We start from the raw sequence: 57,258 nt of genomic DNA, 5'->3' as shown, positions 1-57,258 counted from the left end.
AGAGGTCGTCGGGGATCGACGACAGGCCGCCGAGGAAGATCGTCGTCGTGAACGGCACCGTCACCAGAATGCCGATCAGCACCTGCATCGGGAATGCCGTCTCGGCGCGCGCCAGCCACTGGATGTTCTCACGGATCAGGCCGAGCCCGATCAGCGCAGAATTCAGCATGCCGCTTTCGCCATTGAGGGCCCAGCGCCAAACCACCGCCGTCATGGTCAGCGACACGGCCCAGGGCAGCATGATGATGACGCGGGCAATGCCACGGCCGTAGAAATCGGTGTTGAGGATCATCGCCACCGGAACCGACAAAAGCAGTGCGCCACCGACCACCAGAACGGTCCACAGGCCGGTGCGCCAAAGTGCTGCCAGAAAATCCGGATCGGCGAGGAAGGCGGCGTAATTGGCGAAATTGTTGAAGTCGCGCAACTGGCCGAAGCGGCTGACATCATGCGTCGAAATCTGGATCAGGTCCCACACCGGCCAGAAGATGACCACCGCGGCCAGCAGCAGGCTGGGCAAGGTCAAGAGATAGGGCAAGAAGCGATTTTGCATCGGCTGGATGGTACCGTGTTGCTGTAGACTTGGGTGGCCCCGAATTCTTCCCGGCGTCAGCGCTGCCCCTCATTTGCCTGCCCCTTCCCTGGCAGCGGCGGAAGGGGCTTTCCTCTCCCCCGTCGATCGGGGGAGAGGTATCGAGCGAAGCTCGACGGAGTGGGGGTCGACCTTTGGGCGCAAGGCGAGGCGATGCTTGCGCCTGGTTCCCTTACTGCGTCCCTTCGCGGCGGCTGTCCGGTGGTTCCCCCACTCCGTCTCGGCTTCGCCGAGCCACCTCTCCCCCCTCCGGAGGGAGAGGAAAGCAGCCTAGCTGGGCAGCGCTAGCGAAAAAGTGGCGCGCCCCTATCTCTAAGGGGCGCGCCGGGCGCAGGGAGATACGCCCTATTTCTTCAGCACCGCATTGGCCTTATCAGCCGCTTCCTTCAGGCCCGCCTCGGGGTCGCCTCCGAGATAGATCTTCTGCATGGCATCCGAGGTGATCTGGGCGACTTCTTCCCAACCCGGGATCACCGGCGCGAAGCGGGCATCCGGCAGCAGCGCCGTGAACGCGGCCAGATCGGCATTGTTGAGGTAATAGTCCATCTTGGCCTCTTCCTTGTTCACCGGGAGGAAGCCTTCGCCCTGGGTGAACTTGGCGCGCTGTTCGGTGGTGAACAGGAAATCGAGCAGCTTCCAGGCCTCATCCTTGTTCTTGGAGTTCTTGAACATGATGATGGAATCGGTGACGCCGTACGTGCCGCGAGCGCCGGAAGGACCGGCCGGAATGGCGGCAACGCCATATTTCAGGTTCGGCGCCTCGTCCTTGATCTGGTTGGACAGGAAGGGGGCGGTGATCATCATGCCGACCTTGCCCTGCTTGAACAGGTTCTGCACGTCCTCGCGGTTGTTGGAGGTGACGCCCGGCTCCGTCAGCCCCTCGTCGATCATCGACTTGTAGAGCTTGGCGGCTTCGAGCGCGCCGGGCGTGCCGAGCCCCGACGTCCCGTCCTTGTTGAGGATCTCGGTGCCCTGCGACCACATCGCGTAGTAGTAGTAGACGTCGGTCTCGATCTCCTTGCCCTGCAGGCCGAAGCCGAATGTGCCGGTGCCCAGCGCCTTGATCTTGCGCGCGTCTTCCTGCAGCTCGGTCCAGGTTTCCGGCGGTTTGGCGATGCCGGCCTTCTCGAACAATTCCTTGTTGTAGTACATGGCGCGCGCCGAAGCGGCGATCGGCAGGCCGTAGGTCTTGCCGTCCATGATCGAGGGCGACAGGAAAGTGTCGATGAAACGGTCCTTGAAGTCAGGCTTGATGTAGCCGTCCAGCGGCTCGGCGACATCCTGCTGGACGAAATCGATCAGCCAGCGCGTGCCGATGATCGACAGATCGGCATTAGTGCCGGCGGTGATGTCGGTGGTCAGCTTCTGCAAGAGCACATCCCACGGCACCACTTCGAACTTGACGGTGATGCCGGGGTTGGCTGCCTCGAATTCCTTCTTCACCGCTTCGAAATACGGCCCGGTCTTGGCGCTGTATTCGGCTACGGTGACGCGCACTTCGCCGGCATCTGCCTGCGCCGTCAGCGCCAGCATGCTCATTCCGGCCATCAAGCCTATAGTCAATCTTGCAAGCGTCATATGATCTCTCCCATTTGATGCGCGCCTGTGCTCTTGCGGCTTTCAGGCAGCACAAGCTTTATGTGACTTTCCTACATTATCCATCATTTGGCGCTGTGCAAGCAGATTATCCTGTTGCTTAATTACATTTCTTAAAATAGCGTTTTCCGACTATCGTAGACCCCAGGGAGACGCGTAGCGTGGTTTCGAACGTCGAATTTGCAGGCAAGACGGTCGTGGTGACGGGCGCAGGCGGCGGCCTCGGCTCGGCCATCGTGGCGCTGCTGGCCGAGCGCGGCGCGCGCGTCGTCGGCTGCGACCAGTCGCAGGACCAACTCCGCAGCCCGCATCTCGCCTCGCGCCACGTCTTCGACCTCCTCGACCGGACTTCCACCGAGGCCGCGATCGCAGCGATCCTCGACAAGGACGGCGTCCCCGACATCCTGATCAGCAATGCCGGCTGGACGCGCGCCGAGACGCTTGCCGCGCTGACCCCCGACAAGATCGAGCATGAACTCGACCTCAATCTGACCGGGGTGATGCTGTTCGCCGATCCGCTGATCAAGGCGATGGCCGTGCGTGGCTCGGGCAGCGTCGTCTTCATCTCCTCGGTCAACGCCATCGCCCATTTCGGCAACCCTGCCTATGCCGCGGCGAAGGCAGGCATCAACGCCTATGCGAAATCGGTTGCGGTGGAGCTCGGCCGCAGCGGCCTGCGCGCCAATGTCGTCTGCCCCGGCTCCATCCGCACCGCCGCCTGGGACCATCGGCTGGCCAAGAACCCGGACGTCCTCGGCAAGCTGCAGCGGCTCTATCCGCTGGGCCGCATCGTCGACGCCTCGGAAGTGGCAGAAGCCGTGGCTTTCCTTGCCTCGGGACGCGCATCGGGGATAACAGGCGCGGTGGTGCCGGTCGACGCCGGACTGACCGCCGGTTTCCTGCCCTTCATCGACGACATATTGGGAGCCTGACCATGACCGACGTCGAGTTCCGCGACCTGTCGAAATCCTTCGGACGTCACAAGATCCTCGAAAACATCAGCCTCGACATCAAAAGCGGCGAGTTCGTCGTGCTGGTCGGTCCCTCCGGCTGCGGCAAGTCGACCTTGCTGCGCATGCTGGCCGGTTTGGAGCCGATCACCTCGGGCGACCTCCTGATCGGCGGCGTGCGCGCCAACGATTTGCCGCCGCAGCAGCGCAACATCGCGATGGTCTTCCAGTCCTATGCGCTGTTTCCGCACCTGAAGGCGGCCGATAATATTGGCTTCGGACCAAAAATCCGCGGTGAGAGCCGCGCGGCGATAGACGACAAGGTGAAGAAGGCTTCCGGCGTCCTCAACCTGTTCTCCTATCTCGACCGTTACCCCCGGGAGTTGTCGGGCGGCCAGCGCCAACGCGTCGCCATGGGCCGTGCTATCGTGCGCGAACCCTCTGTGTTCCTGTTCGACGAGCCGCTGTCCAACCTGGACGCGCAATTGCGCGTGCAGATGCGCACCGAGATCAAGGCGCTGCACCAGCGGCTGAAATCGACCATCGTCTATGTCACCCATGACCAGATCGAGGCCATGACCATGGCCGACCGCATCGTGGTGATGGACCGCGGCAAGATCCAGCAGGTCGGCGCGCCGCTGGAGCTTTATGACCGTCCAGCCAACAAATTCGTCGCCTCCTTCATCGGCTCGCCGTCGATGAGCTTTGTCTCCGGGGCGCTGAAGACCACGCCCGGGAAAAGCTGGTTCGAATCGGCCGGCGGAGGACGGCTTGCTCTCGCCGACAAGACCGTGCCGGCGGGCAGCACGGTCGAAGCCGGCATACGGCCGGAACACTTCGTCATCGGCGAGGCCGCCGACGCCATGGCGATCAAGGTCGATGTCGTCGAGCCGACGGGCTCGGAAACCCATGTCTATGGCGCCATTGGCACCGATACGGTGCGCGCCGTGTTCCGCGACCGGGTGCAGGTCAAGCCAGGCGAATTGCTGCCGGTCTCCGTCGCGCCGGCAAACATCCATCTGTTCGACAAGGCCACGGGCCTGCCGCTATGAAGGCAGCGCCATGAAAACGAAAACCCAGATATGAAAACGATAATTCAGGGATGAAAACACCGGCCGACATCATCACGCGCCTGCAGCTGATGTCGCAGGATGGTACCAAATCGGACCGCCGGCTGGCCGGCCTCGTGCTGACCGATCTCGATTTCGCCTCCAAGGCTGCAATCTCCGAGATTGCCGCGCGCGTCGGCGTCAGCGAGCCGACGGTGACCCGCTTCTGCCGCAATCTCGGCTGCGAAGGCTTGCGCGATTTCAAATTCTATCTGGCGCAGGCGATCGCCATTGGCGGCCAGTATCTGTCGCCCGAACCCCTCAGCCGCGATGCGCGCGAACAGCGCATCGCCTCAGCCATTACCGAAGCCGCAATTGCCGCCATCCAGCGCGCCTCAGAAAATCTCGACATGAAGACGCTGGTGGGCGTCGCCGCGCGCATCGTCAATTCAGGCAATGTGCTGTGCATCGGTTCCGGTGGCATTTCCTCGATGATGGCGACGGAGATGCAGAACCGGCTGTTCCGGCTGGGCGTGCCGGTGCTGGCGCAGATCGACGGGCAATTGCAGCGCATGTATGCCGCGGTCGCCACATCGGAGACGACGCTGATTGCCTTTTCGGTGTCCGGCTATGCGCGCTCGGTCATCGATGCCGTGCAGGTTGCCCAGCAATATGGCGCCACCACCATCGCCATCACCCCGCCGGACTCCGCCCTTGCCAAGGCCGCCGACACGGTCATCCAGTTCCAGTCGCTGGAAGACGGAAACATCTACAAGCCGACCTCGTCGCGCTACGCGCTGCTGTCGATCGTCGACATGATCGTCACATCGGTCGCCGAGACGCGCGGGCCAAAGGTCCTGGAAAACCTGCGCCGCATCAAGCAGAGCGTGAACACGCTGAAGGTCGACGATCCGAAGCTGCCGCTGGGGGATTGAGGGTCACGCTGAAGCTGCCGATCTCCCCCCTCGTGGGGGAGATGTCCGGCAGGACAGAGGGGGGCGCTGTCCCGCTGACAGATCAAGGGTCTGCATCCCGCAACGCTGATCAGCCATCGAGCGCTTCTATGCGCTTTACCAACACCGCTGGATCGCCTGAGATACGAAGCGTTTTCAGCCGTGACGTACCGCCCGCAACAACCGACACCGCCGATGCCGGGACGCTCAGCGCCTTGGCGACAAGTTTTTGCAATGCTTGATTGGCCGCGCCATTCTCGGGCACGGCGCGCACGCGCGCCTTCAAATAGCTTCGCCCGTCCGCCGATATTTCGACGCCTTCAAGCCTGTCCACGGGAGATTTCGGCGTCAGCCGGACGAACAGGTCGATGCCGTCAGCGCGCAAGCGGAACGGCGCGCTCAAGCGATCTTCGGCCTCACAGGACCAGCGGCGCTATCGTGGTGAGAATGAGCTGCCTGATGAAGAACAGGAGCAGAAGCAGGATGATCGGCGAGATGTCGACACCGCCAAGGTCGGGCATAAACCGACGGATCGGCCGCAGCGCCGGCTCGGTCAGCCGGTAGAGCATGTTGCCGATGCTGCTAACGAACTGATTGCGCGAGTTGACGACATTGAAGGCATAAAGCCAGGAAAAGATCGCCGAGGCGATGATGATCCACCAGTAGAGGTCGAGCGCCATGACAATGGTTTGAATGAGGGCGAGCATGCCGGTCTCCGATTGTTGCCGACATGTAGCCATTGCGCACGAAACCGGCAAGGGCAGCCTTTGCACAGCGCCCGACGCGGCGCGTGGCGGCGAGAGATTTCGGCGGAACACCGCCTTGACAGGAAACCGCAGCCTTCGATAAATGCGCCATCCGCTGGACGGGGCTGTAGCTCAGCTGGGAGAGCGCGTCGTTCGCAATGACGAGGTCAGGAGTTCGATCCTCCTCAGCTCCACCAGCGGAATTCAGAAGGCATATATCCAAGTGAAATCAATAGGGTAGCCGAAAGGGCCTCTTTCGTTTGGCCCACGTGTTTGGCCCACGTTTCAGCTAAGCCGCCCGCGCCGCACTCCTCAACGTACCGCTGCAGGACCGTCCAAGGGTTTAACGATGCCGCTTGGAAGTCCGCCATTCCTCGGCACGAAAAGACCGCTGAAGCGTTGTTTTCTGGCGAGAGCTGATGCGACAACTATCGCAACAACCGCTCCTCCCAGCAGATCTATAAAATAGTGCCCTCCAAAAATTGGAGTCGCAGCTATCACGACCAAGCCATAGACCAGCATGGGCAGGAACAAGACGGTACGCCAGAAGCTTATCGCGAGAATGACGGCCGCAGCCGTGTGAAAGGACGGGAAGCTGACGAGTCCCGGAAGATTGCGGGGATCCAGGACTACCGGTGTGCCACTGCGCAGCGCCTCCAGCGGCTCAACAAACCACATACCCGGCGGCGATGGGAAACCGGAGAAATCGTGCACCGCCCCGAGGTTGGTGACGATAGATCCCTGAGCTGGAAAAAACATACCCAGAACCGTGCAGAGTACAGCGGACAAGAAGAACGTTTCCAGAAAGAACGATGTACGGCGCATATCTCGTAGGGAGAATATTATCGCGTATGCAACGACCGAAAAGAGCGTAAGTGATGTGTAACTGCTATCAAGTATAGTAATTATGCTTTGATGTGATTGCACGAAAGTAAAAAATGAAGCTACATTCAACGAAATTGCTCCGTCCACCTTCGACAGGAAACCGTCGAGGTACCCGATTTTGGAGGTCAATCGCATTGAAAGGTGGTTGAAAACTTTTACGGAGATCCACGCAACCTGCAGGAACATCAGACCCTTGATGAACTCGGATGCCTTTCCGCATGTTTGCTTGATCAGGTTATTTGTAAATCGAACTTTTGAATTTACGACTAGAAAGCAAATCAGAGGCACCAGTATGACAAGACCTCTTATCAGAGCTATTACATCAACACTAATATTAGTTATCGCTAATACAGCGACGTCGAAGATAACTATACAGGTGAGGACCGAGTAGCACGTCTTGTTTGGAAAGAGGGATATTCCATGCTCTTTCATCGCTCTGCCTTTCGACTCACACCATGATGCAAGTTGGGCGATTTAGCGTGGAATCTGTTAATAGATGGTGCCGATCTTAGAGTAAAATACTACGTATACTTGCGTCGCGCTCTGGTGCACGAGCGCTTCTTCACGCCGCGGCTGCGCTTCAAGTCCTACGATGAACGCCCCATGGGTCGAAGCCTGCCCGTCGCCACATCCGACTTCCGGAGACGTCCCGTCAAAGCCCCGCTTTGTTTGCGAGATAGGGGGCCAAGGCAAGCGAATAGCTGGCCGTTAGATGATGATTGTCACGCCAGACAATGATGTTGCCGACAACTGCTGGACATAGTTGCGGCCCGCAGATGGCGTCGATCATGTCGATGGCGCGCACATTTTTCTGTCCCTCCGCGGCCAACACCAACACGTCGCTCCGCTCAATGTCGCCCAGCTTGGTGACGCATTTCGTTGGCGTCGAACTCAGGCAATCGCCCGGATCGAATTTCATGTAGGGCGTGTTGCGAATGGCAACGATTTGCGAACCAGCTTCCGTCAACGTGCTCCAGAGACTTCGCAGCCCTTCGACCATCGTGTCTTGCGGCACCGATCCGTAGTTGGACTGGCTAGTGACTATCAGATCCGGTTTCAGCTTGAGGATCTCGGCGAGCACCTTTTCGCGCCACTGCGCACATAACACGTTGGGTTTGCCATCCGCCGTGATGGCCACGCGGCTGAATGGGCAGGCCGATTTTGTAAAGGTAACCAGTTTGATTTTGCGGTCCTTGGCGATCTTGTCCAGAGCTGGCACCCACTGGGCTGCATGAGAATCTCCCACCAGGACAATGGTTTTCTTACCCGCCGGATCGCCGAGAGAGCATCGTTTGGGCTCAGAGCTTTCCTCCTGGTGGCACTTCGTTGCATACACGACCGGCACGTCCCTTCTCAGCCGGGCCAATGGCGGCAGTAGATTCAGGCCGTCCGGAACCGCGGCGCCGGAGACGAGAGCGGCAGGCCCGGGGTAGGAAGGCGTGCCGATCAGCGCGGTGTCGATGCGTTCTGCTTTCAGAAAAAGCAGCAGGCTGCCTGATGCAGCCACGCATGCCAGCACCGCGACGGTACCGTACCCCAGCGGCTTCCACCATGCGCCGCTCCGGGATTGCCGATAGGGTTGTTCGACATAGCGATAAGACAGGTCCGACAGGATCAGGGTCACCGCAATCAGGCCGACACCACTGGCAAATGTCAGCGAATGGCCCTGCCCCAGGAAGAATGTGATCAGCGGCCAATGCCAGAGATAGATCGAGTACGACCGATCGCCGACGAAACGAAGCGGCCACAAATCGAGCCCGCGAAATCGACCGGCTTGGACGTCGCCAGCCAGGATGACGAGCACGGTGGCCAAGGTTGGCAATAACGCACTGACGCCTGGGAATAGCGTCGCCGCTGAAAACAGAAAAGCGGAGGCTAGGGTGCCGGCGATACCGGCAAACGCCAACAGCCGGCTTGCACCCGCGCCCAATCGAAACCGGTGCTCGCTAAGCACCAGCAGGCCGCCCAGCGCCAATTCCCACAGCCGTGTGTGGCTGACGAAATAGGCCTGGGCGGGGTCAGTTTTCGTCATGACAATCGAGGCGACCAGCGATGCCACGAAAACGAGCGACAAGGTCGTCGTCAGGCTTCGTCTCAAGGAGAGCTGCCATCGCCGCGCCAGCCAGATCACGCCGATCATGAGTACCGGCCAGACGATGTAGAACTGCTCTTCGATGGAAAGCGACCAGTAGTGCTGCACCGGCGTCGGCAGATTGTCTGCGTCGAGATAGCTGACCGCTTCGTGGGCGAGACGCCAGTTCTCGACATAGAGAGCGCTGGCCAGGATCTGCTTGGCGGTTTCCTCCCAGCGTGCCTTGGAAATAAACAACACTGTGCCGACAACCGCCACCAGCAGCACCAGTATGGCTGCCGGCAAAAGCCTGCGGATGCGCCGCGAATAGAACTCGATCAGCGAGATACGGCCGTCGCGCAGCGCCATCTCAGCCAGCAGACCGGTGATCAGATAGCCCGAAATGACGAAAAAGACGTCGACGCCGATATATCCGCCGGGAAGCACATTGGGCCACAAGTGGAAAACAACGACCAGAGCGACGGCCAGTCCGCGCAGCCCCTGTATTTCGGGCCGAAACCGACGTTCCTGATCGATTGTCAACGAAGATCCCCTAGTTGTTTCAGCCGGCCTGAACCAACAGGGCATTTCTGGCCGCGTTCTTCATAAGGGCAGAATTCGGCAAGGCAAAGAGCCGATCGCCGCAGCTCATTCTCTTTCCGCCTCCAGCCCGCTCACCAGCGTGTCGACGAAATCCAGCAACTCGCTTTCGAGGTCGGTGGGCGCCAGACCGATGAAACGGTCTTCCAGCGAGATGGCGACGATGCCGTGCACTGCGGAGAACAGCGTGCGCGCGCGCGCCAGAAGCTCCGGCGTCTCCAGGCCCGGAAGCAACTGGGCAAGCGGCTCGACCAGATGCTGGATCAGCACCGCATGTTCGGCCAGGTGCCAGTCGGGCACGGGCACACCAGGCGCCATGCGATGTTCGAACAGCGCCTTCCACGCCATGCGATTGTCGCGCGCGAAGCCGAGATAGGCTTTGGCCAGCGCCTTCAGCCTTGCCCTAGGCTGGGCGGCGCCGGTCGCCTCCTGTTCCAAGGATGCTCCCAGCCGCGCCAGCGTGATCGAATTGACATGCAGGATGAGTTCGTCGAGGTCGGCGAAGGCGGTGTAGAGCGCACCCAGCGCGCAGCCGGCATCGGCCGTGATGTCGCGTGCGCGCAGGCCGGCAAGCCCCGAGGATTGAATACGCGCCTGGGCGGCCTCGATCAGCCTGCCTTTGAGATCCTCGCGTTTGGCGTCCCGTTTTGCGGTCATTAACCTTCCCTATGCGAAATTTATGAACATCGTTCATTTTTCTCTTGAACGCCGTTCACGATGTGTTACGTTGCATTCGTGAACAACGTTCATAGAGGAGAAACGGGAATGTTGAAACAGTTTTTTGCCCTCGTCCGCGGCCGAAGCTACGAAGCCGCCGAGGCGGTCGTCGACCGCAACGCCCTGGTGATCCTGCGCCAGCAGATTCGCGATTGTGCCGACGCCATCGCCGCTGCCCGCCGGGCAGTCGCAATTGCCATCGCCCAGAACGAACAGGAAGTCTTGCAGTTCAAGAAGCTGGTCGTTCGCATCGACGATTTGGAGAAGCGCGCGATCGCCGCGATCGAGCAGGGCCAGAATGAACTGGCCCGCGAGGCGGCCGAAACCATCGCCATGCTGGAAGCCGAACGCGACGCCTCCAGCGAGGCGCAGAAGAGCTTCAGCACCGAGATCGAACGGCTGAAGCGGACTATTCGCGTCTCTGAAATGCGGCTGCGCGAACTGCAGCGCGGCCAGCGCATTGTTGCCGCCGTCGACTCGACCCAGCGGCTGCGCGAAAGCGCTCCAGGCTCAAGCCTTTCGGCGCTCCAGGACGCCGAGGAGACGCTGCTTCGCCTGCGCACAAGGCAAAAGCACATCGACGCCACCGCGGCCGCCATGGCCGAGATGGAGCAGTCGGGCGATCCGGCCGCGGTCAGCGAAAAGCTCGCGGCTGCCGGCTGTGGCGCGCCGTTGCGCAGCAGCGCCGAAGCCGTGCTTGAGCGTCTCGCCGCCAAGATGGCCAAGCCAGCCTGATTGTATCCGGCCTGAAACAGACCCACGCCCAGCCAACCTAACCCTGAAACGAAAGGATTATACCGATGACCCCGAACACCTATTCCCCCAAGGATTCAAGCGCCTGGAAGACCTTCACCATGGCCAGTTTCGCTGTTGCCGCTGTGATGATGGCAGGCGGCATCTACTTCATGGAAGCAAGTTTCGCCGCTAAGGGGTTTTATGCCATGGCCGCCATCATGCTCGTGCACACCTCGATCACCATCACCAAGACACTGCGCGACTCGGAAGAGGCAAGCCGCTTCATCAACCGGCTGGAAGACGCCAAGACCGAGAAGCTGCTGATGGATGTCAGCCGCAGTAACGAAGTGTAACCGGGTTCCCGCTACACATAGGCTCAAACCGCGCAAGACCGCTGATCGATCCCGTCTGGATTTTCAACGGTCTTGCCCAATGGAAACCGCCGCTATGGAAATCGCTCCGATCAATCGTCCCACAGCTCATCTGATGACGTCCCGGCGCTTTGCGCCGTTGTTCTGGACGCAGTTCCTGTCCGCCTTCAATGACAATTTCCTGAAGAACACGCTGTCCCTTCTTATTCTGTTTACGCTGGCGGCGGACAAAGGTGGCTCTCTGGTCACCCTGGCAGGCGCCGTCTTCATGGCGCCCTTCCTGCTTCTGTCGGCGCTCGGCGGCGAGATCGCCGACCGCTTCGACAAGGCCCTCATCGCCAAGCGTCTGAAATTCGCCGAAATCGCCGCCGCTGGTGTGTCCGTTGCCGGCATCGCGTTGTCGTCCATCCCCGTGCTGATGACGGCATTGTTGATGTTCGGCATCATCTCGGCCCTGTTCGGGCCGATCAAATACGGCATCCTGCCCGACCACCTCGAGCGCAAGGAATTGCCGAAGGCCAACGCCTGGATCGAATCGGCCACGTTTGCCGCCATCCTCGGCGGCACCATCGCCGGCGGCGTCGTTTCCGCCGATGGCATCGGTGTCACGGTGTTCGGACCGATCATGATGGCGCTCGCCGTCGGCTGCTGGCTCGTCAGCCGCTATATCCCGTCCACCGGTTCGGCAGCGCCCGACCTCGTCATCGACAAGAACATCTTCCGCTCGACCTGGCGTCAGGTCGCCGAATTGCGCACCGACATGCGCATCTGGCGCGCCGGCCTGATGACGTCCTGGTTCTGGCTGATCGGCGCAGTCGTGCTGTCGCTCCTGCCTGTGCTGATCAAGGATTCGCTCGGCGGCAACGAGATGGCGGTCACCGTCTATCTCGCCGTGTTCGCTGTCTCGATCGCGATCGGCTCGGCCATCGCCGCCTGGATGTCGCAAGGGCGCATCGTGCTCTTGCCGGCGCCGGTCGGCACGGCCTTGCTGGCGCTGTTCGGCCTGCATCTCGCCTGGACCATCTCGAGCATGACGCCTTCGCCTCCGGCCGCAACCCTTGGCGCATTCTTCGCTGGCCCGAACACCATTCGGGTCGCGATCGACCTCGCCGGCATGGCCATTGCAGCCGCCTTCCTGGTGGTGCCGACCTTCGCCGCCGTGCAGGCCTGGTCGCCCGAAGCGCGCCGCGCCCGCGTCGTCGCCGCGGTCAGCATCGTCAACGCCGGCTTCATGACCGTCGGCGGCATCGTCGTTGCCCTGATCCAGACCAAGGTCTCCATCGGCGGCATCCTCTTCGGCCTCGCTGCGGCCAATGCGATTGCCGCCTGGCTGATGCTGAAATTCCTGCCGACCAATCCCTTCCGCGATTTCGTCTCCATCCTGTTCCGCGCCTTCCTGCGCCTCGAAGTGGAAGGCATGGACAACCTCAAGGCGGCCGGCAAGGCGCCGATCCTGGCGCTCAACCATGTCAGCTTCCTCGACGGTCCGCTGGCGCTGACGCTGACCGACGAGGAGCCCGTCTTCGCCATCGACTACTTCATCGCCCAGGCCTGGTGGATGAAGCCTTTCATGAAACTCGCCCGTGCTCTGCCGCTCAATCCGGCCAAGCCAATGTCCACCCGCACCCTGATCAAGGTGGTGCAGGGTGGCGACCCGCTGGTCATCTTCCCGGAGGGCCGCATCACTGTCACCGGCGGCCTGATGAAGGTCTATGACGGCGCCGCCATGGTCGCCGACAAGACCGGCTCGATGGTTGTGCCGGTGCGCATCGACGGGCTGGAGAAGACCTACTTCTCGCGACTGAGCTCGCAGCATGTGCGCCGCCGTCTGTTCCCGAAGGTCAAAGTGACCATTCTGGAACCGGTCAAGCTCGAAGTGCCGCAGGAGCTGAAGGGGCGCAAGCGCCGCGCCGCGGCCGGCTCTGCCCTCTACCAGGTGATGTCGGATCTCGTCTTCCGCACCCAGGACATCGACAAGACCGTGCTGGGAAAAATCATCCAGACAGCCAACGAACGCGGCATGAAGCAGCTCGCCGTCGAGGATCCGGTCACCGGCTCGCTCAGCTACGGCAAGCTTTTGACGGCCGTTGCCGTGCTCGGCGAGAAGTTCCAGAACATGTATGCCGACCAGCAGACGCTGGGCATCATGCTGCCCAACGCCAACGGCGCGTGCGCAGCCCTGCTCGGCGTCATGTCGGCGGGCAAGGTCCCGGCGATGATGAACTTCACCGCCGGCGCCACCAACATACTGTCGGCCTGCAAGGCGGCTGAAGTCCGGACCGTGCTCACCTCCCGCGCATTCGTCGAACAGGCAAAGCTCGGCGCCGTGGTCGAGGAACTCGGTCGTTCGGTCGAGATCGTCTGGCTCGACGATCTCAGGAAGACCATCGGTCTCAAGGACAAGCTGCTCGGCCTGCTGCGCAAATCGACGCCGCGCGCGAAGCGCTTGCCCGACGATCCGGCGGTGATCCTGTTCACCTCGGGTTCGGAAGGCACGCCCAAGGGCGTCGTGCTGACCCACCGCAACATCCTGGCCAATGCCGCCCAGGCGGCGTCCCGCATCGATTTCCATTCGGGCGACAAGGTGTTCAACGTGCTGCCGATCTTCCATTCCTTCGGCATGACGGCGGGCACCGTGCTGCCGCTGATCTCCGGCGTGCCGGTCTATTTCTACCCCTCGCCGCTGCACTATCGCATCGTGCCCGAACTGATCTACGCCTCGAACGCGACGATCATCTTCGGCACCGATACCTTCCTGTCGGGCTATGCGCGCACCGCGCACCCCTACGACTTCCGCTCCATACGCTATTGCTTTGCCGGCGCAGAACCGGTCAAGGCAGCGACGCGCATGACCTATATGGAGAAGTTCGGCGTGCGCATCCTCGAGGGCTACGGCGTCACCGAGACGGCGCCGGTGATCTCGATCAACACGCCGATGTACAACCGCTCCGGAACCGTCGGCAAGATCATGCCCGGCATGGAATACCGCCTCGACCCGGTGCCCGGCGTCGATGATGGTGGACGACTGTTCGTGCGCGGACCCAATGTCATGGCCGGCTATCTCCGGGCCGAGAAGCCCGGCGTGCTCGAACGGCTCGAAGACGGCTGGCATGATACGGGCGACGTCGTCGCTATCGACGAGGGCGGCTTCATCACCATCCGCGGCCGCGCCAAGCGCTTCGCCAAGATCGGCGGCGAGATGATCTCGCTGGCGGCTGTCGAGGCTCTGGCCGGCGAATTGTGGAAAGGCTCGCTGTCGGCCGTCGCCACCGTGCCGGACGCACGCAAGGGCGAAAAGCTGATCCTCATCACCGAGGCTCCCGGCGCCACCCGCGCGGACTTCCTCGCCTTCGCCAAGGCCAATGGCGCCATGGACCTGATGGTCCCGGCCGAGGTACGGGTCGTCTCAAAAGTGCCGGTGCTCGGCTCCGGCAAGCTCGACTTTGCCGCCGTCACCAAAACGGTACGCGACCAAGAAGCCATGAAGACCAAGGCCGCCTGATCGAGGCGCCTTGATCGACGGGACATAAGGCCGGCGCAAAACGGCGGCCTTATGTCCCGAAAGCGGTCAGCCCTTTAGCTCCCGCTGCGAGATCAGCATCGCCATGCGCTGGACGGCGCGCAGCTCCATCTCCAGCCCCGGCGACGAGGCCAACGCCGGCATGTTGAGCGCCACCACGGTCAACGGTTCGAGCGTCGCCAGCAGAACATGTGTCGCTTCGTATTTCTCGAACAGCCAGGCCAGCTGCTCGCGTATGTCCTGGTCGACAGGCGCATCCGGCTGCACATCGGCGACGGAACGCACCGGCTCCTGCTCCAGCGCCCGGGCCAGCACCTTGAGGTCGAAATCGCCGAGGTCGGCGTCCCTCAGGATCAGCGCGCCGTCGACAAGGATATGGTGCTGCAGCCCCCGCAGGAAGCGCGCCGAATCGGTGAGATCGCCCTCGGCCATATGCTTCAGCAGCGACTCACGGCGCTTTTCGGCGGTGAGGCTGACGCTGTCATTGTAGATGACGGCCAGCAGCGTCGCCGAAAGCACGATCACCACGCCCTGCACGCTGCCGCGCCAGCCGAGATCGTCGATGCCGCCCAGCGCCAGCCCGGCAAACACCGAGCTCAGTGCGATGACGGCAAAGGCGCCGATCGTGTCGCGATGGCCAAGGCTGGCGCGGCCGAGACCGATCGTCAGCCAGCACAGGAACAGGATGGCGATGCCACCGAGCCGCACCGGCACTTCGAACAGGCCGGGCCGATAGTCGGTGACCATGAACGGGAGGATCAACAACAGCGACAGCGCCATGCGCTCCACTGTGCGGTTCTCGGCCGCCGACAGGCTGTCGCGATCACGTGTCATCACCAGCCAGCCGATGGCGAGAAAACCACCGAACTGGAAGAGCAGAAGCACCGCCATCCGCCAGGGCTCAGAGAAGCGATCGGGAATCAGTGCCAGCAGGAAGAACAGCCCTGCGCCGCCGGCGGCAAAGAATTTGAGCGCAAACGGCGCATGCCGGCGCAGCAGGCCCTCGGTCAGCAGCAGCGCCGCCAGCGGCAGCAAGCCGGCCGCGGCGATGGTGACGAAGCGGAAGAGGGCTAGGCCGGTGGTCCAGTCGAGAATGCGGCAGGCGACCAGCACCGCCAAGACCCTCAGCCCGAACAGGAAGCGCCGCGACAAGGGATCGCCGGTGTCGCGTGCGCCCACCACCGAGATGACGATCAGCAGCCCCGCCAGCGCAGCCAGCGAAGTCATGGTGTCGGCGATGAGCGTATCGTCGAGCTTCATCGGCCGGCCACAAGGCGCAAAGCGCAGACGGAGGACGTCGCTGGCATCAGCGTGTCCATGGTCTCAGCACATTCCATTGGCGGCTGGAGTCGGCCCAGTGAACAACCGGCAGCACCAGACGCTGCAACGTGGCGGCCGCACCCGCCACGGCAAGGGCGGAAAGCGAGCCGCGCGGCACCGTGTCGGCGAGATAGGTGCGCGCGGACTGGAAGCTCATCTGGCCGATCTGCAGCACATCGTCGCCGCGCCCGTAGTCGAGCTCTTTCTGGCAGAATGCGTTGAAGGTCTCGTCGCGGTGCTTGGCCGCTTCGTCGAATGTCTTTTTCAGATCGTCCGAGCCGCCGGTATAGGCATTGGTGATGACGAAGCGCTCTTCGTCGAAACCAGCTTCGGGACCGACGCCGAAGACATGGCGGTGACGCGCCATGATCTGCCGCGCCAGAAGCACATGGGTGAGCGAGCGCCGAGCGCCGGCATGCGGCCCGGGAAACACATTGCTGAAGGCTTCGGCGACCATCCCGACGACGGCCGGCACCTGGGTGACGTTGGAAATCCAGATCGGCCGCAGCTGGTTGCGCAAAAACATCAGGAAGCAGGTGAGGCCGTAGAGAACCCAACTCAGGCCCCGGCTGCGCTCGTCCGGGTCGACCATGACCAGGCCGAGATGCAGCACCTCATAGGGCTTGCCGGCGAGCGAAATCTCCATCAGCGCCAGCGCGTTGAAGGCGATCGGCCGCCCGTCGCCACGCCTATAGACGATGGTGATGACGGAATGTTCCAGCCGGCTGCGGTCGCCAGAAAACACCCCATAGGTCAGGCTGCCCGCCTTCAGCGTCGTCGACGCCACCAGCCGCAAATCCTGGGCAAGCCGCTCCAGCTCCGCCGCCCCCATCCACCGCCCCGGCCGCTCCACGACACGCGTCTCATAGCCATCGGACACGCGCATGCGCACATCCATGAACCGACCCGGCAGCAGCTGCAGAACCGCCTTGAGCACGATGTTTCCCCTTGGCAGAGTGTTGGGGGCAGGATGGGGGTATGAGCCTAAGGTGGCGTAAATCTGGCGAGGATGGGGGTGGGTTGGTGTCGATAGGGTAAAGGAATGGCTGCGCTTGGTGGGCGTTCCGAGGGCGGCGTAGCTTCTGGCGGGTAAACATCGGCCGTTGGCGTAACGACTTCAACAGGGTCCAGACTTTCTGCGGCAACAAGATGGTAACCGCCGACGCCAAGGCGTAATGCGAATTTTCAAAGATTGCAGTATTGAACGTCTATGGGATTCGGGATTTTCATTCATCGCTCAGATTCGATCTACGACGACAGCCCGGCTGAGCAATATCAGTTCCCGAGCCAGTACCTACGTCGCGTCGAAGCATGTGTCGGCGATTGGATCATATACTACGAGCCTCGGAAGGTAGCGGACACACGTGGTTATTTCGCGATGGCCAAGGTCCAGCAGGTCATCCCCGATCCTACGGTCCAGGGCATGTATCTCGCTCTGATCGAACCAGCGAGTTACCTCGATTTCGTCAACCCGGTTTCGTTCAGCGGGGCGGAAGGACTCGTGGAGCGAGGTTTGCTCAACTATGAAGGGCAGATTTCTGGCCGCACCCAATCGGCGGTTCGTCCACTCAGTCCAAGCGACTTCGACCGAATTGTCGATTTGGGATTGGACCAGAGCGAGCCGCTGCTGCCGCGCGTCGATGAAATCGGCACGTCCTTTGAGTTCGAAGAGGAGCGGGTTCCGTTCCAGTTCGAGCAGAGCCGTGACCGCGTCGCCTATATCGGATCAAGGCTGCTGCGTGACCGCGTTTTCCGTCGCATTGTCTTACGCGCTTATGACGAACGCTGTGCGATCACGGGGCTTAAGCTAATAAACGGCCGTGGCCGTGCAGAGGTTGCTGCCGCCCATATTCGGCCTGTCGAAGCGAGTGGCCCGGACATTGTCAGTAACGGGATTGCACTCTCCGGCACTGCGCATTGGATGTTCGATCGTGGGCTGATCGGTCTGAGTGATGACCTGGAAATCCTGATCTCGCGACAGGTCAATGACCATGATAGCGTGCGGGCGTTCGTTAACAAAACCGGTCGTGCGCTTCCGCCTCGCCGACCGGTCGAACGCCCCCATCCTCATTTTCTGCAATGGCATCGCGATCACTGCTTTAAGCAATGACGTGGCGCAATTCTGGATACCTCCGGGCTCCCACCAACCCCGCCGCCCGGGATCTACTGCTCCAGCCTTGCGAAGCGGCTCCCTTGACCAGACCTAAATCCCCGCCCGGACGACGCATCTTAATCCCTCAAACTGAACACGATCGGCGCAACCACGGCGCCGACCTTGTCGGGCGGCGGCGTCGGCACCGTGGCGCCTTGCAGGACGCTGAGCGCGGCGCGGTCGAGATCCGCGTCGCCCGAAGAGCGCGCCAGCCGGGCGGAGATCACTCGGCCTGAAGCGTTGACGACGAAGCTGACATTGACGGTGCCCTCGGCCCGCCTCGGCCTTGCCGCGCTCGGGTAGTGCGTGCGCCGCTGGATCCATGACCGCAGCGAGGCGTTCCATCTGTCGGCGTCGCCGGATCGCGATCTCGACTGCGACGCCTTCGGCGTAGATGCTTTGGCAGCCGGCTTTGCATCGACGCTGGCCGTCATCACCGCCTTCGCCCGCGCCGCCTTTTCCTTCTTGTCGTTCTTCGGGCGCTGTCCAGGTTTTTCGACCGGCTTCTTCGCCATCCCGGCGGTCCTTTCCTCCACCGGATTGTCTTCTTTCGGCTTCGCCTGCGGCAGCGGAATGACCACGTCGGGCGCAATGGCCGGGACGATGTCGGGCACCACCTCGTCCAGCGGCGGCGACTGGTCGGGCTGCTCGGCCGCCGCCGTCTCAACTGGCGTGGTCTCGTCCGGCTGGACCTCTTCGGCCTCCTCGGTGACCGGCTCGGGCTTATTGACGTCCGGCTCCACCACGGGTTTTGCGTCGACGACCGTCTCCTCGACCTGGTTCGGCGGCTCGGGCGACACGACGTCGGCCATCGTGTCCTCAGGCACTGCCGGCGAGACCATCATCGGCGACAGCTCGATCGCCACCGCCGGCGGTGGGCCGCCATCCATCTCGTTGGCCAGGCTGAAGTTCTGCACGGCATAGGCGATCGCGACATGCGCGCCGACAACGAGAATGGCCGCAGCCGTCCACAAACCGATCTCGCGCGCGCCAGTGCGCGGCGGATCGGCCATGGTAACGGCGGCAGCCAGATGCGTCATGAGGCGGAGCCTTGCGGCGGCGGCGCGGGTGCCTCCGGCTCCGTCTCCAGTCCGACCAGCGCGATCTTCAGGTAGCCGGCGCCGCGCAGGAGATTCATCACCTCCATCAACTCGCCATAGCCGACCGCCTTGTCGGCGCGCAGGAAGATGCGGGTCTGCTTGTCGCCCTTTGTCTTGCCGTCGAGCACAGCCGCGAAGGCTTGGCGGGGAACGCTGTCATTGCCGATCGCCAGCGTCAGATCGTCCTTCAACGTCAGGAACAGCGGCGCTTCCGGCCGCGGCGCCGGCGTCGCGGTCGAGCCCGGCAGGTCGACATTGACGTCGACCGTCGCCAAAGGCGCGGCAACCATGAAGATGATCAGCAGCACCAGGATGACGTCGATGAACGGCGTCACGTTGATCTCGTGGTTTTCCTCGAGATCGCCGTCGATGTTCTCGCGAATTCTAGCCGCCATGGCTCATCACTCCGCCGCCAGTGCTGCCGCCTGCGGCACCGTGCGGAAATCGAGGTCGCGGCTGACCAGCCGTTCGACGCCGGCCGAGGCATCGGCGAGGATCTGCCGGTAGCCGGATATGGAGCGCGCAAAGACGTTGTAGATGACGACAGCAGGTATGGCCGCGACCAGCCCCATCGCGGTCGCCAGCAGCGCCTCGGCGATGCCGGGGGCGACGACGGCGAGATTGGTGGTCTGCGCCTGCGAGATGCCGATGAAGGCGTTCATGATGCCCCAGACGGTGCCGAACAGGCCGACGAAGGGCGCCGTCGAGCCGATCGTCGCCAGCACGCCGGTGCCGCGCGACATGCGCCGCGCCGCCGCCGCCTCGATGCGCGACAGGCGCGACGTCACGCGTTCCTTCAGCCCATCGCCGGTCACGTGGTCGAGCGCGCCCGCCGAAAGCGCGGCCTCTTCCTCGGCCGCCTGCACCAGGAGCGCGCCGGGGCCATCACTGTTGCCAAGCGCGCGCCCGGCCTGTCGCAGCGTCGCGGCATTGCCGATGGCGTGCGCCGCGCGCCGCGCGCCGAGCTTGCCGAACAGGATTTCCAGCGACTTGGCCAACCACACCGTCCAGGTGACGAGGGAGGCGAAGGCTAGCCCGATCATCACCGCCTTGACGATGATGTCGGCGGCCATGAACATGCCCCACGGCGACAGATCGTGCGGCAGGGCCAACGAAATGGCGGAAGGCTCGGCCTGCGCGGGCGCACCGGGCTCGGTGGTCGGCAGTGGTGCGGCCGGCGCGACTTGCCCGGCGGCTGGTGGCACGACAGGCGCAGTCGGTGCCGCCTGTTCCTCCGCCGCTGGCGGCGAGGCCGGCGCCGGCTGGGCGGTTGCGGCCGGTTCCGTTGTCACCCGAGGTTGGGTGGCCGGCTGCTCTTGCGCAGCAACGCTGCCGGCCGACAGCATGATCGCGGCCAGCGCCGCCAACAAACCATTTCTGGACACGCTTCGTCCTCGCTTCATCATTGCATGCAACCGATGGGGCTGGCCGGTGACGGGATCGCAAATACCCCCATCTCGACCCGAAAAGCCCAGCCACGGATTCTGGCTTTGTCTCAAACGCGGCACAGCCTCTGGAAAACAATTCGGGCGGTATCCCCCTCGCTTGACTATAAAACATGAGTTTGCGAGTCAACAAACAAGACGGCTTTTTGGCTAACGGTCGTTGGCGCGATGAGGGATAGACGGCGGCGGTGCTGCTGGGCCACGATGCCGGGCAGCAACTGAGGCATGCGGCGATGATCAAGGCGACACCGTTCGATTTCCCCTACGACGGCCGGCTGGTGCCTGCAAACACCGCGCTGCTGGTCATCGACCTGCAGGAGGATTTCCTGTCGCCGACAGGCTATTTCGCCAGGAAGGGTTATGACCCCGCGCCGCTGCGCGCCATCCTGCCGACCGTCAACCGGCTGATCGCGGCCGCGCGGTCGGCCGGCCTTACCATCATCCACGCCAGACAAGGCTACCGGGGCGACATGGTCGACATGACGCCTTATGAGCAATGGCGCCGCAGGCGGGCGGGCCTCGAAGGCACCGACATGCTGCTGCGCTGCGGCCCCGGCTTCCAGATCGTCGCCGATATCGACGTGGCGCCGCACGACATCATCGTCGACAAGACCTGCAACAGCGCCTTTACCTACACCGATCTGGAGCTGGTGCTGCGGGCGCGAGGCATCACCCATCTGATGTTTTCCGGCTGCACGACCGATGTCTGCGTCCACACCACGCTGCGCGAGGCCTGCGACCGCAATTTCCAGTGCCTGACGATCAGCGATGCGTGTGCGAGCGGCGACCAATATGCGCATGAAGCAGCGCTGCATATGGTAACGGTGGAGGACGGCGTTTTCGGCGCGCTGACCGATTCAAGCGCCGTCCTTGACGCGCTGGCGCGGCTGAGTGGGAAGGCAGGCTAGAAACCTGCCTTGTTGCAGGTCACCGCGCAGCGTGAATGTCTTCACCCGTCCGCGCCGCAAACGCACCGGGCTGCGGCGTCTCGGCATCGCGGCGTGCCAGCGAATTGCGCAAGAGCGCGATCGTCTCGCGGCCGATGCTGGCAATCTTCCTCGGCCTGTCGACGCCGACGATCATGAATTCGCCGATGCCCAGCGCCGCATAAGGCAACAGCGACAGGGCGATCTGCGCCGGCGGTCCGGAAAGCTCGATCGCCTTGTGGCCGGCCACAGACGCATCGCCTTCGGCACGAATTCGAACCGGAAGCGCAAAACGCAGCCTGCCGGCGCGGCCATGTTCGGCGGCAGCGCTGCGCGCCCGCTCCATCAATTGGCGGATCTCGTCCAGCGAACCCGGCGACAGTTCGAAGACGTCGGCATGGCGGCCGGCGACCTTCAGCGCCGTTCCGGACTGGCCACCCATGCGGATGGTCACACCGACGCCATGCGGCCCCTTGCGAGGCACGTAGCCGCCCTTGATGCTGTAGAAGGCGCCTTCATGGTCGAATGGCCGGTCGTTCGACCACAGCCGCTTCAATAGCACCAGATATTCGTCGATGCGCTGCCAGACCACGGTGTGGCCGACAGGGCGCGTCTCGGCATCGTCGTCATCCAGCGGCTCGCTCAGCATCCTCAGGGACAGCCGGCCGCCGCTCCTGGCGTCGAGCGCCGCCAGCTGCCGCGCCGCAACGGCGGGAGCGATCACGCCGGCCCAATGCGTCAGCACCACTTCCAGCGCCGCGGTGCGGTCCAGCGCCTGGGCGGCAATGTCCATATTGGTCAGCAGACCAGCCGGGTCGTCGACGACGATCTTCTGGAAACCGGAATCCTCGATCAGCGACAGCTTTGTCGCCGTCTCGACGAAATCATAGAAGAAAGGTACGGCCGAGCCGGCGTCGTCGGCATGCGTTTTACCGGGAACATGCGTGAACTCGATCGGCATTGCCATCTCCTCCATCACGTTGGATGCATGTCGCCTGAAAGCGGGCCCGGTTTTGGGACAACGACATGCGCAAAAACAAAGCGTCCGCGCCAAAGCGCATCCGCGTTCGGTTCTTCAACTCCGGTTACCTGAAGGCGTTAGGTCGCCACCCTTTCGGCCTGATGCTCAGGGAATAAGGCCGAGCACGACTGCCCCGGTGAACACAAACGCAAGGGCAAAGACGAGATAGGCGAAAGCGCCTGCATAGGCCGGGCGGAAACTCGGGGTATTGGCCAGCCTCTGGCTGGTGCGATCCGTCTCGGCGTTCTGGATATAGGACATATCGACCTCCGTCTTGCGGATTAATCTATAAAATCAGTAGACTTTGTCGAGTGCTATTTTTCGGCGATTTGCAGAACAATTTTCTCAAATGATGCAAAAAGTTGGTTCAGCTTTGCTATGCGGCGGACATTGGCGACAACCCGCAGGTCGGCTTGGCCGGCGTTCGCATCGGGGATAGCATCGTCATTCCAACGTCGAAGCCGGGCATTGATCGGGAATGGGAGAAGAAACTATGGGTGGAAGACTGGCCGGCAAGGTCGCCATCATATCGGGTGGCGCGACGGGTATGGGCGGGGCGGCGTCGGAGCTGTTTGCGGCCGAAGGCGCCAAGGTGGCGATCATCGACCGCAATGGCGAGGCGGCTGCCGCGACAGCAGCCGCGATACGCTCACGAGGGCACGTGGCCGAGCATTTCGTCGCCGATGTGTCCGATGAAGCGCAGGTCGAGGCGGCAGTGAAGGCCGCGACCGAAAAACTCGGACCTATCACCGTTCTGTTCAACCATGCTGGCACCATCGTGATAAAGCCGTTCCTGGAGACGACGGCGCAGGAATGGGACTGGCTGCATGCCGTCAATGTCCGCTCCATGTTCCTGATGACCCGCGCCGTGCTGCCCGGCATGATCGCCGCCGGCGGCGGTTCGATCGTCTGCACCTCATCGATCTCGGCGGTTGCGGCGACGCCGATGGAGGTGCTCTACGACACCACCAAGGGCGCCTGCCATATGTTCGCGCGGGCGATCGCCGTCGAGTTCCGCGACCGCAACATCCGCTGCAACGCCGTCTGCCCCGGCTTCATCCGCACGCCGCACGGCCTGCGCGAGGTGGCCGATCTCGGCAAACTCGGCGTCGATGTGTCGGACGCCGCGCTGGCCGCCCAGCAGGGCAGGATCGGCGAACCGGAGGAAGTGGCGAAGGCTGCGTTGTATCTCGCCAGCGATGAGTCCAGCTTCGTTAATGGCGCTCACCTGTTCGTGGACAATGGCTTTACGGCGATGTGAGGACGGCTTGGTACCCTTCCTCTCCCCCGTCGATCGGGGGAGAGGTGTCGAGCGCAGCTCGACGGAGTGGGGGTCGACCACTGGCGCGGTGCAGGAAGATTAATGCGCATCCGTTGGCGACGGTTGCCAGGTGGTTCCCCCACTCCGTCGCTGCTTCGCAGCGCCACCTCTCCCCCCTCCGGAGGGAGAGGAAAGGCGCTAAGTCCTGCTCGCCTATCGCTCCTCTCTTCGAAACGGCTTCAGCAACGCTGACGGCGCAACGGCATTGCGCGACATCACCGCCATCGCCACGATGGTGAAGATGAACGGCAGCATCAGGAACGCTTCGTAAGGGATGTGCCCGAGGCCGCTTGCCTGCATGCGCAACTGCAGGGCGTCGACAAAGGCGAACAAAAGGGCCGCACCGGCCGAACGCCATGGGTCCCAGCGGCCGAACACGACCAGCGCGATCGCCACCCAGCCACGGCCCGACACGACGCCGAAGGTGAAAGCGTTGAATTGCGCCATCGACAGGAAGGCGCCGGCCAGCCCCATCAAGGCACCGCCGAGGATGACCGCCTGGAAGCGCGTGGCAATGACGCTGACGCCGGCGGAGTCGGCGGCGCGCGGATTTTCGCCAACCATGCGCACGGACAGTCCCCAGGGCGTACGATAGAGCACGAAAGCGGCAAGCGGGATGGCGATGATTGCCATGTAGACCAACGCAAACTGGTTGAACACGGCAGGCCCGAGCACCGGTATGTCCGAGAGCAGCGGGATCGGCAAGGTGGCGAATCCCTTGATGCTCGGCGGCACCGATTGCTGGCCGAAGATCAGCCGGTAGAGGAAATAGGCAAGGCCTGAAGAGAACAAGGTGACGCCGATGCCGCAGACATGCTGGCTCAAGCCCAGCGCCACGGTGAACAGCGCATGCAGCGCCCCCATCAGCATGCCGGCCAGCACCGCCGCCAATATGCCGAGCCACAGGCTGCCGCTGAGGCTGGCGGCGGTGAAGCCGGTCATCGCGCAGAGCAGCATGATGCCTTCGATGCCGAGATTGAGCACGCCGGCCCGCTCGGAGAACATTTCGCCCAGCGTGGCAAAGGCGAGCGGCGTGGCGATGCGGATGATGGCGGCGAGGAAGCCGACCTGAAAGATTTGCTCAAACACCGCGCTCATTGGGCAGCTCCGACACGGCGGATGCGATAGGCTGTGAACAGCAGCGCCACCAGCATGGCCAGCAGCGCCGTGCCCTGGATGACATCACTGAGGAAGGCCGGAACGCCTGTCGCGCGCGACATCGCCTCGGCGCCGGTCATTACGGCGGCTAGGAAGATCGCCGCCGGGACGACGCCGAGCGGGTTGAGCCTGGCCAGCATGGCAACGACGATGCCGGAATAGCCATAGCCCGGCGAGATGTCGCTCATCACCTGGAAATGCACGCCGCCGACCTCGCCGACACCGGCAAGCCCCGCCAGCGCGCCGGAAAGCAGGGCGGTCGAGAGCAGCACGCGTTCGACATGGATGCCGCCATAGCGGGCGGCTTCCGGGCTTTCTCCGGTGACCCGGATGCGGAAGCCGAGCGTGGTGCGCACGATCAGGAACCAGATCAGGGGCGCTGCGATCAGTGCCGCGATAACGCCGAGATGCAGCCGCGTGCCTTCCAGCAGCACCGGGAAATTCGCCGAATCCTCGATCGGCGGCGAGATCGGATAACCGCTGAAGCTATCCTTCCACGGCCCCTCGATCAGCGCCATCAGCGCGTAATAGATGACCGAGTTGAGCAGCAGCGAACTGACGACGTCATCGACCTTGAATTTGACCCGCAGCGTCGCAGGCACCAGCGCCACCGCAGCACCGGCCGCCGCGCCCGCCAGCGCCATCAACAGGATTGCGAGTGCGCCCGGCATCGGTATGGCGCCGACGAAGCAGCTGGCGACGGCGCCGGCCAGCAATTGCCCTTCGGCGCCGATATTCCAGAATTTGGCCCGGAAGGCGACGGCGACCGCTAGCCCGGTGAAGATCATCGGGGCCGCGCGGACCAGCGTTTCGGTGATGGCGTAGCTGTCGCCGAACGAGGCCGACAGCATCACGCCGTAGGCTTCGAGCACACCGGCTCCGGCCAATGCGATCAGGCCGCTGCACAGGACCAGCGTGGCCGCGATCGCCAAAATCGGCAGCGTCAGATTGAGCCAGGCGGGGGTCGAGGTCCGGACTTCCAGGCGGAACATCAGCTATGGCCCTCGGCCCCGGTCATCAGCAGCCCCAGCCGTGCAATGGTCGCATCGGCGCTGTCCAAAGTGCCGGCGATGCGGCCCTCATACATCACCGCGATGCGGTCGCAGAGCACCAGCAGTTCTTCCAGATCTTCGCCGATGACGATGATGCCGCAGCCCCTGGCGCGCATGTCGAGGAACTTTTCGTGGATGAAACGGGCCGCACCGATGTCGAGGCCGCGTGTCGGCTGCGAGACGATCAGCACCTTCGGGTCGAAGGCCAGCTCGCGAGCCAGGAGCGCCTTCTGCAGATTGCCGCCCGACAACGCGCCGGCGCGCGTCATTGGCCCGGGGCATCTGATATCATAGGCCTTGATCTGCACCTCGGCGAAAGCGCGGATCGCGTCGGGCTTGAGCAGGCCCTTGCTGCTGAACGCCGCGGTGCCGATACGCGGCAGCACCATGGAATCGGCGAGCGGCAAATTGGTCACCAGCCCCGTCGTCATGCGGTCTTCCGGGATGCGGCCGAGCCCAAGTGCCTGCACCTCGCGCGGCGAGAACCTTGTCACTGTTTTGCCGGCTATCGTCATCGAGCCTGCGTCAGGCACCCGTGTACCGGAAATCACCTCGGCCAGCGCACGCTGGCCGTTGCCGGAGACGCCGGCAATGCCGAGGATTTCGCCGGCGCGAACGGCAAGCGAGATATCGCGCAGCGGCGTACCCGAGTGCCGCGAGGTGGAGATGCCGGCGAGCGTCAGCACATCAGCGCCCGGCGTCGACGGACCTCTCGCCGGCGGCACGATCTCATGGCCGCACATCAGCTCAGCCATTGCAGCCGACGTCGTGTTGGCGGGGTCATCGACCCGGCCGGCGACCCGGCCATGCCGCAGCACGGTGCAGCGATGCGTCAGCGCCCGCACCTCGTTCAGCTTGTGCGAGATGAAGATGATGCCGAGGCCTTGCGCCGCCATAGAACGCAGCGCCGAAAACAGCCCATCGACCTCGCTTGGCGCCAGCACCGCGGTCGGCTCGTCGAGGATCAACAGCCTCGCGCCGCGAAACAGCGCCTTGACGATTTCAAGCCGCTGCTGCTCGCCGACCGACAGCGCCGAGACCGGCAAATCAGGGTCGAGCGTCAATCCATGCTGGCTGCTGATGTCGGACAACCGGGCAAGTCCACCCGCGCGATCGATGCGGCCGGATTTGCCGGAAATGCCGATCAGCAGGTTTTCCAGCACCGTCAGCCGCGGCGCCAGATGAAAATGCTGGTGTACCATGCCGATGCCGGCGGCCAGCGCATCGGCTGAACTGGTGATCCGTACCGGCTTGCCCTGGATCAGAATCTCGCCGGCATCCGGCGCATAGGCGCCGAACAGCACGTTCATCAATGTCGTCTTGCCGGCGCCATTTTCGCCGAGCAGCCCGAGGATTTCGCCGGGCGCCACACTGAGATCGACCGCCTCGTTCGCCTTGACGGCGCCGAAGCTCTTGGTGATGCCGCGCATTTCAATGAGAGGGGCGGACAAGGGTGCTCCTGAACTGCGAGGGCGTGCCCGTCACACCCCTCTGGCCTGCCGGCCATCTCCCCCGCAAGGGGGGAGATTGGATGTCACGTCGGCTTTCGCCAATCTCCACCCGCGATCAATATCGCCAGCGGCGAAGCTGCCAATCTCCCCCCTTGCGGGGGAGATGTCCGGCAGGACAGAGGGGGGTGCGACAAGCGCCAACCCCTCGAAGCAGCCTAATCCGAAACCGGCGTGTTCTCGTCGACATCCACGCGGAAATTGCCTTCCAGGATCTCCGCCTTCTTCTTCTCGACCAGATCCTTCACTTCGACCGGCAACGTCTTGTCGAATTTGTGGTAGGGCGCCAGGAACGAGCCGCCCTTGGCCATGCGCGAGAAATCGCCATAGTCCTGCGCGGTGAAGACGCCCGCCTTGACCAGCTTGATCGCCTGCTCGACCGTCGGATACATGTCCCAGACCGGGCCGGTGATGACCGTGTCGGGGCCGAGGCTGGACTGGTCGGACATGTTGGAGATGGCGAGGATCTTCTTGTCCACCGCCGCCTCGATGACGCCGAAGCGCTCGGCATAGATGACGTCGACGCCGGCATCGATCTGGGCGACGGCCGCTTCCTTCGCCTTTGGCGGATCGAAGAACGAGCCGATGAAGGCGACCTTCTTCTTGACGTTGGGATTGACCTCCTTGGCGCCGGCAAAGAAGGCGTTGACCAGCCGGTTTACTTCGGGAATGCCCATCGCCGCGACGGCGCCAATCGTGCCCGATTTCGACATCTTGCCGGCGATCATGCCGGAGAGATAGGCGGGCTCGTGGATCCAGTTGTCGAAGACGCCGAAATTGGGGTCGGCAGGCCCGGCGCCGGAGCCGAACAGCCAGGCGGTCTTCGGGAACTGCTTGGCTGTCTTCCGCGATTCACGCTCGGCTGCGAAGGCGTCGCCCAGCACCAGCTGGTAGCCGCCTTGCGCATATTCGCGCATGACGCGGCTGAAATCGGCGGTCTGCACCTTTTCCGACCATTTGTATTCGATGCCGAGTTCCTTCTCGGCCTTCTGCAAGGCGACGTGGATCTGGTTGTCCCACGGCTCCTCGATCGGCGTGGCAAAGATCGCCGCCACCTTCAGTTTCTTGTCCTTGGCCAACGCTGCGCCCGGCAACATGGCGGCAACCAGGCCGAGTGCGCCGAGTTCCAGCACGTCGCGCCGCGACAGGCCGGTCGATTGCGATTTGTTTTTTCGGTTTTCCATCTAGTGCCCCTCTGTTTGACAGCCATGTCGAGCCGACTGTTCTGAACAGTGCATGTCGCTCAAAAGTGGTTCCGGTTTTGAGACAACGACATGCACCAAAACAAAAACTTAAAGCGCGTCGCCTGAATCCGTTTCAGCGCGACGGGCTTTAGACACCGAACTATGGAACGGGTGCGGACTTTTGTCCACATGGTCAAATTTGGCGCGATTATCGCAGGGCCTTCTCGCCACCGGCCACGGTGATGACGCCGACGATGATCAGCCCGGTCAGCAAGAGGCGCACGCCGGCGCTGACGCCGAATGTGTTGAGCATCGTCAACAGCAGCACCAGAAACAGGGCCGCGCCCCAGACGCCGGGCACATTGGCCTTGCCGCCGGCAACCGAGGTGCCGCCGATGACGACGACGGCGATCGAGGCCAGCAGATACTCGTTGCCGATGTCGACATTGGCGCCGCGGAAATAGCCGGCAAGCAGCGCGCCATCGAGACCGCCCAGCGTGCCCGACAGCGTGTAGGTGAGGAAGCGGATGCGGCCGACATTGACGCCGGCCAGCCATGCGGCACGGATGTTCTGGCCGATCGCCAGCACCGAGCGGCCATAGATCATGCGCTGCAGGGCGATAGCCGCGCCTATGGTGAACAGCACGGTGAGGATCGCCAGCACCGGGATGCCCAGCACCTGCCAGTTGGCAAAATCGGCAAAGCCCGGCGGCGGCTTGATCTGCAGGCCGCGTCCATAGCTGATGTCGATCGACTGGATGATGAAGCTGGCCGACAGCGTGGCGATGATTGGCGGAATCCTGAGCGCCCAGATCAGCAGATAGTTGACGGCTCCGATCGCCGCACCGCAGGCGAGCGCCGCCAGCAGCCCAACAACGATCATGGAATCGCTGCCATCCATAACCTTCATGGCGACGGCGCTGGCGAGTCCGATATTGGCCGGCAGCGACAGGTCGACATTGCCGGGGCCAAGCGTGATGACGAACATCTGGCCGACGCCGACGATGACGGTGAAGACGGCCAGCGACAGTGCGGCCGTGACCATGCCGCCGGCGCCATAGCCGCCGGTGAAGGCGATGGTTGCCAGCCAGACCAGCAACGCGCCGAGGAAGGACCAGATCCAGGGTTTGGCAGCGAGCGTCTTCACCAGCGTCATCACTACCTCTCCCTGCGGCTGATCAGGACGCGAGCCGCCAGCACGATGATCAGGATGGCGCCGTTGGCGGCGACCTGCCAGTCCGGCGGAATGTGCATGAAGGTGAGCAGCGGCGAGGCCGCGAGCGCCAGCGTCAGTGCGCCGAGCACGGCCCCTATCGGCGACACCCGGCCGCCGACGAATTCGCCGCCGCCGAGAATGACGCCGGCAATCGCCAGCAGCGTATAGCCGTTGCCGATATTGGCATCGGCCGAAGTGGTGATGCCGATCAGCGCCATGCCGGACAGCACACCGAAGAGGCCGGTCAGTGCAAACAGCACGATCTTGGTCCGGAGCAGCGACCAGCCAGCGCGCCGAAGTGCGGCCGGATTGCCACCGGAGCCGCGCAGGATGACGCCATAGGAAGTCCGCATCAGGCCGAAATGCACCGCCGCCGCGATCACCAGCGCGGCGATGATCGGGAACGGAATGAAGGGCGGGTTGAAGGACATCAGCGCCAGCAGCCAGTCCGGCGCCTTGCCGCCGGGTTTCGGCAGGACCAGGATGGCCAGTCCCTGCCAGACGAAGCTCATGCCCAGCGTCACCACGATCGACGGCAGGTTGCGCAGATGGATCAGCGCCCCGAGCAGCGCATAGACGCCGATGGACCCCAGGAGGATAGCCACGCCGATCAGTGGCGCATCCTTCAGCCATGTCGCGGTGACGCAGCCGACGAAACCGACAAAGGTACCGATCGACAGGTCGAGCTCATTGCCGGCAATGACGAACATCTGCGCGATCGTCGCCAGCGCGATCGGGATCGCCAGGTTCAGCATCAGGCTGAAGCCGAAATAGCTGATGGCGCGCGGATTGAGCCAGGCGATGGCGATCAGCACCAGCGCCAGCGACAAAGCCGGCAACAGGCTGCGCAGCAGGCGTGCGCGGGCGGCGCTGCTGCGCGGCGAGGAAGTAGTGCCGGGAGCGATTGCCGTCATCTCAGGCCGCGTCGCCGAATGAGGACTGGATGATCTTTTCCTCCGTCAGCTCGTCGCGTGTGAGATTGGCGACGATGCGGCCGTTCTTGAAGACATGGATGTGGTCGCAATTGTCGAGCTCTTCGGTCTCGGTGGTGTACCAGAGGAAGGTCCGGCCCTTGGCCGCTTCCTCGCGCACGAGGTCGTAGACCTCGAGCTTGGTGCCGATGTCGACGCCGCGCATCGGGTCGTCCATCAGCACGATCTGCGCATCCGAGCCCAGCGCCCGGGCAAACAGCGCCTTCTGCTGGTTGCCGCCGGACAGCGAAAAGATGTTGTTGGTCATATCTGGTGTGCGGATGCCGATCTTCTGCTTCCAGAATTCGGCGAGCTCAGCCTCGCGCAGCGGCGAGATCAGCAGCCCTTTGCGCAACCGCGCCAGTGAGCGGATGCCGATATTTTCCGCAATCGACCATTGCGGGAAGATACCATCCGACTGGCGGTCGCCGGCCACCAGCGCCACCGGCGCAGTGACCTCGACGCCCGTCTTTGCACGTGATGCAGCGGCAAAAATCGCCAGCAACAGGTCGGTCTGGCCATGGCCGGCGAGCCCGGCAAGGCCGATGATTTCACCGGCACGCGCAACGAGCTCTTTGCCATCCTCTTGCCGCGCCGGCCGTGCCCGCACCCTGACCGGGCCGGCCGCTGGTCTGGCGGCGGCGATCTCCGCTGCAATTTTCTCCCGCGCTTCCGCGCCACCCATCGTCGCGACCAGCCGGTCGCGGTCGAACGCCTTTGCCGCATCGGCGGCGACCACCTTGCCGTCGCGCATCACCACAATGCGATCGGCATTTTGCAGCACCTCACCCAGCACATGCGAGATCAGGATGCAGCTGCCGCCGGCGGCGACGAAGCGGCGCACGAAGGCCAGCAACTGGCCCGCCGTGTGCGCATCGAGCGAGGAAGTCGGCTCGTCGAGGATGACAAGGTCGAGCGGATCGCGCGTCACCGTGAAGGCGCGCGCCACCTCGACCATCTGCCGCCGGCCGATGGACAGGTCGCCGGCAATGTCATCCGCAGAAATGCCATGATCCGGAAAGATTTCGTCCAGCTTGGCGGCGATCAGATCCGCTGCCTTGCGCCGCCAGCCGAAGCCGGTCAGTGCCGGATGATTGATGCGCGTGTTCTCGGCGATGCTGAGGTTTGGGCACAGCGACAGCTCCTGGAACACGCAGCGTATGCCGAGCGTGAGCGCGCGCGCCACCGAGTAGTCGGTTTCGGCATTGCCGCGCACCGCGATCTGGCCGCCATCGGGCCGCAGTGTGCCGGCCACCATATGCATCAGCGTCGACTTGCCAGCGCCATTATGGCCGACCAGCCCGACGCATTCACCGGCGCCGGCATGAAAGTCGACGCCGTTAAGCGCCCGAACGGCGCCGAAATGTTTTTCGGCGCCGTTCAGTCTGATGATGTCGGTATTCGCCTTGAGCATGCTCAACGATATCCGGTTGGCGATGCGGACGGCAACCGGCCTGCGATCACTTGATGTTGGCTTTGATCGCCGCGATGGCGTCTTCCTGGCTGTATTCGTGGGTGGCGACGCCGCCCTCCTTGATCTTCGGCAGCTCGGTCTCGAAGTCGTCCTGGGTGAAGGCCAGATACGGCACCAGCAGATCGTGCGGGATGTCGGTACGGCCGTCGAGTACCTGTTGCGCCACCCAGAAGGCCAGCGACGAGACGCCGGGCGCGATCGAGGCCGACCAGGTCTGGTAGCCGTCCTTGTCCTTCTGCTCCTTCCACCACTTCAGCTCGTCCTGGCGGTTGCCCATGATGATGGTCGGGCGGGGCTTGCCGGCGGCGGCGAAGGCTTGTGCGGCGCCATAGCCGTCACCGCCCTGGTCGACGATGCCCACGATGTCGGGCAGCGACGGCAGGATGGTCGCGACCGCCTTCTGCGCCGTCGTCTGGTCCCAGTCACCGGTAACTGAACCGACGATCTTGAACTCGGGATGCGCGGCAACGCCTTCGAGGATGCCGGCATGGATGGCATCGTCGATCGAGGTGCCGGCCAGGCCGCGAATTTCCAGCAGATTGCCGCCCTTGGGCTGGAACTTGGCCATCTGCTCGACTTCCTGCTTGCCCATGTCCTTGAAGTCGACGACGACGCGGTAGGCGCAGGGTTCGGTCACGGTGCCGTCGAAGGAGACGACGACGATCCCGGCATCGCAAGCCTGCTTGATGGCGCCGTTGAGCGCATCCGGCGACGCCGCGTTGATGACGATGGCGTCATAGCCCTGCAGGATCAGGTTCTGCACCTGCGCTGCCTGGGTCGGCACTTCCTTGTCGGCGGTGGTGAAGATATCGGCCGCGCCGACGATCTTGTCCTCGACCGCCTTCTTGGTGACGATGCCGTAGCTGTCGAGCATCGCCTGGCGCCACGAATTGCCGGCGTAATTGTTGGAGAAGGCGATCTTCTTGCCGCTGGTGTCGGCCAGCGCCGTGCCCGAGGCGAGCATTGCCGCTAGGGCGCCTAAGACGAGTAGTTTCTTCATGCTGTAGTTCCTCCCATGGTTGTCGGCCCCGCCGACTGCTTCTGATGGTTTTGGCATTCGCGCCCTGTTTTTTATCTATTGTCAGACAAATTCAGATGGCTCCACTTGTCAACTGCGGTCGGTACCGGTTTCACGATCAACTTGCGGTGCGGCGATTGAAAAGCGCTTGCATGCTGGTCTAGGGAAGGGTCCAGGAGACCACGCATGGCAGCGACGCCGACCCTAGCCGAAGGCGCGCCCGGAATTCCGGCGCGCTGGACGTCGAGCGCCAAGAGCGGCGTTGGCGCAGCGCTTTCGCCGGCGAGCCGTGTCTGGTTCACGCTCAGTCACGGCATCGTCAACGAAGTCTACTATCCCGGCCTCGACAGCGCCTGCACGCGCGACATGGGGCTGCTGGTCACCGGCCCCAACGGCTGGTTCTCCGAGGAGAAGCGCGATGCCACGCACACCATCGAGCCGTTCGAGCATGGCGTGCCCGCCTACCGGCTGATCAATGCGACGGCGGGCTACCGGATCGAGAAGCGCATTCTGACCGATCCGGCGCGCCCGGCGCTTTTGCAGGAGACCAGCTTCACGCCGCTTGAAGGCGTGGCCGCCGACTACCGCGTCTACGTCCTGTTGGCGCCGCATCTCGTCAATGCCGGCATGGGCAACACCGCCTGGGTCGGCGAGCACAAGGGCCAGCCGATGCTGTTCGCCTCCGGGCGCGGTGTTTGCCTGGCGCTTGCCTCGTCGCTGCCTTGGGGCGACTGCTCGGCCGGCTATGTCGGTTTCTCCGATGGCTGGCAGCAGCTCAGCCGCGGCGGCCGGCTCGATCCGGCCTGCCAGCGCGCCGAAGACGGCAATGTCGCGCTGACCGGCGAGATCGGCTTTTCCTCAGGCAACGGCACGGCCTTGCTGGCGCTCGGCTTTGGGGCGACGCCAGACGAAGCCGCCGAAAACGCCACCGCCAGCTTGAAGCGCGGTTTTGAGCCGGCGGCAAAGACCTATGTCGCGAAATGGCGGAAATGGCAGGACAGCCTGCTTCAGCTCGACCGCCATGATGCATCCGGCCTCGACACATACCGCGTCAGCACTGCGGTGCTGGCGACGCACCTGTCTCTGGCCAGGCCAGGTGCTGCCGTCGCCAGCCTGTCGATCCCGTGGGGGGCGAGCAAGGGCGACGATGACCTCGGCGGCTATCATTTGGTCTGGCCGCGCGACCTCGTCGAAACAGCGGGCGGCTTTCTGGCTGCCGGCGATCCGAGCCAGGCGCTGGAGATCCTCGCCTATCTCCGCTCCATCCAGCAGCCGGACGGTCATTGGCCGCAGAATGTGTGGCTCGACGGCTCGCTTTATTGGCCGGGCATCCAGATGGACGAATGCGCCTTCCCGCTGCTGCTTGCCGATGCGCTGCACCGTGCCGGACACCTGCCACGCGCCAAACTCGCCGCCTTCATGCCGATGATCGAGAAGGCGGCGTCCTATGTCGTGCGCAACGGCCCTGTTACCGGGCAGGATCGCTGGGAAGAGGATGCCGGCTACAGCCCGTTCACGCTTGCCGTCGAGATCTCGGCGCTGCTTGGCGCCGCCGACCTGTTCGACGTCTCCGGCAAACCAGAGCCGGCTAACTATTTGCGCGAGGTTGCCGACTGCTGGAACGACCAGATCGAGCGCTGGACCTATGTCAGCGGCACACCGGAATGCCGGGAGGCCGGTGTCGACGGCTACTATATCCGCATCGCGCCGGCCGACGATGCCGGCGGCGCCGCATCGCCGAAGGACGGTTTCGTGCCGATCAAGAACCGACCGCCGGGCGACACCGACAAGCCGGCCGAGGCGATTGTCAGCCCGGACGCGCTGGCGCTGGTGCGTTTCGGCCTGAGGGCCGCCGACGACCCGCGCATCATCGATACGGTCAAGATCATTGACGCGCAATTGCGCTGCGACCTGCCACAGGGTCCTTTGTGGTACCGCTACACCAGCGACGGTTATGGCGAGCAAGCCGATGGCGCACCCTTCGACGGCACCGGCCAGGGCCGGCCCTGGCCCCTGCTCGCCGGCGAACGCGCCCATTACGAACTGGCCGCCGGCCATAAGGACAAGGCGGCAAGCTTGCTGAACACGTTCGAGGCTTCGGCAGGCGCGGGCGGCCTGCTGCCGGAACAGGTTTGGGACAGCGCCGACATCCCGGAGCGCGAATTGCAATTGGGTCGTCCGTCGGGCAGCGCCATGCCGCTGGTCTGGGCGCATTCGGAACACATCAAGCTCTTGCGTTCGCTGCGCGACGGCGTCGTCTTCGACATGCCGCCGCAAGGCGTCAAACGCTACATCAACGACAAAACCGGCTCGCCGTTGAGGATATGGCGCTTCAACAACAAGCTGCGCACCATGGATGCAGGCAAGACGCTGCGCGTCGAATTGCTGCAGCAGGCGCTGATCCGCTGGAGCAGCGATCATTGGCAGACCAACCACGAAATCCACACAGCCGAAAACGCACTGGGTGTTCATCTGGCGGACTTGCTCGTGGCCGATATTCCGCCAGGTAACACGATCGTCTTCACTTTTTTCTGGCCCGACGGCGACCGTTGGGAGAATGTCGACTTCACCGTCGGCATTGAAGAGCCAGGAGCATGATCCCGAAAAGTGGGAACCGATTTTCTCAGACGAACGGAAACCGTTTGTCTAAAGATCGTGCTCAAATGAAAGATCCGGTAATTTTCTCTCCTCCAGCGACTAGGACAACACCATGCAGATCGGAATGATGGGACTGGGCAGGATGGGCGCCAACATGGTGCGCCGCCTGATGCGCGACGGCCATGAATGCGTCGTCTACGACATCAACCCGGCAAGCGTTGCCGGCCTGGTCGCCGACGGCGCCATAGGTGCTGCCTCGATGGAGGAGTTCATCGGCAAGCTGTCCAAGCCACGCAGCGCCTGGCTGATGCTGCCGGCGGCGATCACCGGCAAGATCGCCGACCAGGTGGCGGCGCTGATGCAACCCGGCGACATCATCATCGACGGCGGCAATTCCTACTATCACGACGCCGTCGACCAGGCCGCCGAACTCGCGGCCAAGGGCCTGCACTATGTCGACGTCGGCACCAGCGGCGGCGTCTGGGGCCTGGAGCGCGGCTACTGCCTGATGATCGGCGGCCCCGACGTGGCGGTGAAACATCTCGATCCGATCTTCGCCACACTGGCGCCCGGCGCCGACGCCGGCGCCACGCCGGACACGGCCGCCGGGACAGCACCGTTCGGTTATCTGCATTGCGGGCCCAGCGGCGCCGGGCACTTCGTCAAGATGATCCACAACGGCATCGAATATGGCGTGATGGCCGCCTATGCCGAAGGCATGAACATCCTGAAGTCGGCCAATGCCGGCAAAAGGCAGCGCACCGCAGATGCCGAGACCAGCCCGCTGGAAAACCCGCAATACTACCAGTTCGACATCGACTTGGCCGCCGTGGCCGAGGTCTGGCGCCATGGCAGCGTCATCGGCTCCTGGCTGCTCGACCTGACCGCCGGCGCACTGAAGAGCGATCCGGCATTGGCTCAGTTCGGCGGCCGCGTCTCTGATTCCGGCGAAGGACGCTGGACGCTGAAGGCGGCGATCGACACCGGTGTGCCGGCGCCGGTGCTGTCCTCGGCGCTGTTCGACCGCTTCTCCTCGCAAGGCGAATCCGAATTCTCCGACAAGCTGTTGTCGGCCATGCGCTACGCCTTTGGCGGCCATGTCGAGAAGCCGAAGGCCGGCAAGTGAAGGCGACAGGGGACGCACGCATGAGCCAGGAACGGTCCGACACGCTGGTGCTCTTCGGTGCCACCGGCGACCTCGCCCACAAGAAGATATTTCCGGCGCTCTACCAGATGGTCGCCAAGGGGACGCTGACCGAGCCGGTGATCGGCGTCGCCTTCGACGCCTGGGACATCAAGCAACTGCAGGCGCGCGCCCGCGACGGGATCGTCAACGCCGTCGGCACGGTCGACGAAGAGGTGTTCGCCAAATTCGCCTCCTTGCTGCGCTATGTAAGCGGCGACTATCGGGATTCGGCGACCTTCGACAAACTGAAAGGCGCGCTCGGCCCGGCGCAGCGGCCGCTGCACTATATGGCCGTGCCGCCGACCATGTTCGAGACCGTGGTCCAAGGCCTCGAACAATCCGGCACCGCGCATGGCGCGCGCCTGATGGTGGAAAAGCCGTTCGGCCACGACCTGCAATCGGCGCGCTGGCTAAACCGGGTGCTGCATCTGGTGTTCGACGAGCAATCGATCTTCCGCATCGACCACTATCTCGGCAAGGAGGCGATCCAGAACCTGCTCTATTTCCGCTTCGCCAATTCCTTCCTCGAGCCGATCTGGAACCGCAACTTCGTCGAAAGCGTGCAGATCACCATGGCCGAGGATTTCGGCATCGAGGGTCGCGGCAAGTTCTATGACGATGTCGGCGCTATCCGCGACGTGATCGAAAACCATCTGCTCAACATCCTTTTGCTGCTCGCCATGGAGCCGCCCGTCGGCCGCTCGGCCGACGATCTGATCGATGAGAAGGTGCAGGTTCTGCGCGCGATCCGCACGCTGACCAAGGACGACGTCGTGCGCGGCCAGTTCACCGGCTATCTCGCCGAGCCCGGTGTGAAGCCGAATTCGCCGGTCGAGACCTTTGCCGCTGTGCGCTTCATGGTCGACACCTGGCGCTGGCAGGACGTGCCATTCTTCATCCGCGCCGGCAAGAACATGCCGGTGCATGTGACCGAAGTGATCGTGCGGATGAAGCGGCCGCCGCTCGATGTCTTCGATCCGATCAAGCCGGGCGACGCCAACTATGTGCGCTTCCGTATCGATCCGCAGGTGGCGATCTCGATCGGTGCGCAGCGCAAGGCCCCCGGCGACGACATGGTCGGCGAGCAGGTCGAACTCACCGCGCTCGACGACTCGAAGGGCGACATGCCGCCCTATGAGCGGCTGATCGGCGATGCGATGAACGGCAATGGCCAGCTGTTCACCCGCCAGGACGCCAGCGAACTGGCCTGGCGCATCGTCGGCCCGGTGCTTGGCGACACCACGCCGCCGTACATCTACGAGCCGAAGACCTGGGGGCCCGCCGACGCCATGGCCAGCTTCGGCCCGCCGAATGGCTGGATCAATCCGACCTAGTCTAGAGCATGATGCCTAGACAAACGGTTCCCGCTTGTCCGAGAAAACCGCTTCACACTTTTCGGCATCATGCTCTGGTGAGCGGAGGAAACGACATGGCCAAGGCAGCCAACCCCGTGAAGGCCGAGGCCGAACCGGTCGTGCTGACGATCGATGTCGGCGGCTCGCATGTAAAAATCCTCACCAGCGCCGGCGGCGAGCCGCGCCGCGCCGATTCCGGACGGGACCTGACGCCGCAGCAGATGGTGGCTACGGTGAAAACGCTTGCCGAGGGTCTGGCCTATGATGTGATCTCGATGGGCTATCCCGGCCCTGTCGGCAACAACATGCCGTCGCTCGACCCTGCCAATCTCGGCAAGGGCTGGGACGGTTATGACTTCAGCAAGGCCTTCGGCAAGCCGGTCAAGGTCGTCAACGATGCGCTGCTGCAGGCGATCGGCAGCTACGATCGCGGGCGCATGCTGTTCCTCGGCCTCGGCACTGGCCTGGGTGCTGCCATGATCCTCGACAATGTCGGCCAGCCGATGGAATTGGCGCATCTGCCCTACCGCAAGGGCCGCAGTTTCGAGGACTATGTCGGCGAGCGCGGCCTGGAGAAATACGGCAAGAAGAAATGGCGCATATACGTCTTCGACGTCGTCGACCGGCTGTGTGCGGCGCTGCAGCCGGACTACATCGTCATCGGCGGCGGCAACGTGGACAAGCTTGATGAATTGCCCGCCAAATCCAGGCGCGGCGACAATACGCGCGCTTTCGAGGGCGGCTTTCGACTATGGCGCGACGGGGCGCTGATCGTCCGATAGTATTAAGATTCAGTATAGTCGTTCAAAATGACGTGTGACGTGATACGAAGTCATTGCGTTACGCAGATTTGGCGATTAGATCGGTTGCACCGGATGGAATCATCTGGCGCAACCGTACAAACGCGGCAAAACAAATGACTAGAGCGAATTTCCGGCTCCGCTGGGACAGCTCTGGGAGTTTTCGCCACCCCCCTAGCGACGGAGAGATAAATTGGCCGACGACAGCAACGACTCTGACAAGGACATCGACCTGCTCGAGCTAACCGCCCATATCGTGTCCGCTTACGTCGAGAAGAACCGCTTGCCCGTTGCCGGCCTGAGCGATCTCATCGCCAGCGTTGCGGCGTCGATCGGCGGGCTCAGCCAGCCGCCGGCTCCGGTGGCGCCGCCGCAGGTCCCAGCCGTCAATCCCAAGCGCTCGGTGACGGCGGACTACATCATCTGCCTCGAAGACGGCAAGAAGTTCAAATCGCTGAAGCGCCATCTCGGCGTCCACTTCAACCTGACGCCGGAAGCCTACCGTACCAAATGGGGCTTGCCGGCCGACTATCCGATGGTCGCCCCCAACTATGCGGCGTCGCGCTCCGAGCTCGCCAAGTCGATCGGCCTCGGCCGCAAGGCCGCGCCCGCGCCCGCTCCGGCCAAGGCCAAGGGTCGCAAGGCCAAGGTCCCGGCCTGATCATCAGTTGGTCGGCGCTGAGCCAACAGTTTGGACTTCTGGAACAGAAGCCTGCCGGCGAATGAGCTAGAACATGATGCCGAAAAGTGTGAAGCGGTTTTTCGGACGACATCATGCTCTCTCTTTGATTTAAGAGACGGATTCAGATTTCAGGTCGAACAGACCTGAAATCATCCGGCTCTTGGCAGGCTTCGTGTTTTTATGGCTTGTACCTCTGAAATGTCAGGACTTTGGGGGAGCGGCCATGAACTACGCCAGAATGGTGATCGAGAAAGAGGCGCCGGAGGAATACGGTTACGACCGCATCCGGTTCAACCTCTCCGAAAGCTCGATCGCCGACCAGAAACTCTCCGACATCGGCCTGTCGCTGCCGGACCTCACGCTGTTCTATGGCGAGCATCGCGGCGACAAGGATTTGCGGGCGCTGATCGCGGCGCAGGATTCCGGCATTTCGCCTGACGACGTGTTGGTCACCGCCGGTGCGGCGGGCGCCCTGTTCATCATTTCGACCTCGCTTTTGTCCGAGCGCGACCATCTCGTCGTCGTCCGCCCGAACTATGCCACCAACATCGAGACCCCCAAGGCGATCGGCTGCGCCATCTCCTATGTCGACCTCGACTTCGACAAAGGTTTTGCCGTCGATGTCGGCAGCGTCGCGGCAAGCATGCAGCCGAACACGAAGCTGATCAGCGTCACCTGCCCGCACAACCCGACCGGCACAATGATGGATCGGGCCGATCTCGATTCGCTGATTGCGCTGGCCGAAGCGAGCGACTGCCACCTGCTGGTCGACGAAACCTATCGCGATCTGTCCTACGGAACGCGCCTGCCGGCGGCCGCCTCGCTCAGCCCCAAGGCCATCAGTGTCTCGTCGCTGTCGAAGGCCTTCGGTATTCCCGGCATCCGCATCGGCTGGCTGATCACCAGGGATGCCCACCTTCAGGAGCGCTTCCTCGCCGCCAAGGAGCAGATCGGCATTTGCGGCAGCGTCATCGACGAAGGCATTGCGCGCGGCATGCTGGAGCGCCGCGACGCTTTCCTGGGCGCGCTGCTGCCCGACATGGCCAAGCGCCGCGACATCGTCCAGGCCTGGATAGACCGCGAGCCTCTGGTCGACTGGGTGCGGCCGCAAGGCGGCGTCGTCGGCTTTCCCGGCCTGAATGTCGGCGCCGATTTCGACCTCGACCGCTTCTACGTCAACCTGCTGGAAATCCACGGCACCTATGTCGGGCCCGGCCACTGGTTCGATATGCCGAAGCGCTTTTTCCGCATCGGTTTCGGCTGGCCGAAAGAGGCGGAATTGCAGGGCGGTCTCGACGCCATCTCCGCCGCATTGCGACAGTAACTCGGCGTGCGGTCGGGCGAGCCCGGCGAAAAACCTTGATCCAAGGCCCATTATAACGCATACGCGCCCCGAACTTTGATAAGTCTCATTGGCCGGAACAGCGCCCATTTCTGGGAAGTGCCCCGTCGGCGAATGCCAAAGCAAACGGGGCTATATCCATGACATCCCATTCCCAGACATCGCCCGACCAGCGCTACGCCGCTTTCCGCCACCGCTCCTTCCTGAGCTACTGGGCGGCGCGGTTCCTGACCACCTTCGCCACCATGATCGTGTCCGTCGCCGTCGGCTGGCAGATCTATGATCTGACCCGCGATCCCTTCGATCTCGGCATTGTCGGTATCGTCCAGTTCCTGCCGTCGCTGCTGCTGGTGCTGGTCACCGGCGTCGTCGCCGACCGTTTCGGCCGCCGCCTCATCATGGCGCTGGCGACGGTGATCGAGGCGGGCTGTGCGCTCGTTCTCCTGTTCCTGACCTTGCGCGGCCTCGGCAGTCCGCTGCCGATCTTCATTGTGCTGGCTCTATTCGGAATGACGCGCGCCTTTTACGGGCCGGCCTCTTCTTCGCTGTTCGCCAATCTGGTGCCACCGGAGGATTTCGGCAATGCGATCGCCTGGAACTCGTCCGCCTGGCAGACGGCGACGATCGTCGGCCCGGTTGCCGGCGGCCTGCTCTATGGCGTCTCGGCCGAAGCAGCATATGCCGTCGCCTCCTTGCTGATGTTGGTGGCCGGTTTGCTGATCTTCACCATTCCCAAGCCCGCCCAGCAAAGCGCTACCGACAAGCCGACGATGGAGACGCTGTTTGCCGGCTTCCGTTACATCTGGAGCGAGAAGATCGTGCTCGGCGCCATCTCGCTCGACCTCTTCGCCGTGCTTCTGTCGGGCGCCTCGGCGCTGCTGCCGGTCTATGCCCGCGACATTCTCGAGCTCGGCCCCTGGGGCCTCGGCCTGCTGCGCTCGGCGCCTGGTATCGGCGCCATCTGCGTCGCGGTCTGGCTTGCCGGGCATCCGCTGCGCGACAATGCCGGCAAGATCATGCTCGGCTTCGTGGCTGGGTTTGGCGCCTTCACCGTGCTGTTCGGCGTTTCCACCATCACCTGGCTGTCGATCCTGGCCCTTGCCGGCCTCGGCGCCACCGACATGTTCAGCGTCTACATCAGGGAGACGCTGATCCAGCTGTGGACGCCGGATGAGGTCCGCGGCCGCGTCAACGCCGTCAACCAGGTCTTCGTCGGCGCCTCCAACGAAGTCGGCGAGTTCCGCGCCGGCACCATGGCGGCGCTGATCGGCACCGTGCCGGCCGTGGTGATCGGTGGCGTCGGCGCGATTGCCGTCGCCGGACTGTGGGCGGTGCTGTTTCCGCAACTGCGCAAGGTGCGGCATCTCAACAGCCGCAACTGATCGAGCGCCGGATCCGAGCCGCCGGATCCGACGCCCAGGCCAATCAGCTTGCGCCGGCTGTGATGGCGCCGTTTGCTGACGGACAGGTTTGCGCTCGAATGGCCGGGAAGCTGCCCTTCAGAAGCGACCCATAGCCGCCATTCCCGCGATACAAAAGCTGTTGCAAGCTGGACAGCAGTTGCATCGTTGCGGAACGCGTACGGAAGCATAATCTTTGTGGGATCGTCTGCCCGAGAAGGTGCGGTGTTCGCGGGGCGCCATCTAGTGTAAAAGCGGTTCCCTCCGTGCTATGAATGGACTGTCGACGCCGTCCTAGGCCGACCGCCATTTCAGCAGACCCAAGGACGTATGTGCCGCAACATGGGCTCAAGCCACCCGCCCGCACATCTGTTGTCGATTGGCCCGCGAGGAGGGATCAGCATGTCAGAACGTCTCGACATAGGCCCGCTGCAACTTGGCGAAACGGCGCCCAATTTCGTGCTCGACGCGATCACTCGCGAGGGCAAGATAGCTATCGACGATTTCCGCGGCGAGAAGCCAGTGCTGGTCGGATTGTATCGAGGTCTCCATTGTCCTTTTTGCAGGCGTCATATCGCAACGGTTTCGCTGCTCACACCAGCCCTTAACGCAAAGGGCATCGAAACCCTGACGGTGGTGAACACGCCCATCGAACGGGCACGCCTTTATCTCCGTTATCATCCGATGCCGACTCTGCTCGCGGCGTCTGATCCTGAGCGGGCTTCACACCGCGCTTTTGGGCTCCCCAATATGCAGATCACCGAGGGCGAGAGCGCATGGCCGCACAAGGTCTCAATGAGCGATGTGAGGGCGATGCGGCTCAACGTGCCGGGCGAAATGCCTGAGCCGATGGATCCGTTTGCCACGCTCGAATATCTGAACAAAATAGATAATTACGATATCGCTGAGGCGGACCAGCAAATGATGGCGACCGGCGTGGGCCAGCTCATGGGCCAGTTCCTGCTCGACCGCAACGGCGTCGTTCGCTGGACGTTCTCCGAGGTTTTCGATGGCGGCTTGGGCGCCCACCCGAACTCTGAGGCGATGATGTCGGTCGCGTCGCAAATCGGAAGGTAAGGAGCAGCTTCGGTAGGGGGGCTAAGCGCAGGACTACGCGAAGTTGACCGCCGTCGCCTGATGGGCCTCTGCAATCGGCACCGCTCTCGCCTGCCATGACCCGGGGGGCGGGGGCGCGGGCGTCCAGCCGCCCTACTACCAGCGCGAGCCGAGCGGCGTCCGCGCTGCGGGCTCAGCGGTCTCTTGCTGCAGCTCTGCCGCGATGCGACGGCTTACCGCCCCAGCAGATTTCGTTCGACGGTTTTCAGCTGCGCCAGCATCGCATTTTTCGCACCTCGGAGCGCGGCAGGCTGCGCCCACGACGGCTGAGATTGGCCAGAAGCAGTAGGTCCGCTTGTGGTGCAGGGAAGAACGATTACGGACGTCGAGGCAGAGAAGCCTAGCCCTTTTCCCTGGCGTCATTCTCAGCAGAATCTAAATTCGGTCGTTCGCTTCCTTGCGTCTCAACATTGTAGACGCGAACGTGCCCTTCGAGGCCTTTGAACTGGCGCGTACCGAGGTCAACGATCGGCGTGTTGCCAGGCAAATGGCGCGCCACGGAATAATCGATAAGGATTTGTCGATCTTCAGCGGACGAACACAGCCTCGATGCCAAGTTCACGACATTGCCAATTGCGGTGTAGTCAGCGCGGGCCTCATAGCCAATTCGACCCACCGTTGCCCATCCCATAGCGAGACCCATGCCGAAGCCAATCTCATAACCACGCTGCCGCCACCCAGATATGAGCTCTTGTGTGGAATCCTGCATGTCGACAGCCATTTTTACGGCATGAAGCGCCGGCCCTTCACATGGAACCGGGGCGTTGACGAGAATCATCAATCCATCCGCCGAAAAACTGGTCAGCGTTGCTTCATACTTGGTGATGATCGCGCCGAGCGCCTCATAGTACTCACGCAGGACCTGCATGAGGTTCTCAGGCTCAGCGTGCGCTGAAAATGCAGTAAAGCCACGTAGGTCGCTAAAAACAGCGACCACTTCTGCGCGCTGTCCAGCGAGCATTCGCTCGTCACCGGCCTTCTCTACGAGTTCCGCAACCTGTGGTGCAAGGAAGCGCTTCAACCGCGTCAGTCGCTCCGCGCGGTCCCGCGATGTGGCAAGTTCCTGCGCCATTTGGTTGAATCGAGCAGCCAAGCGCTCAAGTTCGTCTCCAGTGGAGATGTTGATCCGGTGATCGAACTGTCCAGCACCGATCTTGAGAGCACCCTCCTCCAACAGGAGGATAGGCCCGCTCATCCGTCTGGCAAGCCAATATGCGAGCACCGCCGCAAAGACTGTGGCGAGGAACAACAACCCGCCGGTCCGCCACAATGAAGCGTATAGAGGTGCAAAAGCCTCAGCCTTCGACTGCTCGACAATTACCGTCCAGCCGGCCGCGGTAACCGGCGCGCCAGCAGTCACAACGCGTTCATTCTCGGCGTTGCGGCTTGCAATCGCAGTGCCGCCTGCGGCAGCGATCGCATCCTGCAATTCGCGCAGGGCCAACGCTGCTTTCTCGTCGGCGCCCTGCATCACTTTGCTGATCGCGGGGTGAGCGATGAGGCGGCCGGCCTGGTCGATGACAAATCCCTGGCCGCTGCGGCCCACGCGGATTTCGGAAACGATGAGCCAGACAGGCTTCAGACTGATTTCGGCGATGACCGAGTTCGCGACGACTAAATTGTCGTAACTGGCCATCGCCATGGTTATGGAGGGTTCGGAACCCGGGCGATAAATGACTGGGCCGTACCAGACCTTCGCCGTCCTGACGCCCACGACAGCGGGATCGCCTGAGCGATCCGCCCCGCTTTCTGTCCTGTTTTTGCCAGTGCGAGAAATGTGCAGCCGCTCCGCGCCAGTACCGTCGACAATACTGATGCTGAGGATTCCCGGGGCCTGGTGCATCGCTCGTACGGCAAGAAGCCGAAGCTGTTTCACGCTGGCCATATTCCCTTCCGGGGAGATCGTCGAGCCGAGCGTGAGCTGGATGCTGTCAAGAAAGCTCTCAATTTTGTCGGCCGCCGATGTTGCCTCGGACCGCAGCAGGGCACTGAGGATCGCATGCTGGTCGACATAGCTGAACCACGTGTTGCTGATGCCACCGGCAGCCATCGGAAAAATGGCCGCCGCGAACAAGACTAAGAAATACTTCTGAAATAGCGATCGACGCATGGATGCGCCTTTTGAGATTGGAGGAAGGTCTCCCACGTGATCCGACCCGACCATAGGTCGCCACAGCTCAGTCCCAGAAAGGTAACCTAAATTATTGCGTCTTGGTATGGGCTGAGCCGTTCCCACTCATGGTCGCGTCTCGAGGGGGCGTCGAGCGCCCGCTCAACCTCCAGCGCAAGACGCCGCGGGTGGCGGAGACGACGACGCCCTGAGCTAAACCAGTTCCACTTCGGTCATGTCCGCGATCATCGCATTGCCAACGCGATGTATTCAGACCGGCGGACCCGAGTGCGAAGCCCGCGCTATTTTCCGAGCCAGTTCAAGAAAGCCGAATAAATGCGGCGAGCGGTTGTCTCGTCGATAGTTGAGTGAAAGCTCGGTTCCCGGATTGTGGCCTTTATATTTCCGATAAACAATGCCGGGCCGTTGATTTTCGCTGACCGATGCTGGCACGATCGAGATGCCGACGCCAACTGAAACAAGGCTCATCGCCGTAAGATAGTCCTGGGCCATGACCTGCAAGGCAGGAACAAAGCCGTCAACCTTGCATACGTCGAGCACATAGTCCGCGTAACTTGGCCGTGGGCGCCGCGGAAAGAGGACGAAAGTAGCATTCTTGAAATCTGCGAGATGGAATGGTTGCTCACGATTGGCATAGCTGTCGGGAAGCGCCAGCACGAGCGGTTCCTTCACGAGCGTTTCGGATTTGACCTCCGCGTCTTCGATCGACGGGCGCGCCACCGCAATGTCGATTTCCCGCTGGATCAGGGCTCGTCGCAACTCGGCATTGTTCATGGCCGAAAGCGCCAGTTCGATATCCGGATGCGCGGCGCGGAAAGCCCTGATGATGTTGGGCAGAACACCGAAGGTTGCCGTTCCGACGAACGCGATCCTCAGGCGTCCCGCGACGCCCTGCCCGATCCGCATTACTTCACGTTCCGTCTGGTCGACGCGTTCGAGGATTTCCCTTGCCCGCTCCAGCAGCAATTCGCCTGCCTGGGTGAGCCGAATCTGGCTGCGGCTGCGGTCGAACAGGGCCGCGCCGATCTCTCTTTCGAACTGGGCGATCTGTCGGCTTAATGGAGGCTGAGCAATTCCGAGCCGCGCCGAGGCGCGCCCGAAATGAAGTTCTTCGGCCACTGCCAGGAAATAGCTCAGCCGTTTGAAGTCCATCGCCGTCCGTCAGGCATCCATCAGCCACGCAGGCACCCGCGTGACCCTTTCCAGTGCCTCCTTGAAATAGGCCCTGAAGGCAGTGGGGTTCTCGCTCATCGGAAAATGACCAAGATCCTTCATGATCGCAAGAGTGGCACCCTTGATCGCGGCTGCCGTGCGTTGCGCGTCTTCAGGAGTGCAGGTCATGTCGTACTCGCCGCACATGATATGGACGGGCGTGCGCCGCGTGTCGATGGACGCGAGCCGGCCGACGAGGCTGTCATCGGACGTGTAAAAGCTGAGGTCTCCCCGAAAAACGCCTGGCCCGGACTGCATGAACATCCACAGTGTGGTCCAACGCTCTGCGTCGGGCGCCTGCGGCGCGATGTTGGCCGAGACCAGGGCGGCGCCCATTTCGCCGCCATGCGCATCGGGCCGGTGAAACCAATCGATATCATACCATGCCGGCTGGAAATCGGACGCCTCGATCGCGATGAAACCCGAAAAGGATTCAGGATGGAGGGCTGCCAGTTGCAGCGCAATCCTCCCACCCATCGAACATCCGGCCAGCAAAGGCTTTTCCAGCCCTGCCGAACGGCAGAATGCCAGCACCGTCTCCATGTAGGTCTCGGTCGAGAGCAGATACTCCGCGGTCTCGAACCCCTCCGGCGGCAGCGACTTTCCGTGCCAGGGCATGTCGAAGGCGATGAACCGGTGGGATCTGGTGAACGCCTCGTCGTTCAGGATGGACCGCCACTGCCGCGTGTCGGCGCCCGCCGTGTGAAGGCACACGACCGGACGGCCCTGGCCGGCTTCCTCGAAGTAGATGCGCTGCCGGGCATTTCCCACCGTGAGATTGACATAGCGGCCCACGATCGGCTCGATCGAAGATTTCATGAGAAACCCTCCTTGCGTCCCAACGCCATGAATTCCTTGAAGTACCGCAAGTTCTTGACCAGCGTCAGGATATCGCCGTCGATGCTGCCGTTTCCGTATTTCACCAGTCCGAAAATGTCATGGAAACCCGGCTTTGGCAGAGGTTGCCAGAATTCGCGCAATGCATCGCCCTTCGCTCGCAGCGCAAACCGCCAAGGAAGCTTCTTGCTCGGACCTTCCTTGATCTCGACAACCCTTCCCTTCTCGAAGGTCAGGTAGAATTCGTCCTGGTCGACCTCGATCAGGATGGTTTCGTTGAAGAGGCGGCCAAGCCGCAGCAAATGAGGCCTCCGCTCGAGGGCGGCCGCCATGTCGTCGAGTCGCTGGCGTAAGTTTCGAACGCGCGGCATGGTCGGTCTCACATCTTACGCGCCATCATGCGCACCTTGTCCTCGTCTAGCGTCACACCGAGCCCCGGCCCGGCTGGCACGCGTATTTCGAACTCCTCGAACACCAGCGGCGTAGCGACAAGATCCTCGACCAGTATTCGCGGACCGAAATGTTCGCTTCCCCATTCGAGGCGAGGCAGTGTCGAGAAGACGGCCATGTGGGCCGCGGCGCCGATGCTGCTCTCCAGCAGGCAGCCGCCGTAGAGTTCGATTCCGAACGCCTGGGCGATGCCGGCGGCCCGCTTGAGTTCCAGGAGGCCGCCGCTCTTGACCAGCTTCAGCGAATAGACGCTGCCGCAGGCCTGCGTCGCCACGCTGGCAAGCTCCGAATTGGTGAACGCAGCCTCGTCGATGAGAAGCGGAATGTGCGTGCGGGCCGCGACGCGCGCCATCGCTTCGCGCTGGCTTGCTTGAACGGGCTGTTCGATCAACGCGACATTGAGTTCCTCAAGCGCAGGAAAAAGCCGAATGCAAAGCGCCTCGGTCCACGCCTGATTGACATCGACGATCAGCTTCACGTCGTCACCCAGGCCGGCACGAAGATGTTGCAAGCGCACGATGTCGGCCTCAGGCGAGTTGAAGCCGAGCTTGATCTTGAAATCCTTGTGGTGGCGCAGCCGGAGCTTTTCCCTCGCCTCCTCGAGTTCCTGCCCGGCATCACCCGAAGCAAGCGCCCAGATGACACCCATCCGATCTCTGACCTGTCCGCCAAGCAAGGCACTGACGGGCAGGCCGAGCGTATGGCCGACAGCGTCGAAGAGCGCCGACTCCACCGCTGCTTTTGCCGCGAAATTGCGCGTTGCGGCCTTGGACATGCGTACGGCATTGGCTTCGAAGAGCATGGCGTTCTGACCAACGAGCGCAGGTTCGAGGTAGATCGCTATGGCGGCCCAGATAGATTCCACGCTTTCTTCGGCCCAACGCGGTCCTCCGAGCGTGGAGGCCTCACCAATTCCGGTAACGCCGTTTTCAAGCTGGACGCGTACGAGGACGAACCCTTGGTGCGCTATCTCGGTATTCGAAAGCTTGTGGCGCCGAACTGTAGGCGCCTCGATGATGGTCGCGGCAATCGATCTGATCCGCGTGTCGCGCCCAAGCTCGATGGGAGCGGCGCGGGGTGGAATGTTTTCGGTGACGATGATCGACATACCGACTGCCCTCGGGAGAACCCGCCTGGGCAAGCACCAGGCGGGTCGATTGCTGACTGTTATTCGGCCGCGACGGCGATTGCGGCAGCCTTTGGCTTGAGCTTGAAGTCGAATTCCATGACCAGGTCCGTGTCCGATCCGGCAGGCGCTTTGTGCAACTTGCCGATCAGGCTTTCCTTGACGGCGAAGACCGCATCGTTGTCGAGGTACTTCGTGTCGGCGTCGTAGATCTGCGAGACCAGGCTTTGGTAACCGTCCTTCTGGATCATGAAGTGGATATGCCCCGGCCGCCACGGATGGTGGCCCATATAGTTCAGCAACTCGCCGGCCGCCCCATCGTAGGGAATTGGATACGGCGCCGGGCGGATACCGACGAATTCGTACCGGCCCTCTTCATCGGTGAGGAAACGGCCCCGCAAATTATAGTCGGGCTGGTCCGGATCCTGCTGTTCGTAGAGCCCGTTCGGAGCGTCTTCCCACACATCGATGATGACGCCCGGAATGGGCCGCCCCGACGTGTCGCTGATTGCGCCGCTGACGCGCACGCTCTGACAGCCTTCGAAGCTCTTCTGGACGATCGAGGCGCCTTTCGGCAGCACCGGCGGATTCTCGCGATAGAATGGCCCAAGCACGGTCGACTCGCTTTCGCCGTCCGTGACTGTGTGGTCGAGCATGTCGACGAGGACCTCTATTCCGAGGATGTCGGAAAGCAGGATGAATTCGTTGCGGGCGTCATCCGAGATGTGGCCGGCGCGAACCAGGAATTGGCAGGCCTGGATCAGTTCGGCATGCGTCACCTTGGTTTCGATGCAAAACGCATGGATGTGCCGGATCAGGCTCTCGAGAATCTGGCGATTGCGCGCCGGGATGTCCGAAGACAAGGCTGCGATCACAACGTCCGAGATGTTTTGCTGGGTCACATTGCGCATATTTTCCTCCTTGAATGGCAGCGTGGGTTTGTTTTTGGGTCACCACATGAGTTCAGTTTCGATCTGCGGCATGCTTGCAGGGGCCTTGCGGGTGTCTTCGAGCGCGCCGAACTTGCCTTTGAAGAACAGCAGCGGATCGGCATTGCTGTCCCAGTTGAGCGCCCGGACGTGGCCGACGAAGATCGTGTGATCGCCGGCAAGGATCTCGTCCCGAACTTCCGCCGAAAAGGTGGCGAGCGCACCGCGGACCACCGGCAGCCCGTCGAGTGAATCGAACAGACCGTTAAGCTCGGGATTGGGCTTGCCTGCAAAATGCCAGGCGATCTTGTCCTTGCCGGACGCCAGAACACTGACCGCAAATCGGCCCGAGGCCTGTATCTTTCCAAGCATGCGCGCTTTCTCGGCGATCGAGATCGCAATCAGCGGCGGGTCGAGCGAGATCGACATGAATGCATTGGCGGTCATCCCGTGGTCGTATCCATCCCAATGGGTGGTGATGACGTTGACCCCCGTGGCGAAAAGCCCGCATGCGTCGCGGAACGTCCGTTGCTCAGGCTGTGACATGTGATCCTCCGCTTGCATGAACGGCACGCGCATATGGCCGGCCGGACCAGCCTTCGAGTATCTCGGCCTCGATAGAGCGTCCCGAGGCCCTCAGGGCGCGGATACGCGAGCTCGACACGATCTCTCCGGCCTCGCAACGCACGGCCGGAAGGATGCGGGTGTCGAAGTAGCGAGCGAGGAGCAGCGGATCGCCGCTCTTGCAGGAACCGAACCGGAAGTCTGCTCCGACCCAGATGACCCGCGGCGTCAGCGCGCCGATCTCGCCGACGAAGTCACCTGCCGTGCGGGCCCGATACGCCGCATCGAAGCGAGCGACGATGATGTGGTCCGGTCCCAGCAGGCTGATCCTCGCCACCTTGTCCTCGATCGACGTCAGCGGCCGGACGCCGCACAGCAGCGCCTTGGGAGGCGGGTCGAACGTGTAGACCACCGACGGGACACCGAGCTTGCGGGCCGTGATGACCGCCGTTTCGATCAGTTCCTGATGCCCACGATGCACGCCGTCGAACGACCCGATCGTCAGGACGCTGGCGGAAAGCCTGAGCACGTCCTCACGATGGACGGACGTCTCGATTTCTCTGCGGTGAACCATGGTCTCCTCCCATGTTCGCGACCGGGGGCGCCATCCTCTCGGCACCGTCGACGAACGAAATCTAACGCTAGGTGGCGACGCCAGCGATACCCGATCCGGTATCGCATGATACCTATCATTAGCACTTCATCGGCGCGTAGCCTCCGGTCTCGAAAGGGAAGAGGAACCCTTTTTTAAGCCCGACTCCGGCTAGCGAATGCCTGGTCCGGCCCAATGGAGGAGTACAGGATATGCATAATCTGGCTGCCAAGCCGGTGCTTGATACCCAAGCACCAGGCACCGATGCCTACACCGGTTCCGAATTCCTGGAGAGCATCCAGGACGGCCGTGAAATCTATATCTATGGCGAGCGCGTCAAGAATGTCACCCAACATCCGGCGTTCCGCAACTCGGCCCGCATGGTTGCGCGCTGGTATGACCGCTTCCACGAAAAGCAAAACGAGATCGGCGTGTTGACGGACACCGGTTCAGGGAAGCTGACGCACCCCTTTTTCCTCGGCTCCAAGACCACCGAGGATCTGGTCAGGTCGCGCGATGCGATCGCCGAATTGCAGAAGGTTTCCTACGGTTGGATGGGACGTTCGCCCGACTACAAGGCTTCTTTCCTCGGCACGCTCGGCGCCAATTCGGCCTTCTACGGAGACTATGCCGGGAACGCCCGCAACTGGTATACCCGCACCCAGGAACGTCTCGACTACTGGAACCACGCCATCGTCAACCCTCCGATCGATCGGGACCGTCCGATCGAGGAAGTCCGCGACGTGTTCATGCATGTGGACAAGGAAACGGACAAGGGGGTGGTGGTGTCGGGCGCGAAAGTCGTGGCGACCGGCTCGGCGCTGACCCACTACAATTTCATCGCCCATTATGGCATCCCGATCAAGGACAAGTCCTTCGCGCTGATCTTCACCGCGCCTATGGACTCGCCCGGCATCAAGCTGATCGCCCGCTCGTCCTACGAGTTCAACGCGGCGGCAACCGGATCGCCCTTCGACTACCCGCTCTCCAGCCGTCTGGACGAGAACGACTCGATCCTGGTCTTCGACAAGGTTCTGGTTCCGTGGGAGAACATCTTCATCTATGGCGACGTCGACAAGATCAACCAGTTCTTCCCGGCATCCGGCTTCGTCCCGCGCTTCACCCTGCATGGCCTGACGCGCCTGTCGGTGAAACTGGACTTCATCGCCGGATTGTTTTCGATGGCTGTCGAGGCGACGGGATCAAAGGACTTCCGCGGCGTCCAGGCAGGCGTCGGCGAGGTCATCGCATGGCGCAATACCTTCCATGCGCTCGGCGACGCCATGGTCAAATCGCCGGTTCCATGGGACGGTACCGACGGCTACAACCTCCCCAACCTCAATGCTGGCCTTGCCTATCGCGTGCTGGCACCGATGGCTTACCCCAGGATCAAGGAGCTCATCGAACGGCACGTCGCCAGCGGCCTGATCTACCTGCCGTCGAGTTCGGCCGATTTCGAGAGCGAGGCGATCCGGCCCTATCTCGACCGCTTCGTGCGCGGTTCGAACGGTTATGCAGCGATCGATCGCGTCAAGCTGCTGAAGCTGCTTTGGGACGCCATCGGAACCGAATTCGGCGGACGCCACGAACTGTATGAACGAAACTATGCCGGCAACTACGAGAACCTGAGGATCGAAACCCTGAACGCCGCCACCGCGACTGGAGATCTGGCCTCGATGCAATCGATCGTGAAGGACTGCATGAGCGAATATGATCTTTCCGGCTGGACGAGTTCAGACCTCATCAATCCGGATGACATCAGCCTCGTCGGCCGAGGCACCGTTCAGGCGGCATAGAATGATGGGACCGTTCCCTTGTGGGGGAGCGGTCCCAACCCCTTCCTCTCCCAAGCCGCGTGATGAAGGCGGCGATCGGCGCCTCCAACGAAGTCAGCGAATTCCGCGCCGGCACCATGGCGGCACTGATCGGCATCGTGCCGGCAGTCGCGATCGGCGGCGTCGGCGCGATTGCCGTCGCCGGACTGTGGGCGGTGCTGTTCCCCCCGCTGCGCAAGGTGCGGCACCTCAACAGCCGCAACTGATCGAGCGCTGGATCCAAGCCGCTGGATCCGACGCTCAGGCCGATCAGCTTGCGCCAACCGCCCCAACCGAACGGATCTGTTACGGCGGGTCAGCCGCTTCGGCGGCAAGTTTAGCCGGCCGTCAGGTCAGCCAAAGCCAGCATCCGCGCACATGGATTCATCGCTGATATCACAAGTTTTCCTGTGAGATGAGGATGGCCAGTGCCGGCAAACGGATTGATTCCGACCCTCACCGAAATGCTCGCCATGCTGGCCGGGATCAGCCAGCTACTGGCGTGTTGAGGAGCTGCTGCTCCCAAAGGTACGCGATGCCGCTGCCGGCGGCATGCTGCACAAGCACCTCCGAAAGCTCGGCGGCATGTTCTGTGCGTGCCCAGTCGCGCTGCCATTCCGAAGCCACCGCCAGCCAGGTCATCATGTTCGCGCCGGCCGTGATCATGCGCTGGATAGCGACCTCATGGGCCTCGACCGAAGTGCCGCCGGACGCATCGGTGACGACCGTCACATCCCAACCTTCGCCGAGCGCCTGGATCGTCGGCATCGCAACGCATATCTCGGTCCACAGGCCCGCGATGATGAGTTGCTTGCGGCCGGTGGCCTTGACCGCGTCCACGACCTTCTTATCCTCCCAGGTGTTGATGAACGTCCGATCGATCACTTCCTGGCCAGGGAACACGTCGGTGATCTGGGGGAAGATGAGGCCACCCCGATCAGCGATCACGCTCGTCAGAATCGTGGGCACGCCGAAGGCCTTGGCGGCCTTCGCCAGAGCCGTCGAATTGTTGACCACCATGTGCGGATCGTGGCTGTTGAGGTTTGCGAGCTGATAAGGCTGGTGATCGATCAGCACGAGGACCGAGTCTTCGGGACGAAGAAGCGAATCAAGTCCGTTACGGGGGGTCATCAAGACTTCCTTTCTCTGCCGCTATGGACGGCAATGGGTTTTACAGGAGACATGCGCCAGTGGGGCGCTGTTGCCTGGACGTAATTTGCTGTTCCACTAGATGACGCGGTAGTGCCATAGGCGAGCAAGCTGTGTCGCGAAATGAGGAACACCGGAATGGACATTGAAGACCTCCAGACATTCGTCGCAATAGCCGATGCCGGGGGCGTATCGGCCGCTGCACGCCGGCTCGGCGTCTCCAAGTCAATCGTCAGCCGGCGGCTATTTCGGATTGAAGCGGAACTTGGCGTCCAGCTTCTTGCACGAACGACCCGCGGCGCCGCGCTCACAGAAGCGGGAATCACGTTTAGAGACCACGCGGCCCGAGCCAGTTCCGAGATCGATGCGGCCAGGGACACGATCCTTCCCACCGGTGAGTTGCGCGGCCGCCTGAGGGTTGCCATGCCGCTTTCTTTCGGCCCGATCCACTTCGGCCCCGTGCTTGCGGAAATGGCGCATCAGCACCCGCAGCTCCAGATCCATACCTCCTACAGCGATCGCTTCGTTGATCTCATCGCAGAGGGTTTCGACTGCGCGATCCGGGTCGGGTACCTTCAGGACTCCAACCTAATCGCGAAGCGCATCGGACCGATCGATGGAAAGCTCGTCGCAAGTCCGAATTATATCAAAACGCGCGGTTCACCTCAGACGCCAGATGAACTCGTCACCCATCAGGCACTCATGCAGGGGACGGAAGCATGGCAGTTCATGGATGGCGACAAGATCATCACGGTTCAGCCGCAGGGCAGGTTCAAGGCCGATAACGCTACGGCGCTTGCCACTGCGGCGGCGGCGGGGCTCGGCATCGCTTGGCTCCCCGATTGCATCACACATGAATATGTGGCCTCCGGCACGCTGGTCCCAATCATGACATGCTATCCGGTACCTCCGGGGGCCGCGTTTGTTGTGCGCCCGCCGGGTCCGCATCCCACGCGGAAAGTGCGTGTGCTCACAGAAATGCTGATTGAGTATTTCAAACGGAACCCGGAACTTTGGGGTCTCGACAGCTAAGACACGAACGACGCGAAGCCTCGTCAAGGAGCTGCGCGACGGTGGCGCTATTTCGTCGACATCGCCCGCGCGATCCACTTACTGTGACACAGCTGGAGGCGCTGGCTTCCAGGGTCCAGGGACGAGGCGCCCATCGCTCCAGGGATGATTGCCATGGCGGCCTTGTGAAATCATCGGGCGGTGTTCCTCCTCCTGCAACACGGTTTGGCATTTCTCGACACTAAGAGAGACCGATGCCGAACACCAAATTTCCCGGGTCAGGCTGTCCAGTGGGTGTCGCGTCCTACGCGAACCAGTTGGATGCCTGGACAAAGTTGGTGGAAAGGATGGACACATGATCGATTTGAACGGAAAGCGTGCATTGGTTACCGGAGGATCGCGGGGCATCGGGGCCGCGATCGCGTTGGTATTGGCGGAAAACGGAGCCGATGTTGCATTTACTTACAAGCACTCCGCGGAGAAAGCTGATGTGGTGGTCAAGTCCATCGAAAGCAAGGGGCGTCGCGCAGTCGCTATCCAAGCCGACAGTTCCGACCCAGAAGCCATCGTGCGCTCCGTACGCGAAGCCGCCTCGGCGCTGGGTGGAATCGATATCCTGGTCAACAGCGCGGCTATCGGCCACACCGGTACGATCGCCGACATCGACGTGAACGACTATCAGGCCGTGATGGACGTCAACGTGCGAGCGCCAGTGCTGTTTGCGAAAGCAGTTATCCCGCATCTCATCGAAGGCGGACGCATCATCACGATCGGTTCAGCCTTGGCGGAGCGGGTTCCGTTCCCAGGCATAACGGCTTATGCAATGTCCAAGGCGGCGCTTACCTCCTTCACCCGTGGTCTTTCACGCGAACTCGGCCCGCACGGCATCACCGTGAATCTTGTTCAGCCCGGGGCGACCAATACGGATGCAAATCCGGCCGATGGGGAGGCTGCCGATTTCCAGCGAAGCCTGACGTCTTTGGGACGCTACGCCGAGCCGCACGAAGTCGCGAACGCCGTGGTCTTTCTGGCAAGTCCCGCCGCAAGCGTGATTACGGGCGCCATCCTGACCGCCGACGGGGGCGCAATCGCCTGAGCGGGTTTGATGTTCGCGAGCAGGCAGCGATAACGGCGGCAACCTTCGGATGTCGCGGCGGCGAACTCGGACGCAAAGCTGCCTGTTGCTTCTACAACGGCGGTGTCCGCTAGGGGAAGGGACGCTACCGTAGCAATGACCGACATGAGGGGGTGGGTTCAACCGGTCATCGCAACACCTTCTGTAGCCTATCGGCCGGCGTTTCGAAGTCCAGGGT

Annotated in this window: 51 protein-coding genes, 1 tRNA gene and 1 pseudogene (1 of these 53 only partly in view); 22 read left to right on the top strand and 31 right to left on the bottom strand. The window is 62.6% G+C overall.

The annotated features are described in order from the left end of the window. Together ACWTU9_RS29085 and ACWTU9_RS29080 are read right to left on the bottom strand one after the other, a co-directional pair. Nucleotides 1–553 carry the 5' portion of a carbohydrate ABC transporter permease gene (locus ACWTU9_RS29085; RefSeq protein WP_455861330.1) on the bottom strand. 317 nt of this gene lie to the left of the window's left edge, so only the first 553 of its 870 coding nucleotides appear in the window; it begins with the start codon at nt 551–553; its stop codon lies beyond the left edge, outside the window. A 384-nt stretch (nt 554–937) separates the two neighbouring features. Beyond that, nucleotides 938–2,170: an ABC transporter substrate-binding protein gene (locus ACWTU9_RS29080; RefSeq protein WP_455861329.1), complete on the bottom strand. Its 1,233-nt coding sequence runs from the start codon at nt 2,168–2,170 to the stop codon at nt 938–940. A 179-nt stretch (nt 2,171–2,349) separates the two neighbouring features. Here ACWTU9_RS29080 and ACWTU9_RS29075 point away from each other — a divergent pair, with 179 nt between their 5' ends. From ACWTU9_RS29075 to ACWTU9_RS29065, 3 genes are read left to right on the top strand one after another with little or no spacing between them, the layout of a single operon-like run. Further along, the gene (locus ACWTU9_RS29075; protein WP_455861328.1) at nt 2,350–3,120 is read left to right on the top strand and encodes an SDR family NAD(P)-dependent oxidoreductase; all 771 of its coding nucleotides are present in this window, start codon (nt 2,350–2,352) and stop codon (nt 3,118–3,120) included. Between the two features lie 2 nt (nt 3,121–3,122). Then, nucleotides 3,123–4,190, top strand: a complete 1,068-nt coding sequence (locus tag ACWTU9_RS29070; RefSeq protein ID WP_455861327.1) for an ABC transporter ATP-binding protein — start codon at nt 3,123–3,125, stop codon at nt 4,188–4,190. Nucleotides 4,191–4,240: 50 nt separating this feature from the next. Further along, entirely contained in the window at nt 4,241–5,122 is an 882-nt protein-coding gene (locus tag ACWTU9_RS29065) for a MurR/RpiR family transcriptional regulator (RefSeq protein WP_455861326.1), read from the top strand. Nucleotides 5,123–5,231: 109 nt separating this feature from the next. Here ACWTU9_RS29065 and ACWTU9_RS29060 read toward each other — a convergent pair whose 3' ends face one another. Both ACWTU9_RS29060 and ACWTU9_RS29055 read right to left on the bottom strand, forming a co-directional pair. Next, nucleotides 5,232–5,543 (bottom strand): DUF167 family protein, encoded by a 312-nt coding sequence (locus ACWTU9_RS29060; protein WP_455861325.1) that lies wholly within the window; start codon nt 5,541–5,543, stop codon nt 5,232–5,234. Nucleotides 5,544–5,556: 13 nt separating this feature from the next. After that, nucleotides 5,557–5,847 (bottom strand): YggT family protein, encoded by a 291-nt coding sequence (locus tag ACWTU9_RS29055; RefSeq protein ID WP_455861324.1) that lies wholly within the window; start codon nt 5,845–5,847, stop codon nt 5,557–5,559. Between the two features lie 160 nt (nt 5,848–6,007). Between ACWTU9_RS29055 and ACWTU9_RS29050 the strand changes: the two genes are divergently transcribed. Further along, nucleotides 6,008–6,083 (top strand) — tRNA-Ala (locus ACWTU9_RS29050). A 115-nt stretch (nt 6,084–6,198) separates the two neighbouring features. Here ACWTU9_RS29050 and ACWTU9_RS29045 read toward each other — a convergent pair. The 3 genes from ACWTU9_RS29045 to ACWTU9_RS29035 all read right to left on the bottom strand — a co-directional run bounded on the left by ACWTU9_RS29045 (nt 6,199) and on the right by ACWTU9_RS29035 (nt 10,099). Continuing rightward, complete coding sequence (locus ACWTU9_RS29045; RefSeq protein WP_455861323.1) at nt 6,199–7,203, bottom strand: phosphatase PAP2 family protein; 1,005 nt, start codon at nt 7,201–7,203, stop codon at nt 6,199–6,201. Between the two features lie 220 nt (nt 7,204–7,423). Continuing rightward, nucleotides 7,424–9,385 (bottom strand): acyltransferase family protein, encoded by a 1,962-nt coding sequence (locus ACWTU9_RS29040; protein WP_455861322.1) that lies wholly within the window; start codon nt 9,383–9,385, stop codon nt 7,424–7,426. A gap of 105 nt (nt 9,386–9,490) precedes the next feature. Further along, the gene (locus tag ACWTU9_RS29035) at nt 9,491–10,099 is read right to left on the bottom strand and encodes a TetR/AcrR family transcriptional regulator (RefSeq protein WP_455861321.1); all 609 of its coding nucleotides are present in this window, start codon (nt 10,097–10,099) and stop codon (nt 9,491–9,493) included. 108 nt (nt 10,100–10,207) lie between these two features. On the opposite strand from ACWTU9_RS29035, the gene ACWTU9_RS29030 reads away from it, so the two are divergent. The 3 genes from ACWTU9_RS29030 (at nt 10,208) to ACWTU9_RS29020 (ending at nt 14,767) form a co-directional block, all read left to right on the top strand. Further along, nucleotides 10,208–10,894, top strand: a complete 687-nt coding sequence (locus tag ACWTU9_RS29030; RefSeq protein WP_455861320.1) for a PspA/IM30 family protein — start codon at nt 10,208–10,210, stop codon at nt 10,892–10,894. 65 nt (nt 10,895–10,959) lie between these two features. After that, nucleotides 10,960–11,247: a YiaA/YiaB family inner membrane protein gene (locus ACWTU9_RS29025; protein ID WP_454577649.1), complete on the top strand. Its 288-nt coding sequence runs from the start codon at nt 10,960–10,962 to the stop codon at nt 11,245–11,247. A gap of 94 nt (nt 11,248–11,341) precedes the next feature. After that, nucleotides 11,342–14,767 (top strand): acyl-[ACP]--phospholipid O-acyltransferase, encoded by a 3,426-nt coding sequence (locus ACWTU9_RS29020; RefSeq protein WP_455861319.1) that lies wholly within the window; start codon nt 11,342–11,344, stop codon nt 14,765–14,767. 66 nt (nt 14,768–14,833) lie between these two features. Here the strand turns inward: ACWTU9_RS29020 and ACWTU9_RS29015 are convergent, their stop codons facing one another. Both ACWTU9_RS29015 and ACWTU9_RS29010 read right to left on the bottom strand, forming a co-directional pair. After that, entirely contained in the window at nt 14,834–16,045 is a 1,212-nt protein-coding gene (locus ACWTU9_RS29015) for a hypothetical protein (RefSeq protein WP_455861318.1), read from the bottom strand. Nucleotides 16,046–16,091: 46 nt separating this feature from the next. Continuing rightward, nucleotides 16,092–17,042, bottom strand: coding sequence for a hypothetical protein (locus tag ACWTU9_RS29010; RefSeq protein ID WP_455861317.1), 951 nt, complete (start codon nt 17,040–17,042; stop codon nt 16,092–16,094). Nucleotides 17,043–17,315: 273 nt separating this feature from the next. Here ACWTU9_RS29010 and ACWTU9_RS29005 point away from each other — a divergent pair, with 273 nt between their 5' ends. After that, on the top strand, nt 17,316–18,215 hold the full coding sequence (locus ACWTU9_RS29005) for an HNH endonuclease (protein WP_455861316.1): 900 nt from the start codon (nt 17,316–17,318) through the stop codon (nt 18,213–18,215). Nucleotides 18,216–18,334: 119 nt separating this feature from the next. On the opposite strand, the gene ACWTU9_RS29000 is transcribed toward ACWTU9_RS29005, so the two are convergent. Genes ACWTU9_RS29000 through exbB form a run of 3 tightly spaced genes read right to left on the bottom strand, consistent with a single transcriptional unit; the run spans nt 18,335 to nt 20,742 of the window. Next, complete coding sequence (locus ACWTU9_RS29000) at nt 18,335–19,297, bottom strand: TonB family protein (RefSeq protein ID WP_455861315.1); 963 nt, start codon at nt 19,295–19,297, stop codon at nt 18,335–18,337. Further along, on the bottom strand, nt 19,294–19,752 hold the full coding sequence (gene exbD / locus ACWTU9_RS28995; RefSeq protein WP_455861314.1) for a TonB system transport protein ExbD: 459 nt from the start codon (nt 19,750–19,752) through the stop codon (nt 19,294–19,296). Before exbD ends, ACWTU9_RS29000 begins: the two co-directional genes overlap by 4 nt. A 6-nt stretch (nt 19,753–19,758) precedes the next feature. Continuing rightward, nucleotides 19,759–20,742: a tonB-system energizer ExbB gene (gene exbB / locus ACWTU9_RS28990; protein WP_455861313.1), complete on the bottom strand. Its 984-nt coding sequence runs from the start codon at nt 20,740–20,742 to the stop codon at nt 19,759–19,761. A gap of 293 nt (nt 20,743–21,035) precedes the next feature. Between exbB and ACWTU9_RS28985 the strand changes: the two genes are divergently transcribed. Next, nucleotides 21,036–21,710: a cysteine hydrolase family protein gene (locus ACWTU9_RS28985; RefSeq protein ID WP_455861342.1), complete on the top strand. Its 675-nt coding sequence runs from the start codon at nt 21,036–21,038 to the stop codon at nt 21,708–21,710. 19 nt (nt 21,711–21,729) lie between these two features. Here ACWTU9_RS28985 and ACWTU9_RS28980 read toward each other — a convergent pair whose 3' ends face one another. Beyond that, a complete protein-coding gene (locus ACWTU9_RS28980) occupies nt 21,730–22,689 on the bottom strand; it encodes an LLM class flavin-dependent oxidoreductase (protein WP_455861312.1) in 960 nt (319 codons plus the stop codon). A gap of 165 nt (nt 22,690–22,854) precedes the next feature. Further along, nucleotides 22,855–23,010, bottom strand: coding sequence for a hypothetical protein (locus ACWTU9_RS28975; protein ID WP_454577658.1), 156 nt, complete (start codon nt 23,008–23,010; stop codon nt 22,855–22,857). A gap of 232 nt (nt 23,011–23,242) precedes the next feature. Here ACWTU9_RS28975 and ACWTU9_RS28970 point away from each other — a divergent pair, with 232 nt between their 5' ends. Beyond that, on the top strand, nt 23,243–24,010 hold the full coding sequence (locus tag ACWTU9_RS28970; RefSeq protein WP_455861311.1) for an SDR family NAD(P)-dependent oxidoreductase: 768 nt from the start codon (nt 23,243–23,245) through the stop codon (nt 24,008–24,010). Between the two features lie 213 nt (nt 24,011–24,223). Here ACWTU9_RS28970 and ACWTU9_RS28965 read toward each other — a convergent pair whose 3' ends face one another. From ACWTU9_RS28965 to ACWTU9_RS28930, 8 genes are all read right to left on the bottom strand, one after another. After that, nucleotides 24,224–25,168: an ABC transporter permease gene (locus tag ACWTU9_RS28965; protein WP_455861310.1), complete on the bottom strand. Its 945-nt coding sequence runs from the start codon at nt 25,166–25,168 to the stop codon at nt 24,224–24,226. Next, nucleotides 25,165–26,220 (bottom strand): ABC transporter permease, encoded by a 1,056-nt coding sequence (locus tag ACWTU9_RS28960; RefSeq protein WP_455861309.1) that lies wholly within the window; start codon nt 26,218–26,220, stop codon nt 25,165–25,167. The genes ACWTU9_RS28965 and ACWTU9_RS28960 overlap by 4 nt, the downstream gene beginning before the upstream one ends. Next, the gene (locus ACWTU9_RS28955) at nt 26,220–27,731 is read right to left on the bottom strand and encodes an ABC transporter ATP-binding protein (RefSeq protein ID WP_455861308.1); all 1,512 of its coding nucleotides are present in this window, start codon (nt 27,729–27,731) and stop codon (nt 26,220–26,222) included. Before ACWTU9_RS28955 ends, ACWTU9_RS28960 begins: the two co-directional genes overlap by 1 nt. Before the next feature lie 215 nt (nt 27,732–27,946). Further along, nucleotides 27,947–28,972 carry a BMP family protein gene (locus ACWTU9_RS28950; protein ID WP_455861307.1) on the bottom strand — a complete coding sequence of 342 codons (1,026 nt, stop codon included), beginning with the start codon at nt 28,970–28,972 and terminating at the stop codon, nt 27,947–27,949. 208 nt (nt 28,973–29,180) lie between these two features. Next, the gene (locus ACWTU9_RS28945) at nt 29,181–30,128 is read right to left on the bottom strand and encodes an ABC transporter permease (RefSeq protein WP_455861306.1); all 948 of its coding nucleotides are present in this window, start codon (nt 30,126–30,128) and stop codon (nt 29,181–29,183) included. Between the two features lie 2 nt (nt 30,129–30,130). Beyond that, nucleotides 30,131–31,102, bottom strand: coding sequence for an ABC transporter permease (locus tag ACWTU9_RS28940; protein ID WP_455861305.1), 972 nt, complete (start codon nt 31,100–31,102; stop codon nt 30,131–30,133). 1 nt (nt 31,103) lies between these two features. Continuing rightward, entirely contained in the window at nt 31,104–32,573 is a 1,470-nt protein-coding gene (locus ACWTU9_RS28935) for a sugar ABC transporter ATP-binding protein (RefSeq protein WP_455861304.1), read from the bottom strand. A 46-nt stretch (nt 32,574–32,619) separates the two neighbouring features. After that, entirely contained in the window at nt 32,620–33,633 is a 1,014-nt protein-coding gene (locus tag ACWTU9_RS28930) for a substrate-binding domain-containing protein (protein WP_455861303.1), read from the bottom strand. A gap of 204 nt (nt 33,634–33,837) precedes the next feature. Between ACWTU9_RS28930 and ACWTU9_RS28925 the strand changes: the two genes are divergently transcribed. The 8 genes from ACWTU9_RS28925 (at nt 33,838) to ACWTU9_RS28890 (ending at nt 44,091) form a co-directional block, all read left to right on the top strand. Next, a complete protein-coding gene (locus ACWTU9_RS28925) occupies nt 33,838–36,249 on the top strand; it encodes a glucan 1,4-alpha-glucosidase (protein WP_455861302.1) in 2,412 nt (803 codons plus the stop codon). A gap of 112 nt (nt 36,250–36,361) precedes the next feature. Beyond that, complete coding sequence (gene gnd, locus ACWTU9_RS28920; protein WP_455861301.1) at nt 36,362–37,375, top strand: phosphogluconate dehydrogenase (NAD(+)-dependent, decarboxylating); 1,014 nt, start codon at nt 36,362–36,364, stop codon at nt 37,373–37,375. A 20-nt stretch (nt 37,376–37,395) separates the two neighbouring features. Then, on the top strand, nt 37,396–38,769 hold the full coding sequence (gene zwf, locus ACWTU9_RS28915; protein ID WP_455861300.1) for a glucose-6-phosphate dehydrogenase: 1,374 nt from the start codon (nt 37,396–37,398) through the stop codon (nt 38,767–38,769). Nucleotides 38,770–38,864: 95 nt separating this feature from the next. Further along, complete coding sequence (locus tag ACWTU9_RS28910) at nt 38,865–39,572, top strand: ROK family protein (RefSeq protein WP_455861299.1); 708 nt, start codon at nt 38,865–38,867, stop codon at nt 39,570–39,572. A gap of 211 nt (nt 39,573–39,783) precedes the next feature. Beyond that, entirely contained in the window at nt 39,784–40,251 is a 468-nt protein-coding gene (locus ACWTU9_RS28905; protein WP_454589154.1) for a MucR family transcriptional regulator, read from the top strand. A gap of 244 nt (nt 40,252–40,495) precedes the next feature. Further along, nucleotides 40,496–41,596, top strand: coding sequence for an aminotransferase class I/II-fold pyridoxal phosphate-dependent enzyme (locus ACWTU9_RS28900; RefSeq protein ID WP_455861298.1), 1,101 nt, complete (start codon nt 40,496–40,498; stop codon nt 41,594–41,596). Between the two features lie 158 nt (nt 41,597–41,754). Then, a complete protein-coding gene (locus tag ACWTU9_RS28895) occupies nt 41,755–42,996 on the top strand; it encodes an MFS transporter (protein ID WP_455861297.1) in 1,242 nt (413 codons plus the stop codon). Nucleotides 42,997–43,416: 420 nt separating this feature from the next. Continuing rightward, the gene (locus tag ACWTU9_RS28890; protein WP_455861296.1) at nt 43,417–44,091 is read left to right on the top strand and encodes a peroxiredoxin-like family protein; all 675 of its coding nucleotides are present in this window, start codon (nt 43,417–43,419) and stop codon (nt 44,089–44,091) included. 379 nt (nt 44,092–44,470) lie between these two features. On the opposite strand, the gene ACWTU9_RS28885 is transcribed toward ACWTU9_RS28890, so the two are convergent. The 8 genes from ACWTU9_RS28885 to ACWTU9_RS28850 all read right to left on the bottom strand — a co-directional run bounded on the left by ACWTU9_RS28885 (nt 44,471) and on the right by ACWTU9_RS28850 (nt 51,953). After that, nucleotides 44,471–46,240 (bottom strand): adenylate/guanylate cyclase domain-containing protein, encoded by a 1,770-nt coding sequence (locus ACWTU9_RS28885; RefSeq protein WP_455861295.1) that lies wholly within the window; start codon nt 46,238–46,240, stop codon nt 44,471–44,473. A gap of 270 nt (nt 46,241–46,510) precedes the next feature. Then, on the bottom strand, nt 46,511–47,413 hold the full coding sequence (locus tag ACWTU9_RS28880; protein ID WP_455861294.1) for a LysR substrate-binding domain-containing protein: 903 nt from the start codon (nt 47,411–47,413) through the stop codon (nt 46,511–46,513). Nucleotides 47,414–47,422: 9 nt separating this feature from the next. After that, on the bottom strand, nt 47,423–48,292 hold the full coding sequence (locus ACWTU9_RS28875) for an alpha/beta fold hydrolase (RefSeq protein WP_455861293.1): 870 nt from the start codon (nt 48,290–48,292) through the stop codon (nt 47,423–47,425). Continuing rightward, the gene (locus tag ACWTU9_RS28870) at nt 48,289–48,612 is read right to left on the bottom strand and encodes a hypothetical protein (RefSeq protein ID WP_292482149.1); all 324 of its coding nucleotides are present in this window, start codon (nt 48,610–48,612) and stop codon (nt 48,289–48,291) included. Before ACWTU9_RS28870 ends, ACWTU9_RS28875 begins: the two co-directional genes overlap by 4 nt. A 77-nt stretch (nt 48,613–48,689) precedes the next feature. After that, entirely contained in the window at nt 48,690–49,868 is a 1,179-nt protein-coding gene (locus ACWTU9_RS28865; protein ID WP_455861292.1) for a muconate/chloromuconate family cycloisomerase, read from the bottom strand. Nucleotides 49,869–49,927: 59 nt separating this feature from the next. Beyond that, nucleotides 49,928–50,797 (bottom strand): dioxygenase family protein, encoded by an 870-nt coding sequence (locus tag ACWTU9_RS28860; protein ID WP_320309725.1) that lies wholly within the window; start codon nt 50,795–50,797, stop codon nt 49,928–49,930. A 39-nt stretch (nt 50,798–50,836) separates the two neighbouring features. Beyond that, nucleotides 50,837–51,361 (bottom strand): flavin reductase family protein, encoded by a 525-nt coding sequence (locus ACWTU9_RS28855; RefSeq protein WP_455861291.1) that lies wholly within the window; start codon nt 51,359–51,361, stop codon nt 50,837–50,839. After that, nucleotides 51,348–51,953, bottom strand: coding sequence for an FAD synthetase (locus ACWTU9_RS28850; protein WP_455861290.1), 606 nt, complete (start codon nt 51,951–51,953; stop codon nt 51,348–51,350). Before ACWTU9_RS28850 ends, ACWTU9_RS28855 begins: the two co-directional genes overlap by 14 nt. Before the next feature lie 230 nt (nt 51,954–52,183). Here ACWTU9_RS28850 and ACWTU9_RS28845 point away from each other — a divergent pair, with 230 nt between their 5' ends. Both ACWTU9_RS28845 and ACWTU9_RS28840 read left to right on the top strand, forming a co-directional pair. After that, entirely contained in the window at nt 52,184–53,767 is a 1,584-nt protein-coding gene (locus ACWTU9_RS28845) for a 4-hydroxyphenylacetate 3-hydroxylase N-terminal domain-containing protein (RefSeq protein WP_455861289.1), read from the top strand. 74 nt (nt 53,768–53,841) lie between these two features. Then, nucleotides 53,842–54,012: pseudogene (locus ACWTU9_RS28840) on the top strand (MFS transporter); the annotation flags it as partial. Nucleotides 54,013–54,271: 259 nt separating this feature from the next. On the opposite strand, the gene ACWTU9_RS28835 reads toward ACWTU9_RS28840, so the two are convergent. After that, a complete protein-coding gene (locus ACWTU9_RS28835) occupies nt 54,272–54,916 on the bottom strand; it encodes a hydrolase (RefSeq protein ID WP_455861288.1) in 645 nt (214 codons plus the stop codon). A gap of 156 nt (nt 54,917–55,072) precedes the next feature. On the opposite strand from ACWTU9_RS28835, the gene ACWTU9_RS28830 reads away from it, so the two are divergent. Beyond that, on the top strand, nt 55,073–55,966 hold the full coding sequence (locus ACWTU9_RS28830) for a LysR family transcriptional regulator (protein WP_455861287.1): 894 nt from the start codon (nt 55,073–55,075) through the stop codon (nt 55,964–55,966). Between the two features lie 334 nt (nt 55,967–56,300). Further along, nucleotides 56,301–57,041, top strand: a complete 741-nt coding sequence (locus ACWTU9_RS28825) for an SDR family NAD(P)-dependent oxidoreductase (protein WP_455861286.1) — start codon at nt 56,301–56,303, stop codon at nt 57,039–57,041. The last annotated feature ends 217 nt before the right edge of the window (nt 57,042–57,258 follow it).

This window comes from Mesorhizobium sp. 128a, from assembly GCF_053848025.1.
This window is presented reverse-complemented; position numbering and strand designations above follow the sequence as displayed.

Bases quoted from the DNA above. Each gene is read 5' to 3' on its own strand.
- ACWTU9_RS29080 (WP_455861329.1), bottom strand. From the start codon at position 2,170: ATGACGCTTGCAAGATTGACTATAGGCTTGATGGCCGGAATGAGCATG.
- ACWTU9_RS29070 (WP_455861327.1), top strand. From the start codon at position 3,123: ATGACCGACGTCGAGTTCCGCGACCTGTCGAAATCCTTCGGACGTCAC.
- ACWTU9_RS29065 (WP_455861326.1), top strand. From the start codon at position 4,241: ATGAAAACACCGGCCGACATCATCACGCGCCTGCAGCTGATGTCGCAG.
- ACWTU9_RS29055 (WP_455861324.1), bottom strand. From the start codon at position 5,847: ATGCTCGCCCTCATTCAAACCATTGTCATGGCGCTCGACCTCTACTGG.
- ACWTU9_RS29045 (WP_455861323.1), bottom strand. From the start codon at position 7,203: ATGAAAGAGCATGGAATATCCCTCTTTCCAAACAAGACGTGCTACTCG.
- ACWTU9_RS29035 (WP_455861321.1), bottom strand. From the start codon at position 10,099: ATGACCGCAAAACGGGACGCCAAACGCGAGGATCTCAAAGGCAGGCTG.
- ACWTU9_RS29030 (WP_455861320.1), top strand. From the start codon at position 10,208: ATGTTGAAACAGTTTTTTGCCCTCGTCCGCGGCCGAAGCTACGAAGCC.
- ACWTU9_RS29025 (WP_454577649.1), top strand. From the start codon at position 10,960: ATGACCCCGAACACCTATTCCCCCAAGGATTCAAGCGCCTGGAAGACC.
- ACWTU9_RS29020 (WP_455861319.1), top strand. From the start codon at position 11,342: ATGGAAATCGCTCCGATCAATCGTCCCACAGCTCATCTGATGACGTCC.
- ACWTU9_RS29015 (WP_455861318.1), bottom strand. From the start codon at position 16,045: ATGAAGCTCGACGATACGCTCATCGCCGACACCATGACTTCGCTGGCT.
- ACWTU9_RS29005 (WP_455861316.1), top strand. From the start codon at position 17,316: ATGGGATTCGGGATTTTCATTCATCGCTCAGATTCGATCTACGACGAC.
- ACWTU9_RS29000 (WP_455861315.1), bottom strand. From the start codon at position 19,297: ATGACGCATCTGGCTGCCGCCGTTACCATGGCCGATCCGCCGCGCACT.
- exbD (WP_455861314.1), bottom strand. From the start codon at position 19,752: ATGGCGGCTAGAATTCGCGAGAACATCGACGGCGATCTCGAGGAAAAC.
- ACWTU9_RS28985 (WP_455861342.1), top strand. From the start codon at position 21,036: ATGATCAAGGCGACACCGTTCGATTTCCCCTACGACGGCCGGCTGGTG.
- ACWTU9_RS28980 (WP_455861312.1), bottom strand. From the start codon at position 22,689: ATGCCGATCGAGTTCACGCATGTTCCCGGTAAAACGCATGCCGACGAC.
- ACWTU9_RS28975 (WP_454577658.1), bottom strand. From the start codon at position 23,010: ATGTCCTATATCCAGAACGCCGAGACGGATCGCACCAGCCAGAGGCTG.
- ACWTU9_RS28970 (WP_455861311.1), top strand. From the start codon at position 23,243: ATGGGTGGAAGACTGGCCGGCAAGGTCGCCATCATATCGGGTGGCGCG.
- ACWTU9_RS28965 (WP_455861310.1), bottom strand. From the start codon at position 25,168: ATGAGCGCGGTGTTTGAGCAAATCTTTCAGGTCGGCTTCCTCGCCGCC.
- ACWTU9_RS28960 (WP_455861309.1), bottom strand. From the start codon at position 26,220: ATGTTCCGCCTGGAAGTCCGGACCTCGACCCCCGCCTGGCTCAATCTG.
- ACWTU9_RS28950 (WP_455861307.1), bottom strand. From the start codon at position 28,972: ATGGAAAACCGAAAAAACAAATCGCAATCGACCGGCCTGTCGCGGCGC.
- ACWTU9_RS28945 (WP_455861306.1), bottom strand. From the start codon at position 30,128: ATGACGCTGGTGAAGACGCTCGCTGCCAAACCCTGGATCTGGTCCTTC.
- ACWTU9_RS28940 (WP_455861305.1), bottom strand. From the start codon at position 31,102: ATGACGGCAATCGCTCCCGGCACTACTTCCTCGCCGCGCAGCAGCGCC.
- ACWTU9_RS28935 (WP_455861304.1), bottom strand. From the start codon at position 32,573: ATGCTCAAGGCGAATACCGACATCATCAGACTGAACGGCGCCGAAAAA.
- ACWTU9_RS28930 (WP_455861303.1), bottom strand. From the start codon at position 33,633: ATGAAGAAACTACTCGTCTTAGGCGCCCTAGCGGCAATGCTCGCCTCG.
- ACWTU9_RS28925 (WP_455861302.1), top strand. From the start codon at position 33,838: ATGGCAGCGACGCCGACCCTAGCCGAAGGCGCGCCCGGAATTCCGGCG.
- gnd (WP_455861301.1), top strand. From the start codon at position 36,362: ATGCAGATCGGAATGATGGGACTGGGCAGGATGGGCGCCAACATGGTG.
- zwf (WP_455861300.1), top strand. From the start codon at position 37,396: ATGAGCCAGGAACGGTCCGACACGCTGGTGCTCTTCGGTGCCACCGGC.
- ACWTU9_RS28910 (WP_455861299.1), top strand. From the start codon at position 38,865: ATGGCCAAGGCAGCCAACCCCGTGAAGGCCGAGGCCGAACCGGTCGTG.
- ACWTU9_RS28900 (WP_455861298.1), top strand. From the start codon at position 40,496: ATGAACTACGCCAGAATGGTGATCGAGAAAGAGGCGCCGGAGGAATAC.
- ACWTU9_RS28895 (WP_455861297.1), top strand. From the start codon at position 41,755: ATGACATCCCATTCCCAGACATCGCCCGACCAGCGCTACGCCGCTTTC.
- ACWTU9_RS28890 (WP_455861296.1), top strand. From the start codon at position 43,417: ATGTCAGAACGTCTCGACATAGGCCCGCTGCAACTTGGCGAAACGGCG.
- ACWTU9_RS28885 (WP_455861295.1), bottom strand. From the start codon at position 46,240: ATGCGTCGATCGCTATTTCAGAAGTATTTCTTAGTCTTGTTCGCGGCG.
- ACWTU9_RS28880 (WP_455861294.1), bottom strand. From the start codon at position 47,413: ATGGACTTCAAACGGCTGAGCTATTTCCTGGCAGTGGCCGAAGAACTT.
- ACWTU9_RS28875 (WP_455861293.1), bottom strand. From the start codon at position 48,292: ATGAAATCTTCGATCGAGCCGATCGTGGGCCGCTATGTCAATCTCACG.
- ACWTU9_RS28865 (WP_455861292.1), bottom strand. From the start codon at position 49,868: ATGTCGATCATCGTCACCGAAAACATTCCACCCCGCGCCGCTCCCATC.
- ACWTU9_RS28860 (WP_320309725.1), bottom strand. From the start codon at position 50,797: ATGCGCAATGTGACCCAGCAAAACATCTCGGACGTTGTGATCGCAGCC.
- ACWTU9_RS28855 (WP_455861291.1), bottom strand. From the start codon at position 51,361: ATGTCACAGCCTGAGCAACGGACGTTCCGCGACGCATGCGGGCTTTTC.
- ACWTU9_RS28850 (WP_455861290.1), bottom strand. From the start codon at position 51,953: ATGGTTCACCGCAGAGAAATCGAGACGTCCGTCCATCGTGAGGACGTG.
- ACWTU9_RS28845 (WP_455861289.1), top strand. From the start codon at position 52,184: ATGCATAATCTGGCTGCCAAGCCGGTGCTTGATACCCAAGCACCAGGC.
- ACWTU9_RS28835 (WP_455861288.1), bottom strand. From the start codon at position 54,916: ATGACCCCCCGTAACGGACTTGATTCGCTTCTTCGTCCCGAAGACTCG.
- ACWTU9_RS28830 (WP_455861287.1), top strand. From the start codon at position 55,073: ATGGACATTGAAGACCTCCAGACATTCGTCGCAATAGCCGATGCCGGG.
- ACWTU9_RS28825 (WP_455861286.1), top strand. From the start codon at position 56,301: ATGATCGATTTGAACGGAAAGCGTGCATTGGTTACCGGAGGATCGCGG.